This window comes from Mizugakiibacter sp. (assembly GCF_039680435.1).
Classification (GTDB): Bacteria; Pseudomonadota; Gammaproteobacteria; order Xanthomonadales; family Rhodanobacteraceae; genus Mizugakiibacter.
The window spans coordinates 1-56,364 of the sequence record NZ_JBDKSX010000028.1 but is presented as its reverse complement, the minus strand read 5'-3'; the positions used below and the strand labels follow the sequence as shown (position 1 = coordinate 56,364).

Annotated in this window: 49 protein-coding genes (1 of these 49 only partly in view); 16 read left to right on the top strand and 33 right to left on the bottom strand. The window is 72.1% G+C overall.

Annotation, left to right across the window (positions count from 1 at the left end; translation table 11 throughout):
* A protein-coding gene (locus ABFC67_RS03145; RefSeq protein WP_346736589.1) for a hypothetical protein crosses the window boundary here: on the bottom strand, positions 1-324 show its 5' portion. The gene continues 543 nt to the left of window position 1, outside the view; the window shows 324 of its 867 coding nt (coding positions 1-324); its start codon is at positions 322-324; the stop codon falls past the left edge of the window.
* A 228-nt stretch (positions 325-552) separates the two neighbouring features.
* On the opposite strand from ABFC67_RS03145, the gene ABFC67_RS03140 reads away from it, so the two are divergent.
* The gene (locus ABFC67_RS03140) at positions 553-1,026 is read left to right on the top strand and encodes a nuclear transport factor 2 family protein (RefSeq protein ID WP_346736588.1); all 474 of its coding nucleotides are present in this window, start codon (positions 553-555) and stop codon (positions 1,024-1,026) included.
* Between the two features lie 123 nt (positions 1,027-1,149).
* Here ABFC67_RS03140 and ABFC67_RS03135 read toward each other — a convergent pair whose 3' ends face one another.
* The 7 genes from ABFC67_RS03135 to lpxO form a co-directional block, all read right to left on the bottom strand.
* Positions 1,150-2,268 (bottom strand): ABC transporter permease, encoded by a 1,119-nt coding sequence (locus tag ABFC67_RS03135; protein WP_346736587.1) that lies wholly within the window; start codon positions 2,266-2,268, stop codon positions 1,150-1,152.
* A 249-nt stretch (positions 2,269-2,517) separates the two neighbouring features.
* Complete coding sequence (locus tag ABFC67_RS03130) at positions 2,518-3,384, bottom strand: ABC transporter permease (protein WP_346736586.1); 867 nt, start codon at positions 3,382-3,384, stop codon at positions 2,518-2,520.
* The gene (locus tag ABFC67_RS03125; protein ID WP_346736585.1) at positions 3,329-4,138 is read right to left on the bottom strand and encodes an ATP-binding cassette domain-containing protein; all 810 of its coding nucleotides are present in this window, start codon (positions 4,136-4,138) and stop codon (positions 3,329-3,331) included. Before ABFC67_RS03125 ends, ABFC67_RS03130 begins: the two co-directional genes overlap by 56 nt.
* Positions 4,139-4,273: 135 nt before the next feature.
* Complete coding sequence (locus ABFC67_RS03120) at positions 4,274-5,284, bottom strand: lysylphosphatidylglycerol synthase transmembrane domain-containing protein (protein ID WP_346736584.1); 1,011 nt, start codon at positions 5,282-5,284, stop codon at positions 4,274-4,276.
* Between the two features lie 169 nt (positions 5,285-5,453).
* Positions 5,454-5,759 carry a hypothetical protein gene (locus ABFC67_RS03115; protein WP_346736583.1) on the bottom strand — a complete coding sequence of 102 codons (306 nt, stop codon included), beginning with the start codon at positions 5,757-5,759 and terminating at the stop codon, positions 5,454-5,456.
* A 157-nt stretch (positions 5,760-5,916) separates the two neighbouring features.
* A complete protein-coding gene (locus ABFC67_RS03110) occupies positions 5,917-7,326 on the bottom strand; it encodes a DUF1254 domain-containing protein (RefSeq protein ID WP_346736582.1) in 1,410 nt (469 codons plus the stop codon).
* A 249-nt stretch (positions 7,327-7,575) separates the two neighbouring features.
* A complete protein-coding gene (lpxO, locus tag ABFC67_RS03105) occupies positions 7,576-8,487 on the bottom strand; it encodes a lipid A hydroxylase LpxO (protein WP_346736581.1) in 912 nt (303 codons plus the stop codon).
* Between the two features lie 161 nt (positions 8,488-8,648).
* Between lpxO and ABFC67_RS03100 the strand changes: the two genes are divergently transcribed.
* The 4 genes from ABFC67_RS03100 to ABFC67_RS03085 all read left to right on the top strand — a co-directional run bounded on the left by ABFC67_RS03100 (position 8,649) and on the right by ABFC67_RS03085 (position 14,288).
* Positions 8,649-9,362 carry a DUF3047 domain-containing protein gene (locus ABFC67_RS03100; RefSeq protein ID WP_346736580.1) on the top strand — a complete coding sequence of 238 codons (714 nt, stop codon included), beginning with the start codon at positions 8,649-8,651 and terminating at the stop codon, positions 9,360-9,362.
* A 178-nt stretch (positions 9,363-9,540) separates the two neighbouring features.
* Positions 9,541-12,648 carry a hypothetical protein gene (locus tag ABFC67_RS03095; protein ID WP_346736579.1) on the top strand — a complete coding sequence of 1,036 codons (3,108 nt, stop codon included), beginning with the start codon at positions 9,541-9,543 and terminating at the stop codon, positions 12,646-12,648.
* A 113-nt stretch (positions 12,649-12,761) separates the two neighbouring features.
* Positions 12,762-13,244, top strand: a complete 483-nt coding sequence (locus tag ABFC67_RS03090; RefSeq protein ID WP_346736578.1) for a lipid A 3-O-deacylase — start codon at positions 12,762-12,764, stop codon at positions 13,242-13,244.
* A 477-nt stretch (positions 13,245-13,721) separates the two neighbouring features.
* Complete coding sequence (locus ABFC67_RS03085) at positions 13,722-14,288, top strand: hypothetical protein (protein ID WP_346736577.1); 567 nt, start codon at positions 13,722-13,724, stop codon at positions 14,286-14,288.
* A gap of 258 nt (positions 14,289-14,546) precedes the next feature.
* On the opposite strand, the gene ABFC67_RS03080 is transcribed toward ABFC67_RS03085, so the two are convergent.
* The 6 genes from ABFC67_RS03080 to ABFC67_RS03055 all read right to left on the bottom strand — a co-directional run bounded on the left by ABFC67_RS03080 (position 14,547) and on the right by ABFC67_RS03055 (position 22,470).
* A complete protein-coding gene (locus tag ABFC67_RS03080) occupies positions 14,547-16,079 on the bottom strand; it encodes a DHA2 family efflux MFS transporter permease subunit (protein ID WP_346736576.1) in 1,533 nt (510 codons plus the stop codon).
* Positions 16,080-16,176: 97 nt separating this feature from the next.
* Positions 16,177-17,382, bottom strand: coding sequence for an efflux RND transporter periplasmic adaptor subunit (locus ABFC67_RS03075; RefSeq protein ID WP_346736575.1), 1,206 nt, complete (start codon positions 17,380-17,382; stop codon positions 16,177-16,179).
* 10 nt (positions 17,383-17,392) lie between these two features.
* Entirely contained in the window at positions 17,393-18,862 is a 1,470-nt protein-coding gene (locus ABFC67_RS03070) for an efflux transporter outer membrane subunit (RefSeq protein ID WP_346736574.1), read from the bottom strand.
* A gap of 31 nt (positions 18,863-18,893) precedes the next feature.
* Complete coding sequence (locus ABFC67_RS03065; protein WP_346736573.1) at positions 18,894-19,337, bottom strand: MarR family transcriptional regulator; 444 nt, start codon at positions 19,335-19,337, stop codon at positions 18,894-18,896.
* A gap of 115 nt (positions 19,338-19,452) precedes the next feature.
* Positions 19,453-19,899 (bottom strand): hypothetical protein, encoded by a 447-nt coding sequence (locus ABFC67_RS03060; protein ID WP_346736572.1) that lies wholly within the window; start codon positions 19,897-19,899, stop codon positions 19,453-19,455.
* 138 nt (positions 19,900-20,037) lie between these two features.
* Positions 20,038-22,470, bottom strand: a complete 2,433-nt coding sequence (locus tag ABFC67_RS03055) for a prolyl oligopeptidase family serine peptidase (protein ID WP_346736571.1) — start codon at positions 22,468-22,470, stop codon at positions 20,038-20,040.
* Positions 22,471-22,689: 219 nt separating this feature from the next.
* On the opposite strand from ABFC67_RS03055, the gene ABFC67_RS03050 reads away from it, so the two are divergent.
* The 4 genes from ABFC67_RS03050 to hemC are packed head-to-tail and all read left to right on the top strand — an operon-like array spanning position 22,690 to position 26,110.
* Complete coding sequence (locus tag ABFC67_RS03050; RefSeq protein WP_346736570.1) at positions 22,690-23,352, top strand: carboxylesterase; 663 nt, start codon at positions 22,690-22,692, stop codon at positions 23,350-23,352.
* A 55-nt stretch (positions 23,353-23,407) separates the two neighbouring features.
* On the top strand, positions 23,408-24,454 hold the full coding sequence (locus ABFC67_RS03045) for a histidine kinase (protein ID WP_346736569.1): 1,047 nt from the start codon (positions 23,408-23,410) through the stop codon (positions 24,452-24,454).
* Complete coding sequence (locus tag ABFC67_RS03040) at positions 24,432-25,139, top strand: LytTR family DNA-binding domain-containing protein (protein WP_346736568.1); 708 nt, start codon at positions 24,432-24,434, stop codon at positions 25,137-25,139. Before ABFC67_RS03045 ends, ABFC67_RS03040 begins: the two co-directional genes overlap by 23 nt.
* A 20-nt stretch (positions 25,140-25,159) precedes the next feature.
* A complete protein-coding gene (hemC, locus tag ABFC67_RS03035; protein WP_346736567.1) occupies positions 25,160-26,110 on the top strand; it encodes a hydroxymethylbilane synthase in 951 nt (316 codons plus the stop codon).
* Between the two features lie 175 nt (positions 26,111-26,285).
* On the opposite strand, the gene ABFC67_RS03030 is transcribed toward hemC, so the two are convergent.
* Positions 26,286-27,134, bottom strand: coding sequence for a DUF481 domain-containing protein (locus ABFC67_RS03030; RefSeq protein ID WP_346736566.1), 849 nt, complete (start codon positions 27,132-27,134; stop codon positions 26,286-26,288).
* Between the two features lie 229 nt (positions 27,135-27,363).
* Here ABFC67_RS03030 and ABFC67_RS03025 point away from each other — a divergent pair, with 229 nt between their 5' ends.
* Positions 27,364-28,350 (top strand): YafY family protein, encoded by a 987-nt coding sequence (locus ABFC67_RS03025; RefSeq protein ID WP_346736565.1) that lies wholly within the window; start codon positions 27,364-27,366, stop codon positions 28,348-28,350.
* A 62-nt stretch (positions 28,351-28,412) separates the two neighbouring features.
* Here the strand turns inward: ABFC67_RS03025 and ABFC67_RS03020 are convergent, their stop codons facing one another.
* Together ABFC67_RS03020 and ABFC67_RS03015 are read right to left on the bottom strand one after the other, a co-directional pair.
* A complete protein-coding gene (locus ABFC67_RS03020) occupies positions 28,413-29,039 on the bottom strand; it encodes a PepSY-associated TM helix domain-containing protein (protein ID WP_346736564.1) in 627 nt (208 codons plus the stop codon).
* A 13-nt stretch (positions 29,040-29,052) separates the two neighbouring features.
* On the bottom strand, positions 29,053-31,212 hold the full coding sequence (locus tag ABFC67_RS03015) for a TonB-dependent siderophore receptor (protein WP_346736563.1): 2,160 nt from the start codon (positions 31,210-31,212) through the stop codon (positions 29,053-29,055).
* A gap of 263 nt (positions 31,213-31,475) precedes the next feature.
* Here ABFC67_RS03015 and ABFC67_RS03010 point away from each other — a divergent pair, with 263 nt between their 5' ends.
* Both ABFC67_RS03010 and ABFC67_RS03005 read left to right on the top strand, forming a co-directional pair.
* Positions 31,476-32,432, top strand: coding sequence for a patatin-like phospholipase family protein (locus tag ABFC67_RS03010; RefSeq protein ID WP_346736562.1), 957 nt, complete (start codon positions 31,476-31,478; stop codon positions 32,430-32,432).
* A 65-nt stretch (positions 32,433-32,497) separates the two neighbouring features.
* Positions 32,498-33,103, top strand: a complete 606-nt coding sequence (locus ABFC67_RS03005) for a DUF1579 domain-containing protein (RefSeq protein WP_346736561.1) — start codon at positions 32,498-32,500, stop codon at positions 33,101-33,103.
* A 144-nt stretch (positions 33,104-33,247) separates the two neighbouring features.
* Here the strand turns inward: ABFC67_RS03005 and ABFC67_RS03000 are convergent, their stop codons facing one another.
* Positions 33,248-35,566, bottom strand: a complete 2,319-nt coding sequence (locus ABFC67_RS03000) for a 3'-5' exonuclease (RefSeq protein ID WP_346736560.1) — start codon at positions 35,564-35,566, stop codon at positions 33,248-33,250.
* Between the two features lie 64 nt (positions 35,567-35,630).
* Between ABFC67_RS03000 and ABFC67_RS02995 the strand changes: the two genes are divergently transcribed.
* Positions 35,631-37,076 (top strand): hypothetical protein, encoded by a 1,446-nt coding sequence (locus ABFC67_RS02995; RefSeq protein WP_346736559.1) that lies wholly within the window; start codon positions 35,631-35,633, stop codon positions 37,074-37,076.
* Between the two features lie 4 nt (positions 37,077-37,080).
* On the opposite strand, the gene ABFC67_RS02990 is transcribed toward ABFC67_RS02995, so the two are convergent.
* The 4 genes from ABFC67_RS02990 to polA all read right to left on the bottom strand — a co-directional run bounded on the left by ABFC67_RS02990 (position 37,081) and on the right by polA (position 42,077).
* Positions 37,081-37,299 (bottom strand): hypothetical protein, encoded by a 219-nt coding sequence (locus tag ABFC67_RS02990; RefSeq protein WP_346736558.1) that lies wholly within the window; start codon positions 37,297-37,299, stop codon positions 37,081-37,083.
* Between the two features lie 10 nt (positions 37,300-37,309).
* Positions 37,310-38,416 carry a saccharopine dehydrogenase NADP-binding domain-containing protein gene (locus tag ABFC67_RS02985; protein WP_346736557.1) on the bottom strand — a complete coding sequence of 369 codons (1,107 nt, stop codon included), beginning with the start codon at positions 38,414-38,416 and terminating at the stop codon, positions 37,310-37,312.
* Positions 38,417-38,452: 36 nt separating this feature from the next.
* Positions 38,453-39,037, bottom strand: coding sequence for an RDD family protein (locus ABFC67_RS02980; protein ID WP_346736556.1), 585 nt, complete (start codon positions 39,035-39,037; stop codon positions 38,453-38,455).
* Positions 39,038-39,338: 301 nt separating this feature from the next.
* Entirely contained in the window at positions 39,339-42,077 is a 2,739-nt protein-coding gene (gene polA, locus ABFC67_RS02975; protein ID WP_346736555.1) for a DNA polymerase I, read from the bottom strand.
* A 107-nt stretch (positions 42,078-42,184) separates the two neighbouring features.
* On the opposite strand from polA, the gene ABFC67_RS02970 reads away from it, so the two are divergent.
* Positions 42,185-42,655: a DUF2782 domain-containing protein gene (locus tag ABFC67_RS02970; protein ID WP_346736554.1), complete on the top strand. Its 471-nt coding sequence runs from the start codon at positions 42,185-42,187 to the stop codon at positions 42,653-42,655.
* Between the two features lie 97 nt (positions 42,656-42,752).
* Here ABFC67_RS02970 and purH read toward each other — a convergent pair whose 3' ends face one another.
* From purH to cutA, 10 genes are all read right to left on the bottom strand, one after another.
* Positions 42,753-44,333, bottom strand: a complete 1,581-nt coding sequence (gene purH, locus ABFC67_RS02965; protein WP_346736553.1) for a bifunctional phosphoribosylaminoimidazolecarboxamide formyltransferase/IMP cyclohydrolase — start codon at positions 44,331-44,333, stop codon at positions 42,753-42,755.
* Between the two features lie 56 nt (positions 44,334-44,389).
* The gene (locus ABFC67_RS02960; RefSeq protein ID WP_346736552.1) at positions 44,390-44,671 is read right to left on the bottom strand and encodes a helix-turn-helix domain-containing protein; all 282 of its coding nucleotides are present in this window, start codon (positions 44,669-44,671) and stop codon (positions 44,390-44,392) included.
* Between the two features lie 172 nt (positions 44,672-44,843).
* Positions 44,844-45,629 (bottom strand): zinc-ribbon and DUF3426 domain-containing protein, encoded by a 786-nt coding sequence (locus ABFC67_RS02955; RefSeq protein ID WP_346736551.1) that lies wholly within the window; start codon positions 45,627-45,629, stop codon positions 44,844-44,846.
* Positions 45,630-45,785: 156 nt separating this feature from the next.
* The gene (gene prmA, locus ABFC67_RS02950) at positions 45,786-46,676 is read right to left on the bottom strand and encodes a 50S ribosomal protein L11 methyltransferase (RefSeq protein ID WP_346736550.1); all 891 of its coding nucleotides are present in this window, start codon (positions 46,674-46,676) and stop codon (positions 45,786-45,788) included.
* Positions 46,677-46,763: 87 nt separating this feature from the next.
* On the bottom strand, positions 46,764-48,131 hold the full coding sequence (gene accC, locus ABFC67_RS02945; protein ID WP_346736549.1) for an acetyl-CoA carboxylase biotin carboxylase subunit: 1,368 nt from the start codon (positions 48,129-48,131) through the stop codon (positions 46,764-46,766).
* A 162-nt stretch (positions 48,132-48,293) separates the two neighbouring features.
* On the bottom strand, positions 48,294-48,770 hold the full coding sequence (gene accB / locus ABFC67_RS02940) for an acetyl-CoA carboxylase biotin carboxyl carrier protein (protein ID WP_346736548.1): 477 nt from the start codon (positions 48,768-48,770) through the stop codon (positions 48,294-48,296).
* A 73-nt stretch (positions 48,771-48,843) separates the two neighbouring features.
* A complete protein-coding gene (gene aroQ / locus ABFC67_RS02935) occupies positions 48,844-49,293 on the bottom strand; it encodes a type II 3-dehydroquinate dehydratase (protein WP_346736547.1) in 450 nt (149 codons plus the stop codon).
* A gap of 102 nt (positions 49,294-49,395) precedes the next feature.
* Positions 49,396-49,941 (bottom strand): TlpA disulfide reductase family protein, encoded by a 546-nt coding sequence (locus tag ABFC67_RS02930; protein WP_346736546.1) that lies wholly within the window; start codon positions 49,939-49,941, stop codon positions 49,396-49,398.
* A gap of 3 nt (positions 49,942-49,944) precedes the next feature.
* On the bottom strand, positions 49,945-52,191 hold the full coding sequence (gene dsbD, locus ABFC67_RS02925; protein WP_346736545.1) for a protein-disulfide reductase DsbD: 2,247 nt from the start codon (positions 52,189-52,191) through the stop codon (positions 49,945-49,947).
* 51 nt (positions 52,192-52,242) lie between these two features.
* Positions 52,243-52,563, bottom strand: a complete 321-nt coding sequence (cutA, locus tag ABFC67_RS02920) for a divalent-cation tolerance protein CutA (RefSeq protein WP_346736544.1) — start codon at positions 52,561-52,563, stop codon at positions 52,243-52,245.
* Positions 52,564-52,801: 238 nt separating this feature from the next.
* Here cutA and groES point away from each other — a divergent pair, with 238 nt between their 5' ends.
* Entirely contained in the window at positions 52,802-53,092 is a 291-nt protein-coding gene (gene groES, locus ABFC67_RS02915) for a co-chaperone GroES (RefSeq protein WP_346736543.1), read from the top strand.
* A gap of 68 nt (positions 53,093-53,160) precedes the next feature.
* Positions 53,161-54,795 (top strand): chaperonin GroEL, encoded by a 1,635-nt coding sequence (groL, locus tag ABFC67_RS02910; protein ID WP_346736542.1) that lies wholly within the window; start codon positions 53,161-53,163, stop codon positions 54,793-54,795.
* Positions 54,796-55,051: 256 nt separating this feature from the next.
* Here the strand turns inward: groL and ABFC67_RS02905 are convergent.
* The coding region (locus ABFC67_RS02905) for an LTA synthase family protein (protein WP_346736541.1) at positions 55,052-56,364 on the bottom strand (1,313 nt) is incomplete at its 5' end.

The window sequence follows — 56,364 nt, the reverse complement described above, 5'->3', positions numbered from 1 at the left end:
CCCTGCACCCACGCCCTGTCGGCTCAAGTGTCCTTGCGGAGACCCTGTCTGCCCCAAACTGGGCCGCCATCCCGGAAGCCGTCTGTCCATTCGCCTGTCGAGATCCGGATCGAGATGAACGCGAGTGGTCGAGTCGAAGCGACCTCGGGTGAGATCACGAAGGACATGGTTCGGATCGATATCGCCCCATCGGACATCGCCCATGGTCCAGCGATCGTGTTGCGATGGAATCGGCAACGACAGAATCCGCCCATCGGGAAAGATCGGGCTCGGAAACCCGCCGTACTGCGAGTCGAAGCCCTTTCGTGACAACACGAGTTTCATGGCGGCAGGATTCGTCAGGCCGAGCTTTTTTGGCTTCGATAGTAGAGAAACACTGTTCGGTGGGTCGAGTCGTCCCTGCCATCTGCCGTCAGGATACCGGAGGCCGCTCACCCTTCAGCAAGGCCCATAGCCGCACCATTGCGAACGTGTCGAGCCGGCAGTAATCAGGCAGTTGTCGGCGGAACAGGGGTCAAAGTCCTATTTCTTCCTGCAATCGCGAGGGGATCCATGAGTCGGCATGTATTCGTTGCCCTGATGATGGCCTGTGTTGCCTCGGCGGCTGGGGAGGCTGTGGCCGGTGAGGCGCCCGCCGATGCGAACAAGACCGCGCGGTGGATGATCGCGCAGGAGCGGGCGTGGGCGGAGCAGGCCTGCGGGCACCCGTGGGTGCTTTCGGATCTGCTCGCGGCGGACTTTCGGGGTACCTCGCCGAAAGGCACGCGCTACGACAAGCCGAAGGACGCGCCGGCCTACGATCCGGCGACCCGCTTCTCGGCGGACTGCCACCTGCTCGGCGCCGACGTGCGCTTCTTCGGCGCGGACGTCGCCGTCGTCTACGGATCGGAATCCAGCGTGGCCACCCTGCCGGATTCGAAGCACGAGCGCCGATGCCTGGTGTGGACCGACACCTGGCTCAGGCGCAACGGAAAGTGGCAGATCATCGCGGCGCAGGACACCCGCATCGAATGCCCTTCGACGTGACGCACCGAAACGGGATCGGTTCGCCTGCCTCGCCGGCTGGGTCGTTGACGATGGAGGCGGGAGGGCGTCTCGGGCAGGTCGAGTGCGAAGGCGACCGGCATTCCGGCGAAGTGTCCGCCGGCCTCAGGCCATGCGTCGGCGGAACAGCCACGCCGCCGCCGGCAGGGTGACGGCGGCGATGGCGACGAGCGGCCACAGGTCCGCCGCCAGGCGCTCGAAGCCGGCGCCCTCGAGGTAGACGCGCTGCGCGAACTCGATGGCGTAGCGCAGCGGGTTGATCAGCGTGAAGTACTGCACGGGCGTCGGCATGTTGGCGATCGGCGTGCTCAGGCCGGACAGCAGCATGAACGGCATCATGAACACGAAGGTGTAGAGCGTGGCCTGCTGCATGGTTGCGGCGAGCGAGGACAGCAGCAGGCCGATGCCGACCGCGGCGAACAGGAACAGCGCCAGCCCGGCGTACAGCGTCAGGTAGTGGCCGGCGAAGGGGATGCGGAACCACAGTTGCGCCACCAGCAGTACGGTGGTCGCCTGGCCGATGCCGACCAGCACCGAGGGCAGCGCCTTGCCGACCATGATCTCGCCGGGCCGGAACGGCGTGACCAGCAGCTGGTCGAACGTGCCCTGTTCGCGCTCGCGCGCCACGGACATGGTGGTCAGCAGCAGGGTCTGCAGCATCGTCAGCGTGCCGATCAGCGACGGGATGAAGTTCCAGCGCGTCTCCAGATTGGGGTTGTACCAGACGCGCGCGCTGACGCGCAGCGGCGCAGGAGCGGCGCCGTGCGCCGTGCGCCAGTCGGCGTTGAACGCAGCCACCGCCGTGCCGACGTAGCCGAGCGCGGTGCCGGCGGTGTTGGAGTTGCGTCCGTCGGCGATCACCTGGATGGCGGCGGTGCGCCCGGCCTGCAGGCGACGCTCGAAGTCCTGGTCAATGGCGATCACCAGCAGCGCGCGGCGGTCGTCGATCCAGGTCCTGACGTCGTCGGCGCGGCTCAGGTTCGCCACGCGGCGGAAGATGCCGGAGCCGTCGAACCTCGCCAGCAGCGCGGAGGAAGCGGCGCTGCGATCGCGGTCGAACGCCGCATAGGGCACGTTGTTGAGGTCGTAGCTGGCGACGTAGCCGAACACCAGGCACTGGATCACCGGCGGCGCGAACAGCACGAAGCGGCTGCGCGGGTCCTTCATGATCGCCAGCAGCTCCTTGTGGATCAGCGCGAGGATGCGGAAGAGCGAGGCGCGCATGGCACGTCACGCCAGCTGCTTGCGCGTCACGCGCCAGCCGAGCAGCGCCAGCAGCGCCGCCATCGCGGCGAGCACGGCGGCGTTCGGCAGGATCACGCTCCACACGTCGCCGGCGAGGAAGATCGTCTGCAGCAGGGCGACGTAGTAGCGCGCCGGCTCGACAGACGGCCAGCCTGCCTTCGCCGACGCGCCTGCGATCTGCGCGCAGACGGCGCCGGTGACGCCCGCACGGAATTGATCGGAGCATCCCTAGGTGACGATATGCGGATAGAGCCTGCCGGCGATGCTCACCAGCACGGCCAGCGTCGCCAACAGCACGGCGAAGTCCAGCGGCAGGCCGAACGCGCTGCTGCCGCCGGCCAGCATCAAGGCGCGTAGTCCGTCCACCTCATAGGTGAGCGGATTGGCGTGCGCGAGGCGTTGCAGCCAGGGCGGCATCATGGCGATCGGATAGATCGCGTTGCTGGCGAAGAACAGCGGCATGGTGAGTACCTGGCCGACGCCCATGAAGCGTTCGCGCGTCTTCACCAGACAGGCGACGATCAGCGAGAAGGTGGCGAACAGCGCCGCGCCGAGCAGCACCAGCGCGGTCACGCCGGCGACGGAAGACGATGCGACCTGCACGCGCACGCCGAGCGCCAGCGCCAGCAGGTAGACAATCAGCGCCTGCGACAGCGCGCGCACGCCGGCCGACGTGGCCTTGCCCAAAACAAGCGCCGTGCGCGGCGTCGGGCTGGCCAGGAACTTGTGCACGATGCCGAGATCGCGCTCCCAGATCACCGAGATGCCGTAGAAGATCGCGACGAACAGCACGCTCTGCGCCAGCACGCCCGGCGCCAGGAAGTCCACGTAGCCGAGCGCGCCGGTGGGGATCGCGTGGGTGTGCGCGAACACCTGGCCGAACACCGCCAGCCACAGCACGGGCTGGATCGCACGCGTCAGCAGCTCGGTCGGGTCGTGCCGCAGCTTGCGCGTCTCCATGCGCGCGATGGCGAACACCTTGGCCGCGTAGCTGGATGCGCGGCGCAGTCCGCGCGGCGCGCCGTCGCCGGCGAAGACATCAGCCGAGCCGCGAGGCGGCGCGTCGGGCGCCGGCGGTTTCGCGATAGGTGTCATCGGATTCGCGCTCGTCTTCGGTGTAGTGCACGAACACGTCGTCGAGCGTCGCCTCGGCCTGGCCGCGCTGGCCAAGCTCCTCGCACAGCGCCGCCGGCGTGCCCGTGACGACGATCGCGCCGCGCCGCATAATCGCCACGCGGTGGCTGAGCTGCGCGGCCTCGTCCATGTAGTGCGTGGTGAGGAAGATCGCCGTGCCGTGCGTGGAGTGCAGCTCCTCGATGTGCTGCCAGATGGTTTCGCGGGCCAGCGGATCGAGGCCGATGGTCGGTTCGTCCAGGAACAGGATGCGCGGCCGGTGCAGCATCGACTGCGCGACTTCGAGGCGGCGCACCATGCCGCCGGAGTAGGTGTTCACCAGCCGGTCCGCCACCTCGGTCAGGTCCATCAGGCGCAGCGCCTCGGCGATGCGCGCGTCGCGCACGCGGCGCGGAATGTCGTAGAGGCGGGCGAACACGTCGAGGTTCTCGAAGCCGGTCAGCTCGCTGTCGGCGGACAACGCCTGCGGCACGTAGCCGATCGCGCGTCGCACGCGCGCAGGTTCGCGCGCCAGGTCGAAGCCGGCCACCCGCGCGCTGCCCGAACTGGGCGGCAGCAGCGTCGTCAGCATCTTGATCAGCGTGCTCTTGCCCGCGCCGTTGCGCCCGAGCAGGCCGAACACCTCGCCTTCGCCGACCGTGAGCGTGGCACGATCGACCGCGACGACGTCGCCGAACCGCCGCGTCAACGACTGCGCGTCGAGGATCACCGTCATGTGCAGGCTCCGGGTGTGCCGGGAAACCCTGTTCCGCCGCCCGCGAAGAGCGGATCGCCTGGCCTTCACGCTAAACGCCGTGCGTGCATGGCGCTTGACGTCGATCAACCCGCCGCGCTGCGGAGCCGAGGCGCACTACGGCGACGGCGCGCGGTCGCCCGACGCGGCGGGCGTTTCGCGCAGCTCGTGCCGCGCCAGCAGCAGCCCCGGCAGCATCGGCAGCCACGTCGTGCACCCGCGCAGCAGTAGCGTGGCGGCGAGCGCGCCTTCGATGGGCACGCCCTGCAGGGTCAGCGCGGCGACGCAGGTGGCTTCGAACGAGCCGAGGCCGAGCGGGATCGCGCCGACGGTGGTGATCATCATCGCCAGCAGGAAGCTGGGGAACACGACGGCGTAGGGCGTGCCGAGGCCGAGCGCGTGCAGCATCGTCCACAGCGTGGCGGCATCGAGCGCGATCACGGCGAAGTTGAGCGCGGCGGTGGCGAGCAGCGCGCGCGGGTGGCGGCGCAGGTCGACCGGCGCTTCGGTGGCGGCGTCCAGCAGCGAACGCACGCCGGGCAGGCGGCGCAGCCAGTCGAGTTCGCCGCGGCCGTACTTGTGCAGCCACCACACGGCGCCGGGCGTGGCCAGCGCCACCAGCGTGGAGGCGGCGGCGATCACCAGCATCCAGGTGCGCAGCTCGTGGCGCAGCCACAGCAGCGTGATGCCGATCAGTCCGGCCAGCAGGTAGGCGCCGTAGTAGCCGAGCAGGTTGACGATCAGCGCGCCGACGCAGGCCGGGCGCGGCACGCCGCGCCGCGCCAGCGCCGCCACCAGGAACGCCGAGCCGCTGAAGCCGCCGGTCGGCACCGACTGGTCGACGAACAGCTTGGCCAGCGCCAGCGGCAGCAGCTCGCGCAGGGTGTGGCGCGCGCCGGCGTGGCGCAGGCCGGTCCACCAGGAGGTGGAGATGCTGAGGTAGGTGCCGCCCTGCAGCAGCAGCGCGAGCAGCAGCCACGCCGGCGCCAGCGCGCGCAGCAGCTCGGCGAAGCGCTCGACGTCGCCGAGGTGCAGCACCACGCCGGCCAGCGCGGCGAGGCCGAGCAGGCCGATCAGCAGGCCTGCGTAGCGCAGGCGCGACGCGCGCGGAGCGGCTTCAGGCTCCATCGTCCGAACCGCCGTTGTCGAGGACCGATATGGCCATGCAGCCGAAGGAGGCCGCGCCCGGCGAGGCGACGCATCAGAGCACGGTGGCGTTCGCCGTCCGTTGACCTGCCGCAAATGAGGGCGCCGGCGTCGGAGGTGGCGGTGTTCCGGCGGCCGGCCGCGCGGGCGCTCAGCGCCGGCCCTGTTCGATCGCGACGATCACGCCGTCGCGGATGACGAAGCCGAGGGTGCGGCCGCGGTCGCGATAGGTCCAGCGTTCGCCGCTGCCGGCGTCGCGTCGTGCGCCGCGGCGCCGGGAGCCGCGCGCTGCGGGCGCGGCGCGTGCGGACGCGCGCGCGTCCGGCTCGCCGGCGACGTCGCGCAGCAGCGCGGCGGAATCGCCGACTTCGATCAGGTGCGTGCCGATGCGGACCGTGTCGGCGGCGGCGGCGATGCCGCACAGCAGGCAGAGTGCGAGCGGGATGATGCGGCGCATGGTCGACCTCCGTGTCGTGGGCGTGGCGCGAAGGTAGCGCGGCGGGCGTCGCGATGCGGCGCGCGGGCGCGACGCGCGGCGTGCGCCGACGCGGCGTGTCGGCCGCGTCCGACGCGCGCGCCGTCGGCATCCGGGTGCAGCGCGCTTCGCGTCCCGCTCAGTCGGCGCGGCCGATCGGCGGCGGCGCCCAGCGGCCGTCCAGCACTTCCGGCTTCGGCGCGTACAGGCGCAGGACCACCGCGCAGGCGCCCGCCGGCAGCGGCAGCCAGTTGGCGCGGCGCGCGCGCGAGGGCGGCGCGCGCTGCAGGTAGAGATCGAGCGAGCCGTCCTTGTCGAAGCGCAGGCGGTCGCGGCTGTCCAGCGCGTAGCGACCGTCGCGGTTGGCGACCAGGCGGCCCTGCGCGTCGTAGGCGGTCAGCGACCAGAACGCGCCCACCGGCGGCAGCGCGTCCTTGTCGAAATGCAGCACGTAGCGGTGCGCGCCGTCGAGCGCCTGCCCGGCGGCGTCGCTGCGCGCGAACGGATACACCGCGTCCTGCGGCGCGCTGGCGCCGAGGCTGGCGGCGGCGACCGCGGCGCGCCGGCGGTAGTCGACGCCGTAACGGCCGGCGTCGAGCGCGTAGCTCCAGCCGCTGACCGCGTGCGTGCGCGGGGCGCGGCCGGCGTCGGCGACCGTACGCAGGCCGTCGCGCACGCCCGCCTCGACTGCCGCGCGCTGCGCCGGCGGCAGCGCGGCGGGATCGAACGTTCGGCCGGGCACGACGCCGAGCGTGGCCAGCCGCGCCAGCAGCGGCGCGTCGGCGGCGCGCGGCGGGTTGTCGTGCAGCAGCATGGCGAGGCTGCCGAAGAACGCGGCGGCGTCCATGTGCGCGAGGCGCGCGGCGGGCGGCGTCGCGGTATCCGCCGCCGCGTCGACCGGCGCGCGCTTCGGCGGCGCGTAGCGCTTGCCCCACGCCGACAGCGGCAGCAGGCGGAAGCGCGCCTGCAGGCGGCGCGCGGCGGCGAGGTCGTCGCGGCCGTCGACGCCGACGCGGCCGAGCAGCCAGACCATCGCGGTCGGCGCGTCGATGCGCTGCACGCCGTCGGGCAGGTCGCCCTGCCAGCCCGGCCCGACCAGCGCGTAGGCGCGGCCGCGCCGGCCGCTGCCGCGCGCGTCGAGGCGCGCGAAGGTTTCGCTCCAGCCGTCCAGCAGCGGCAGCATCACGAAGCGTTGGCCGGGATCGGGCACGACCAGCACCTGCGGTTCGGCGGCGAGGTCGAGCCAGGCGCTGACGTACAGCGCATCGACGTTGGCGTAGCTCACGTCGGTGGTGCGCGCGTCCGGCAGCGTGCGCTGCAGGCGCAGCCGGTTGACCGGCGCGCGTTCGGCGTCGGGCGCGGCGACGGCGGTCTGCAGCGCGCGCGTCGCGTCCATCAGCAGCAGCGGGTAGCCGTAGACCACGCCGCCCTCGGCGGTCATGCGCCAGATCTCGGCCTGCTCGGCGGGGCTCGGCCGGTGCGGCTGCAGCGTGCAGGCGGCGAGCGCCAGGCAGACGACGATGGCGAATGCGCGCGGCAGCGGCTTCATGCACGGGCTCCTTGTGGATGAGGCGACGGCGGGGTCGCGCGACGCCGGCGGCGCGCACGCCCTGCATGCCGTGGGCGGCCGCAGCCGCCTCCGCGGCTGCCGGTGCGGTCCGACGGCTGGCGTTTCCGCTTCGGCATGCGCCCCCCCCCGCGACGCCGGCAGCCGGCGGCGCGCACGCACGTTAGCGCGCGGAAACAGCGGAAACCATTGCCGGCATCACGTTCCGCACGCGGGCGCCGACGCGCCGGGTCAGGTGAGGAAGATCAGGGCGAGGATGCCGCCCAGCAGCGTCCACTTGAGCACGTAGTAGAGCGTCTGGTTCTTCGCCTTCAGCGCCTTGCCCTTGAGGCGCACCGCGTAGAAATACTTGAACGCCTTGTTGATGCCGCCGGTGCGGTCGCCCTCGTCGTTGGGCGCGGCGCCGGCGGCGACCAGGTGGCGCGCGACGAAGCGGTTGAACGTCGCCGCCCAGCGGTACTTCAACGGACGCTCGACGTCGCAGAACAGGATGATGCGGTTGCGCTCGCTCTCGTTGGCAGCGTAGTGGATGTAGGTCTCGTCGAACACCACGCCTTCGCCGTCGCGCCAGCTGTAGCGCTGGCCGTCGACGTCGATGTAGCAGCGATCATCGTTGGGCGTGATCAGGCCGAGGTGGAAGCGCAGCGAGCCGGCGTAGGGGTCGCGGTGCCTGGTCAGGCGGCTGCCCGGCGGCAGCTCGGTGAACATCGCCGCCTTGATCGTCGGGATGCCGCGCAGCAGTTCGACCGTGCGCGGGCAGTGCCGCTGCGCCGACGGATGCGCGTCGACGTCGTACCACTTGAGGTAGAAGCGCTTCCAGCCGGCGCGGAAGAACGAGTTGAAGCCGGCGTCGTTGTACTTGTCGGAGGCCTTGATGCGCTGCGCCTCGGCGAGCTTGACCGCTTCCTCGCGGATCTCCCGCCAGTGCGCGCGCAGCGTGGCCAGCTCCGGCAGCCTGTCCATCGGCAGGTACGGCGTGGTCGGCACGCGCGAACACGCGTACATGGCCACGTTGATCGGCGCCATGAAGGTGGAGTGGTCGGTGATCTGGCGGAACACGCGATGGCGCACGCGCCCACGGAAATGCACGTAGACGGCGGAGGCCACCAGGACGGCGAGCAAGATCCATTTGACGGCGTACATCGGCGGCGATCGGTTGGCGGGAAGGGGGCCCGGGTCCGGGCGCGCCGGATTTTATCACCCGCGCCGGCGGCGGCCGGCGGCGTTCATGCCACACTCGCGGCGGCGCCCCGCGCGTCGTGCCGCCGCGCGCGGGGACGATCCCGCCGCGTGGACCCGATCCGATGAAACGCCTGTTGCCGCTGTTCCTGCTGCTGTGCCTGGGCGCCGCCGCGGCGGCGGACGCGGTCGTGCTGCGCTTCTCCGCCGGCGCGCCCGGCGCCGCGTGGCCGCCCGGCTGGAGCTTCTACCGGATGTCGCGCAAGCCGGCGCGCACGCGCTTCACGCTGGTCGACGATGCCGGTACCACGGTGCTGCGCGCCGACGCCGAGCGCAGCGCCGGCGCGCTGGCGCACGCGCTCGATCTGCCGGCCGCGAGCACCCTGGCGTGGCGCTGGAAGATCGACCATGCGGTCGCCGCGGCGCGGCCGCAGCGACGCTCCGGCGACGACTACGCGGCGCGCGTGTACGTGTTCTTCGACGTGCCGGACGGCGCGCTCGGTTTCGCCACGCGCTGGAAGCTCAGGCTGGCGCGCAGGGTGCTGGGCGTCGACCTGCCGAACGCCGCGCTGTGCTACGTCTGGGACAACCGCCGCGCGCCGGGCACGATCGCCGCCGATCCGTTCGTCGCCACGGTGCGCGAGATCGTGCTGGAGAGCGGCGACGCGCGCGCCGGCCAATGGCGCCGCGAGCGCCGCGACCTCGCCGCCGACTACCGCGCCGCGTTCGGCCAGCCGGCGCCGCGGGTGATCGGCATCGCCGTCGCCAGCGACACCGACAACACGCGCAGCCGCGCCAGCGCCTGGTTCGGCGATCTGGTCTTTGGGAGCGGGGAGTAGGGGGACGGGAGACGAGCGTTGGCGGGGCGCGCACCTCGTCGGCCCGTCGCTCGAGCCGCACGTTTCTCGCCTTGGTCCCCACTCCCTCCACATCATGCCTTCCAGCCCATGCCGGGCCGGCGCGCTTCGCTATGATCGGCGGATGCCGCGTGCGCGGCGTTCCTCCCCGGGGTTGCCCATGCGTCGCCTGCTCTCCGCACTCGTGCTGCTCGCCGCTTCGTGGTCCGCCGCCGCCGCGGTCGATCCCACGCTGTTCCAGGATCTGCACTGGCGCCTGCTCGGCCCGTTCCGCGGCGGCCGCGTGCTGGCCGTGGCCGGCGTGCAGGGCCAGCCGCAGCACTTCTACTTCGGCGCGGTCAACGGCGGCGTGTGGGAGACGCACGACGCCGGCCGCACCTGGCAGCCGATCTTCGACGGCCAGCCGGTCGGCTCGATCGGCGCGATCGCGGTGGCGCCGTCCGATCCGAAGGTGCTGTACGTCGGCACCGGCGAGGCCGACATGCGCTCGGACATCGCCCAGGGCGACGGCGTGTACGTGTCCAGCGACGGCGGCAAGACGTGGGCACACCGCGGTCTCGAGGATACGCAGCAGATCGGCAAGATCCTGGTCGATCCGCGCGATGCCGACGTCGCCTTCGTCGCCGCGCTCGGCCATCCCTACGGCCCGAACGCCGAGCGCGGCGTGTTCCGCACGCGCGACGGCGGCAAGACCTGGCAGAAGGTGCTCGGCCCCGACGACGCCACCGGCGCGATCGACCTCGCCTTCGAACCGGGCCGGCCGGACACGCTCTACGCCGCGCTGTGGCAGGTGCGGCGCACGCCGTGGAACGTCTATCCGCCGGCCAGCGGCCCGGGTTCCGGCCTGTACAAGTCCACCGACGGCGGCGCGCACTGGACGCAGCTCGCCGGCCACGGCTTCCCGGCGAAGGTGGGCCGCATCGGCATCGCCCTCTCCGACGCGGCGCCCACGCGCGTGTACGCGCTGGTCGACGGCGACGAGGGCGGCCTGTACCGCTCCGACGACGCCGGCGCCAACTGGCGCAAGACGAGCGGCGACGACCGCATCTGGCAGCGCGGCTGGTACTTCGGCCGCATCGCCGCCGATCCGAAGAACCCCGACCGCGTCTACGCGATGAACACCATCGTGCTGCGCTCCGACGACGGCGGCGCGCATTTCATCGCGCTGAAGGGCGATCCCACCGGTGACGACTTCCACGAGCTGTGGATCGATCCGGCCAACCCGGATCGGCAGATCCTCGGCGTCGACCAGGGCGCGATCGTCACCTTGAACGGCGGCAAGACCTGGTCGTCCTGGCACAACCAGCCGACCGCGCAGATGTACCACGTCGTCACCGACGACCGCTTCCCGTACCGCGTCTACGGCGCGCAGCAGGATTCCGGTGCGGTCGGCCTGCCGAGCATCGCGCCGTACCGCGACCGCATCGGCATGGAGCAGTTCCACGAAGTCACCGCCGGCGGCGAGAGCGGCATGATCGCGCCCGATCCGGACGATCCGGAGATCGTCTACGGCGGCGACGTGGACAAGCTCGACCTGCGCACCGAGCAGACGCGCTCGGTCGATCCGACGCTGGCGCAGCCGGACCTGTACCGCCGCACCTGGACGCTGCCGCTGGCGTTCAACGCGCGCGATCACCGCGTGCTGTACTTCGGCAACCAGAAGCTGTGGCGCACCGACGACGGCGGCGAGCACTGGGCGGCGATCAGCCCCGACCTGACGCGCGAGGATCCCGGCGTGCCGGCCAACCTCGACGCGGTCACCGCGGCCAACCACCTGCACCAGGGCCCGCGCCGCGGCGTGGTCTATGCGATCGGCTCCTCGCCGCTGGACGCGAAGCTGCTGTGGGTCGGCACCGACGACGGCCTGGTCTGGCGCAGCGACGACGAGGGCGCGCACTGGCGCGACGTCACGCCGGCAGCGCTGACCGCGTGGTCGAAGGTCGGCATCCTCGAGCCCTCGCACTTCGACCGCGACGTCGCCTACGCCGCGGTCGACCGCCACCGCCTCGACGACCGCAAGCCGTACATCTACCGCACGCGCGACGGCGGCAAGTCGTGGCGGCTCGTCGTCGCCGGCATCCGCGACGGCGACTTCGTCAACGCCGTGCGCGAGGACCCGCGGCAGCGCGGCCTGCTGTACGCCGCCACCGAACTCGGCATGTACGTGTCGTTCGACGACGGCGACCACTGGCAGCTGCTGCAGCTCAACCTGCCGCGCACCTCGGTGCGCGACATCGACGTGCACGGCGACGACATCGTCATCGCCACGCACGGCCGCGGCTTCTGGATCCTCGACGACGCCGGCCCGCTGCGCCAGCTCGCCGCCGACGCCAGGCCGGCGACGCGCCTGTTCGCGCCGTCGGTCGCGATCCGCGTGCGGCCGTCGGAGTTCACCGGCACGCCGCTGCCGAAGGACGAGCCGACCGCGGAGAATCCGCCGTTCGGCGCGCGCCTCGACTACGTGCTGGCGAAGGCGGCGAAGAAGCCGGTCGAGCTGTCCATCTATGCCGCCGACGGCAGCCTGGTGCGGCACTATTCCAGCGCCGACGCGCCGCCCAAGCGCGACGCCGCGACCGGCAACGCCGCGCCCGAATGGCTGCCGACGCCGTCCACGCTGGCGACCACGCCGGGCATGCACCGCTTCGTCTGGCCGCTGCGCTATGCCGCACCGTCGGCGCTGGCGCACGGCAACGCCTGGGCCGACGGCGTGTGGGCGCCGCCGGGGCGCTACACCGCCGAGCTGAGCGTCGACGGCAAGCGCTACCGCCAGCCGCTGACCGTGCTCGCCGATCCGCGCGTCAAGCTGCCCGCCGACGCCTACGCGCGGCAGTTCGCGTTCGCGCGCCGGGTCGAGGCGGCGCAGGCTCGGCTCGCCGCCGCCGCGCACGAAGCGGAAACGACGCACCAGGCGGCGCTCGGCGCGCGCAAGGATGCCGACGGCGAACTCGCTGCCGCCGTGGATGCGTTCGACGCGAAGCTGCGCGCCATCAGCGGCCTGGTCGACGCGCCGAACCCGCACAACGCCTGGGCGTTGCCGCCGACCACCACCGCCAGCTTCCGCTTCCTCGACGACGCGCTCGGCAAGCTGATGGCGGCGGCAGACGGCGGCGCCGACGCCGCGCCGTCGCCCGATGCGCAGGCCGGCTATGCCGCGCTGTCGGCGAAGCTCGACGCCACGCTGGCCGACTGGCAGCGGCTCAAGGCCGGCGACCTCGCCGCGCTGAACGACAAGCTGCACGCGGCCGGACGCAAGCCGATCGCGCCGTGAGCCGGGCGCCGCCGCGCGGATGCGGCGGCGCTATGATCCGTCCGTGGCGGCCGGCTCGGCGGCCACGGCGGAGGTGCATGATGGCCTCGAGACTCGGGCCCGCCGATGCGCCCGTGCGAGCGCGGCGCGTCCTCGCCCGCGCGGCGGCGGCACTGCTCGCGGTGGCGGGCGCCGCCCACGCCGCGCACGTCGAGGTTTCGGTCGGCCGCAGCCTGACGCTGCAGCACCGCTGGACCGACGCCGCCTTCGTCGAATGCGTCGGCGACGCGCAGCCCGTCTGGAAGCTGGCGTGGGCGCCGGCGTTCGCGCTGGGACGCGTTGCCGCGCGGCCGGATACCGCCACCGATCGGCTCGACCGCGACGTGTGGCTCGGCGCCGCCGGCGCGCGCGTGTACCTGTGGCGCGACCTCTACGCCGGCTTCCAGCTTGCCGCCACCGCCGGCCGCACCGACGCGCTCAGCACGCCGTACGAGTTCGTCAGCAGCCTCGGCTGGCAGGGCCGCCACTGGCAGGTGCTGGCGCGGCACATCTCCAACGGCGACTTCCACAAGCCCAACCACGGCGAGACCGTGCTGCTGGCGGGCGTGGCGTTCTGAACGGCGTACAACGGCGCGGCGCGGCCGTCCACGGGCCGTTGCCGCCTCCGCCGGACGCGCCCATACTGGCAACCTTCATGCAGGACTCCACGGCCCGGAATCCGGGTCAGGCAGGAGGTCTCGTATGGGCGCCCGCCGCCGCGGTCCCGTGGTCGGCAACGGCGCGTCGGCCCGAGCCGGCGCGACGGGCGGGGCGCGCGGCGCGCCGCGCCATCTTCGCGGCGCCGTCCGGCGCCATCGCGTTCCTGCGAACGCTTTCCGCAGCCCGCATCCATGCTTCCCCGCAGCGCCGGCGATGGCGGCATCGCCGCGGCCGGCGCTTGCGCGCGATCGGCGCGGCGCGGGGCGTTCGCGCTATCGAATCAGGGAGAGTACGCACGCCGCCGCAGTGCCGTCGGCTGCGCCCCGCGGCGCCGGCAGCGTGGCTCGCAGGCAGGAGGCCAGGCTGGTTCGTCACAACCGTGTACGGAGGCAGGTATGAACACGACACGCTTGATCGGCCGTTATTCCATCGTCGCCCTCGCGCTGGTGCTGACAGCGGGCGTGCAGGCGGCCGGGAAGAAGGCCATGACCGACGCCGAACAGATCGCCAGCGCCATGCGCGCCGCGCCCGCGCGCGTCGCCAAGGGCGCCACCATCGTGGCGATGGACGCCGCCGGCAAGATGCGCACGCTGCGCGAGGGCCACAACGGCTTCACCTGCATGGCCGACAACCCGGCGACGCCCGGCCCGGACCCGATGTGCATGGACAAGAACGCGATGGAATGGGTCAACGCCTGGGTCGCGCACCAGCCGCCGCCGGCCGGCAAGATCGGCTTCATGTACATGCTGGAAGGCGGCACCGACGCCAGCAACACCGATCCCTACGCAACCGCGCCGACCGCCAGCAACCACTGGATCAAGACCGGGCCGCACGTGATGGTGGTCGGCGCCGACGCCAGCTTCTACGACCAGTACCCCAAGAGCGCCGAGCCCGACACGCACGCCCCGTACGTGATGTGGGCGGGCACGCCGTACCAGCACCTGATGGCGCCGGTGAAGTAGGCGCGCACGCGCGCGACGGCGCGGAGACGGCGGCGATCGCTGCGTCGCGATGACCGCCGTTTCCCTGCTTTGCTTTTCCCTCTCTCCGCGGGGGGGGGGAACGCGCGCAGCGCGCACTTTAGCCTTTGCCGAAACGAAGGGCGGCCGTCCTGCGGACGGCACCCCCTCACCCCAACCCTCTCCCCGCCGGGGAGAGGGAGCAAGCGCGCTGCATCGCCGATGCGCGCAGCGCGCCCGTCGCGATGCGAGCGGGCGTCCTCAGTGCCCGCCGCTCGCCGCGGGCCCCGCCTTCGGCGCGAACGGCGGCTTGGCCAGCCACACCACCAGCAGCAGGCCGACGAAGATCCAGCCGAGCGCGTGGAACACCTCGTTGAAGCCGATCTGGTAGCCCTGCTGGGTGATCGCCTGGTCCAGCAGCAGCGCCGCGCGCGTCGGGTCGCTGCCGCCCAGCGCGGCCATCGCCTGCCGGGTGCCGGGATCGAACGCGGTGATGTGCTCGGCGAGCTGGGCGTGGTGCGCGATCGCGCGGTGCTCCCACAGCAGGGTGGTGATCGAGGCGGAGAAGCTGCCGGCCAGCGTGCGCAGGAAGGTGGCGAGGCCGGAGCCGGCAGCGATCTCGCGCGGCGCCAGGTCGGACAGCAGGATGGTCAGCACCGGCATGAAGAAGAACGCCACGCCCAGGCCCTGCAGCAACTGCACCAGCGCGACGCGCCCGAAGTCGACGTCGAGGTTGAAGCCGGCGCGCATGAAGCAGGTCGCGCCCATCACCACGAACGCGAAGGCGGCCAGCCAGCGCAGGTCGAAGCGTGTCGCGTAGCGGCCGATGAACGGGGTCAGGATCACCGGCAGGATGCCCAGCGGCGCGCTGGCGTAGCCGGCCCAGGTGGCGGTGTAGCCGAGCTGGCGCTGCAGCCACAGCGGCACCAGCAGCGCGATCGAGAAGAACGCGGCGTAGGCCAGCACCAGCGCCAGCGTGCCGGCGGCGAAGTTGCGGTGGCGGAACAGCCTGAGATCGACGATCGGATCCTTGTCGGTCAGCTCCCAGATCAGGAACAGCGCCAGCGCGATCACCGAGACGATCGAGGCGACCACGATGAACGGCGAGTTGAACCAGTCCTCGTCGTTGCCCTTGTCGAGCACGATCTGCAGCGCGCCGACGCCGATCACCAGCGTGGCCAGGCCGACGTAATCCATCTTCGGCCGCTCGGTCTGTTCCTGCTTGCCGCGCAACTGCGCGGCGATCACCGTGCTGGCGAAGATGCCGATCGGCACGTTGATGAAGAAGATCCACGGCCAGTTGTAGTTGTCGGTGATCCAGCCGCCGAGGATCGGGCCGACGATCGGCGCCACCACGGTGACCATCGCCAGCAGCGCCAGCGCGTGGCCGCGCTTGTGCGCGGGGTAGACCGAGATCAGCAACGCCTGCGTGATCGGGTACATCGGCCCGGCCACCGCGCCCTGCAGCGCGCGGAAGCCGACCAGCATGCCCATGCTCTGCGCGATGCCGCACAGGAACGAGGCCAGCGAGAACAGCAGCGTGGCCAGCACGAACAGGCGCACCTCGCCGAAGCGGCGGGTCAGCCAGCCGGTCAGCGGCAGCGCGATGCCGTTGGCGACGGCGAAGGAGGTGATCACCCAGGTGCTCTGCTGCGCGCTGACACCGAGGTTGCCGGCGATGGTCGGCAGCGAGACGTTGGCGATGGTCAGGTCCAGCACCTGCATGAACGTCGCCAGCGACAGGCCGATCGTGGTCAGCGCCAGGTTGGGCGGACGGAATTCGGGGGCGCTCATCGTCGCGTCGGGGCCTGGTCGGATTGCGGGATGGATGCGGGGAGCCGGGCCGCGCGGCGTCGCCGCGGGCGGCCGGCATGCGGCGGCGCCGCGCCGCTCAGTCGCGCCGGGCCACGCGGCGGCCGGTATCCGCGTTGGCGTGGACGATGGCGCGGATCAGCGCGTCGGCCTCGCCGTCGTGGCGGTCGTAGACGTCGGTGCTGAACGCCGGCTGCTGCGGCGGGCGCTGCGCCAGCATCGGGCCGGACCGGTCGTGCAGGCCGACGTCGACGTCCATCGACAGGCCGATGCGCAGCGGATGCTTCTGCAGTTCGCGCGGATCGAGCGCGATGCGCACCGGCACGCGCTGCACGATCTTGATCCAGTTGCCGGTGGCGTTCTGCGCCGGCAGCAGCGCGAACGCGCTGCCGGTGCCGACGCCGAGGCTCTCGACCTTGCCGTGGAAAGCGACGCCGTCGCCGTACAGGTCGGAGCGCAGCGTCACCGGCTGGCCGATGCGCATGTGCTCGAGCTGGGTTTCCTTGAAGTTGGCGTCGACCCAGACCTGCTGCAGCGGAATCACCGCCATCAGCGCGGCGCCCGGCTGCACGCGCTGGCCGACCTGCACGGTGCGCTTGGCGACATAGCCGCTGACCGGCGCGATCAGGGTGGTGCGCACGGAGTCGAGGTAGGCGCGGCGCAGCGCGGCGGCGGCGGCCTGCACCTCGGGATGCGAGGCGATCACGGTGTCGTCGACCAGCGCCCTGCTGGCGCCCAACTGCTGCTGCGAGGCGGCCAGCGCGCTCTGCGCCGCGGCCAGCGCGTCGCGCGCGTGCGCCAGCTCCTCGGCGGAGATCGCGCCGCTCCGGGCCAGGCCCTCGCGGCGCGCGTAGTCGGCGCGCGCCTTGTCCAGCGCGACCTGCCTGGCGGCGACGTCGGCCTCGCCGCCGCTGACGTTGCTGTACAGGCCGCGCACCTGGCGCACGGTGCGCGCCAGGTTGGCCCTGGCCTGCTCCAGCGCCACGTTCACGTCGCTGGGATCGAGCCTGACCAGCACCTGGCCCTTGGTCACCCGGTCGCCGTCGTCGGCGCCGATGCTGACCACGGTGCCGGCGATCTGCGGCGTGATCTGCACCACGTTGCCCTGCACGTAGGCGTCGTCGGTGGTTTCGTTCCAGCGCCCGACGATGAGGTACCACAGGCCGCTGCCGACCGCGGCGAGCACGACGACGGCCAGCAGCAGGCGCAGCAGGAAGCGGCGGCGGCCGTTGCCGGGCGCGGCGGCGGGAGCGGCATCGTTCTTGGCGTAGTTTTCGGTGGTCATGGGGTGCGTCTCAGGGAGTCGGCGCCGGCGCGGCGGTGCGCGCGGCGATCGGGTCGGGGGCGTCGGCGGCGGCGCGGAAGCCGCCGCCGAGCGCTTCGATCAACTGCACGGAAGCGTCGAGGCGCGCGCTGCGCAGCGTCGCCATCTGCTGCTCGGCGCCGATCAGCGGCTGCTGCACGGTCAGCACTTCGAGGTAGCTGCCGACGCCGGCGCGATAGCGCTGCATGGCGAGGTCGAAGGCGCCGCGCTCGCTGTCCAGCGTCTGTCGCTGCGCGTCGACCTGGACGTCCAGCGCGCGCAACGCGGCGACGCCGTCGGCGACGTCGCGCAGCGCGTTCACCAGGATCTGGTTGTACTGCGCAACCGCCAGGTCGTACTGCGCGTCGCTGCCGGCGAGGTTGGCGCGCAGGCGGCCGCCGTCGAACAGCGGCAGCGACAGCGCCGGCGCGAACTGGTAGTAGCGGCTCGGCGCGGTCAGCAGGCCGTCGGTGCCGAGCGCGGCGAAACCGACCGCGGCGGCGAGGTTGAGATTCGGATAGAACGCGGCCTTGGCGGTCTTGATGCGCTTGCCCGCGGCTTGCACGCGCCAGCGCGCGGCGACCACGTCGGGACGGCGGCCGAGCAGTTCCGCCGGCACGCTGGACGGCAGCGCCAGTGCGGCGGGCGCGAGCGGCCGGGGGCGTTCGATCGCGAGTCCGCGGTCGGGGCCGCGGCCGAGCAGCGCGGCCAGCGCGGCGCGCGCCGTGTCGATGTCCTGCTGCGCCGCGGCCTGGCGCTGCTCGGCGGCGGGCACGGCGGCCTCGGCCTGTTTCAGCTGCAACTGGTTGTCGATGCCGGCCTGCACGCGCTGGCGGGTCAGCTCGAGCGTGTGCTCGGCACGCGTGCGCTCGTCGCGGGCGAGGTCCAGCCGTTCGTAGCCGTTGGCCAGCGCGAGATAGGTGCGGGCGATGTCGGCGGACAGGGTCAGTCGCGCGGCCCGCGCGTCCACCTCGGCGGCGCGCGCTTCGCCCAGCGCCGCTTCCCACGCCGCGCGCTTGCCGCCCCACAGGTCGAAGCCGTAGGCGAACTTCAGCGACAGCGTGTTCAGCGCACTGTAGTGCCCGCCCATCGGCGGTTCGAGCACCGTCTGCGGGATGCGGATGCCGGAGGAGCCGGCGTTCGCGGTCACCTCCGGCTTGCGCGCGGCATCGGCGGCGCCGGCGTCGGCCTGCGCCAGGCGCACGCGCGCGTCGGCGGCGGCGAGGCCGGGGTTGCCGGCCAGCGCCTCGTCGATCAGCGCGTCGAGCTGCGCGTCGCCGAGCGCGCGCCACCAGTCGGTCGCGGGCCAGTCGGCGCGCAGCGGCGCGCCGGCCAGACTGCGTTCGGCGTGCAGTTGCGCCGGATCGAGCGCGGTGCCGGACGGCTGCAGGCCGCGCGTGCTGGCGCAGCCGGCGAGCGTCACGGCCAGGCCGAGCGTCAAGGCAGAGGTAAGCGAACGCATGATGGTTGCCCGAACAGTAGTTGCCGTGGCCTCAATGGCCGTCGCGCAGGGCGGTGAGGATGCCGTCCAGCATCGCTTGCAGTCGGTCGCGTTCCGTCGCAGCGAGGTTGCGCGTGGCCCGGGCGAGCGCGCGCTCGCCGCAGGCATGGATGTCGGTCCACAGCGCCTGGCCGGCTTCGGTCAGGGCGATGCGCAGCGCGCGGCGGTCCTGCTCGTGCGGCTGCCGGCGCAGGTAGCCCTTGGCTTCGAGCCGATCGAGCAGGCGCGTGGTGGCGCCGGCATCGAGGTTGATCATGCGCGCCAGCTCGCCGGCGGCCATCGGGCCGTGCGCGGCCAGCTTCTTCAGCGCCAGGTACTGGCTGAAGTTCATTTCGAAGCCGTGCGCCGCCAGTTCGCGCTCCAGGTTGCCGATCAGCTCATTGCGCACCCGGCAGAGCAGCGCGCCGAGGTTGCTGTCGGAGAGCGGTGTGGGCATGGGGGAGGAATCCATGCCGCGCATTCTATGGACTGGATTATAGTTGTCAAGGCAACTAATTCACCAAAAAAGAGCCCCGGCGAACCGGGGCTCTCGGAGGGCGCCGCGCCCGCGCTCAGGCGGCGCTGCGCAGGTGACCCAGGAAACGGCCCAGCGCGCCGTTCAACTGGACGATCTCGTCGTCGCTGGCCCCTTCCACGCAGCGCTTCAGGGCATGGTCGCCACGCGCCTGGGCGCGGTCGAGCAGGGCGCGGCCGCTGTCGGTCAGCGCGTAGCGGGACGTGCGCGTGCCGTCGAGCCGGCGCAGGTGGCCCTGGCGCTCGAGCCGGCCGCAGGTGCGCTTGAGCACGTCGCGGTCCTGGCGCAGCGCGGCGGCAAGCTCGGCGACCGTCATCGGACCCTGCGTCTCGAGGCGCTTGAGGCCGACGTACACGATGTAGCTCTCGACACCGACCTCGGCGAGCTCGCGCTCGACGCGGCCGAGCATCTCGCTGCGGACTTGGGAAACCAGGACGACCAGATCGTGTTCGGCCGAACGGGGCATGGCGTGTTGCGTGGTCATGGGTGCTTCCTCAGGGATGGACAGCGCGCCTTGGCTAAACCAGTTTGTTGGGGCTGTCAAGCAACGACCGGCGGGAGAGGAAAGCGCACGCCGGACCCGCAGGGGCGCGCCGGTGCCGCACGCGGCACCGGCACCCGCTCAGCCGCCGGGCCTGAGGTAGCGCGTGAACAGCTCGTGGATGCGCCGGTATTCGTCGTACCAGGAATCGGCGTGGACGAAGCCGTGGCGGTCGAGCGGGTACAGCGACAGCCAGAAGTTGTCCTTGTGCAGCTCGATGAAGCGCTGGTACAGGCGGATCGAATCGCTGGCCAGCACGTTGTTGTCGATCAGGCCGTGGCAGACCAGCAGCGGGTCGCGCAGGTTCTCGGCGTATTCGATCGGCGAGCTGATGCGGTAGGCCTCGGGATCGAGGCGCGGGTCGTCGAGGATGTTGGACGTGTACTCGTGGTTGTACGTGGTCCAGTCGGTGACCGGCCGCAGCGCGGCGCCGGCGGCGAACTCGCCCGGCGCGCGCAGCAGCGCGATCAGCGTCATGAAGCCGCCGTAGCTGCCGCCGTAGATGCCGACGCGCTGCGGATCGACGGCGTGCTCCTTCACCAGCCAGGCCTTGCCGTCCAGCAGGTCCTCCAGCTCCGGATGGCCCATCTGTCGGTAGATCGCCGTGCGCCAGGCGCGGCCGTAGCCCTCGCTGGCGCGGTAGTCCATGTCGAGCACGACGTAGCCTTCGGCCAGCAGCAGGTTGTGGAACATCTGCTCGCGGAAATAGTACGGCCAGCTCGAATGCACGTTCTGCGTGTAGCCGGCGCCGTGCACGAACAGCACCGCGGGATGCGGCTTCGTGGCGTCGTAATCGGCCGGTTCGTAGAACTTGGCGTGGATCGCGCCGGCGCCGTGGGTGGAGAGCACCTGCACGTACTCGGGTTCGACCCAGTGCAGCGCCTTGTATTCGGGCGTGCGCGTGTCGGTCAGCGTGCGCGCGCCGCTGCCGTCGGCGTTCGCCACCGCGAGCTGCGGCGGCACGTAGGCCGAGGAATGCAGCACGGCGAGGCGGCTGCCGTCGGGCGAGAGCAGGAAATCGTCCATGCCGCCGAAGGCGGTGACGCGGGCCAGCTCGCCGCCCGTCGCGGGAATGCGGTAGACGTCGTAGCGGTACGGCGCCTCGCGATTCGTGCGCAGGTAGAACCACTTGCCGTCCGGCGACAGCACCGGGTGCGAGACCTCGAATTTGCCCGCGGTCAGCGCACGCGCCCTGCGCGCATCCGGCGGCTTGACGTAGAGCTGCGACCAGCCGGTTTCCTCCGACAGGTACCACAGCGTGCGGCCGTCCTTGAGGAAGCCGAAATCGTTGAAGTTCCAGTTGATCCAGGCGTCGTCGTGCAGGCGGTGCTGCGGCACCAGCGCGTGCTTGCCGAAGTCGACCGTGGCGATCCAGCGGTCCTTGTTGTCGATCGCGCGCAATTGGATCGCGAGCTGGTCGCCGTCCTCGCTCCACACGATGCCGCCGCCGCCGCCGTCCTCGGCCTCGGCGACGATGCGCACCGCGCGCACTTTCGGCGCTTCCAGCGCCTTCGCCTCGTCGGCGTGGCCGTCCTTCGCCAGCGCCGCGATCGCCTTGGCGCGCAGCGCCTTCAGCGGATCGTCCTTGATGCCGGGCAGGCCGTCGGCCGGCAGCGGATAGCTCGCGTGCGCGGCGAGATCGAGCAGGCGCAGGCTCTGCGGCGCCGGCGCGTCGCGGTCGACGTAGGTGCGCGCCTTCTCGGTCGCGGCATAGCCGTCGTCGGTGACATAGCGCATCAGCTCCGGCTTGCGGCCTTCGGCGGCGTTCTTCGCCGCGGTGACCACCAGCATCCAGCGGCCGTTCGGCGACAGCTCGGTGTCCAGCACCTGCACGTCGTCGCCGAGGTAGAACGGCCGCGCGACGCGGGTCGGGTCGGCCTGGTCCAGCGCCTGCTCGCGCGCGCGCTGCGCGTCGCGGTCGGCCTTGGCCTCGCGCAGCGTCTTGAACAGGCGCAGCTGCATGCGCTCGAGATCGCCGGGCCGTTCGGCATCCGGATCCTTGGCGGTCTTCAGCAGCGCCGCCGGCGCGGTCACGCCGCTGCCGAGCGTGTAGACGAACCAGTCGTTGTCGACGCGGAACTGCAGCGCGCTGCCGTCGGCGGAGAACTGCGGCGCGGCCTCGCGTTGCGGCGTGCGCGTCACCTGCAGCAGGCGGCCGCTGGCGAGCTCGCGGATGAACACGTCGCCGTGGCGCACGAACGCGGCGCGCGTGCGCGCGCGGTCGTATACCGCGGGGCCGCCGTCGGCGTCGGCCAGCGCGGCGTCGTCGAGTTTCGCGGTGGGGCCGCCGGCCGGATCGACGCGGTAGAGATCGCGCAGCGGGCTGCCGCTGCGCTTGAGCTGGTAGTAGATGCTGCGGCCGTCGGCGCTCCAGTACGGCTGCTCGACCGGCGGCCCGATCCAGTCCGGGTCGGCCATGATCTGTTCCAGCGTGATCGGCGCGGGCGCCGCGCGCAGCGGCGCGGCCGCGCAGGCGAGCAGGGCCACGGCGGTGGCGAGTACGGAGCGGCGCATGGAGTTCCTCCCGGACGAAAGCGCGGAGGATAGCCGAGCGTCCGCGCGCGGCCACGGGCCGGAAGTCGCGGTGCGTGCCGTGGCCCTTCGTGGCGGCTTCCGCCGCGATCGCCGTGCTTGCGGTTCGCGGCCGCGGCCGCTGCACCGGCCTGCACGCCGCGCTTCCCGCGCGCGCGCGCTTGCGGCACCATGGCGCATTCGTTTGCCGCGGATGCCGCCATGCTGCCCTGCGTCGAGATCGAGACCGGCCCCGCGCCGCGCCATGCCGTGCTGTGGCTGCACGGCCTCGGCGCCGACGGCCACGATTTCGAGCCGATCGTGCCGGAGCTGGTCGCGCCCGGCTGGCCGCCGCTGCGCTTCGTGTTCCCGCACGCGCCGGTGCGCCCGGTCACGCTCAACGGCGGCGCGCCGATGCGCGCCTGGTACGACCTGCGCACGCTCGATCTCGCCGGCCGCCAGGACGAGGCCGGCATCCGCGCGTCGGTCGACGAGGTCGAGGCGCTGCTGGCGCGCGAGTACGCGCGCGGCATCGCCCCGCAGCAGTTGATGCTGGCCGGCTTCTCGCAGGGCGGCGCGATCGCGCTGGCCGCCGGCCTGCGCCATGCCGGGCGGCTGTCCGGCATCGTCGCGCTGTCCACCTACCTGCCGCTGGCCGAGGGCACCGCGGTGGAGTCCAGCACCGCCAACGCCGCGGTGCCGATCTTCTGGGGCCACGGCAGCCTCGATCCGATCGTGCCGCTGGCGCTGGGCACGCGCTCGCGCGAGTACCTGCAGCAACTGGGGCACGCGGTGGAGTGGCACGACTACCCGATGGCGCACCAGGTCTGCGCGCAGGAGATCGCCGACCTGCGGATCTGGCTGGCCGCGCACCTCGGCTTCTGAGCCGGTCCGGTATGCTGCGACGGGGCGGCCGCCGCCGCCGCGCGAGGCGCACGAGATGACCGATCCGCTGCACGCCGAGGAGACGCGCCTGCCGCAGTTCTGCGGCCTGCCGGCGCTGGCCGCGGCGGTGGGCGTGGCCGAGCTGGTGGTGCTGGTGATGGCGCTGGCGCCGGATTCGCCGACCTCGTTCCGCGCGCTGTCGACCGCCAGCCTGCTGGTGGTGTGGCTGGCGCTGCTGGTCACGGTGGCGCTGTGCAAGTTGACGCCGTGGCTGCGCCGCCTGTTGCCGACGCAGGCCTACTTCGCCGCGTGGGCGGCGATCGTCGCCATCGTCGCCGCGGCCAGCGGCATCGTGTGGTGGCTCGACCACGCGCTGGACACCGCGCTCACGCCCGACGGCGGCGCGCGCTTCGTGCTCGGCAACGCGCTGCTGGCGGCGCTGCTGGGCGCGGCGCTGCTGCGCTACTTCTACGTGCTCGCGCAGTGGCGCTCGCGCCTCGCCGCGGTGGCGCGCGCGCAGGTCGAGGCGCTGCAGGCGCGCATCCGCCCGCACTTCCTGTTCAACAGCATGAACACCGTCGCCGCGCTGGTGCGCGTCGACCCGGCCGCGGCCGAGCGCACGCTGGAGGACCTGGCCGAACTGTTCCGTGCCGCGCTCGGCGCCGACGGCCGCGTCGGCACGCTCGGCGAGGAGCTCGACCTGATCGACCGCTATCTCGCCATCGAGCAACTGCGCCTCGGCGAGCGGCTGCGCGTCGAGCGCGACCTCGACGCCCTGCCGCGCGCGCTGCCGCTGCCGCCGCTGCTGCTGCAGCCGCTGGTCGAGAACGCGGTGCTGCACGGCATCCAGCCGCGGCCCGCCGGCGGCTGCGTGCGCATCGCCGGGTGGCGCGAGGCGGACGCGGTGGTGATCGAGGTGGCCAATCCGCTGCCGGCGGACGCGGCCCGCGCCGCCACCGCGCGCAACGGCCACGGCCTGGACAGCGTGCGCCGCCGCATCGGCTACCATTTCGGCGCGCGCGCCGCGCTCGAGGTGGCGCGCGACGACGACGGTTTCACGGTCACCCTCCGTCTGCCCGATGCGCATCCTGATCGCCGATGACGAACCGCTGGCGCGCGCGCGCCTGGCCGCGCTGCTCGGCGAGTGCGCCGGCGCCGAGCTGGTCGGCGCGGTTGGCGACGGCGAGGCCGCCTTGGCCGCGTGCGCCGAACTGAAGCCGGACGTGCTGCTGCTCGACATCGAGCTGCCCGGCCTCGACGGCCTCGGCATCGCGCGCCGCCTGGCCGCGCTGCCGGCGCCGCCGCAGGTGGTGTTCTGCACCGCCTACGAGGCGCACGCGCTGGAGGCCTACGAGCTGCGCGCCGCCGACTACCTGCTGAAGCCGGTGCGCGTCGAGCGCCTGCGCGAGGCGCTGAAGCGCGCCGGCGCGCTGCGTGGCGACGCCGGCGCGAACGCGCGCGCGTATCTCGTCGCGCGCATGGGCGGCGAGCTGAAGCGCGTGCCATTGGACGAAGTGGTCTACCTGCTCGCCGACGAGAAATATGTCGCCGTGCACCACGTCGGCGGCGTGCTGCTGCTGGAGGATTCGCTGCGGACGCTGGAGCAGGCGCATCCCGAGCGCCTGGCGCGGCTGCACCGCAACTGCCTGGTGCCGGTCGAGCGCCTGCTCGGCCTGAAGGCGCTGGCCGACGGCCGCATCGTCGCGCGCCTCGCCGGCGCCGAGGTCACGCCCGAGGTCAGCCGCCGCAACCTGCCGGCGCTGCGCCGGCTGCTGCGCGAGAGCTGATTTCATCGGACAATCCGCGGATGAAGAACGACATCCTGCGCATCGCCACCCGCAAGAGCGCGCTCGCGCTGTGGCAGGCCGAGCACGCCGCCGCGCGGCTGCGCGCGGCGCATCCCGGCCTCGCCGTCGAGCTGGTGCCGCTGACCACGCGCGGCGACCAGATCCTCGACCGACCGCTGGCGACGATCGGCGGCAAGGGGCTGTTCCTGAAGGAGCTGGAGGTCGCGCTGCTGCAGGGCAGCGCCGACCTCGCCGTGCACTCGCTGAAGGACGTGCCGGCCGAACTCGACCCCGGCTTCGCGCTGGGCGCGGTGCTGCCGCGCGCCGATCCGGCCGACGCGTTCGTCAGCAATGCCTACGCGACGCTGGCCGACCTGCCCGAGGGCGCGCGCGTCGGCACCTCCTCGCTGCGCCGCCAGGCCCAACTGCGCGCGCTGCGCCCCGACCTGGAGCTGCTGGACCTGCGCGGCAACGTCAATACGCGCCTGGCCAAGCTCGACGACGGCGGCTACGACGCGATCGTGCTGGCCTGCGCCGGGCTCGAGCGGCTCGGCCTGGCCGCGCGCATCCGCGCGCGGCTGGACGCGCCGCGCTGGCTGCCGGCGCCGGGGCAGGGCGCGATCGCCGCCGAGGTCCGCGCCGGCGACACGCGCGTGCTGGAGCTGCTGGCGCCGCTCGAGGATGCCGATACCCGCCGCACCACCGCCGCCGAGCGCGCGATGAACGAGGCGCTGGGCGGAAGCTGCACGGTACCGGTGGCGGCCTGGGCCGTGCTCGGCGAGCGCGGCCTCGCGCTGTACGGGCTGGTCGGCGACCCCGCGCGCGGCACGCTGCTGCGCGCGCATGCCGAAGGCGACGCCGGCGCGCCGGCGGAACTCGGCCGCGCAGTGGCGACCGCGCTGTTCGCACAGGGTGCCGCCGGATTCCTCGACGCGCCGGCCGGCGATACGCGTCGCGTCGAATCGCCGTAGGGCGGAATCCACGCAGCGGCTTCCGCCGGGTCGCCTTTGCATCCGGCGCCGTTGCGGCGGATACGCGGCTGCGCCGCGGATCCGCCCTGGGCCGCCGTCGCGATGCCCGATGGCGGGTCAAGCCCCCCACGGGAAGCGTGCGCTCCGCGCACGCCGCTTCGCCCGTCTCCCGTCCTCAAAAGCTGTAAACGAGATTGGTCGTCCACAACTGGTCGGTGCTCTTGGTGCCGGGCGAGGTGTCGCTGTTGTAGCGCACCTGGTAGCCGAGCTTGAGCGCGAGCGTCTCGGTCATGCTGACCGCCAGTCCGGCATCGTTCTGCGCGTAGCGGTTGTCGGTGCCGGCTTCCACCAGCACGGTGTCCTCGAAGCGGGTGCTCGCGGTCAGCCGGTATTTCCAGTTGGCCAGGCCGCGCACGATCGGCTCGCCCTGCGCGGCGGGCCGCACCAGCAGGGTCTGCGGCGGGGTGACGCCAGTGTCGGTCACGTAGTAGTCGGCCGGCTGGTAGCGCTTGTAGCCGGGCGCGATTTCGAACGACAGCTCGGTGCGCCCGTTCTTCAGCGCGATGTAGCCGAAGCCGAGCGAAGCCGCCGCCTGCCAGCGGTTCGCCGCGAAGTCGTCGTGTTCGTAGCGCAGCGCGCCGACGACGTAGGCGCGCGGATCGTACTTGTAGCCGAGCGAGGCGCCGGCGTCGTAGCGGTTGGCGGTGGTGCTGTAGCGGTCCTCGCTGACGGCCTGGCCGTTCTGCAGCGTGGTCACCGTGGTCTCGCCCTTGGCGCGCAGCGCGGTGAGGAAGAAGTTGTTCCGCCACACCTCGTCGTCCTTGCTCAGGCCGAGCTTGGCGTTGAGGTTTTCCGAGTGCGAGTTGCCCTGCGAGGCGGCGTAGCCGAATTCGCCGCTGCCGGCCCAGCCGCCGCTGTCGGCGGCGGTCGCGGAGGCATCGGCGGAGGCGGGGGCGGCGTCCTGCGCGGCGGCGGCCAGCGGCAGCGCGAGCAGGAGGGAGAAGGCGATGGTGGTGCGTTTCATGTGGCGCATGGCTTCGGGCAGTAGGTAAAGCACGGGATGCTAGGCGGACGCGTTGAATCGCGGGTGAATGCGCGTGCGCGGCGGCGCGTCGAATGCCGCCGCGCGGAGCGGCGCGAGCGGCAGCGCGCAGGCCGGCGGTGCGGTGCGCGGCTACGGGGCGCGCGCGCGGCTGTGACACACTAGACGCCCATCATGCAGCCGCGGCCCGCCGACCGCGCCGACGAACGCCATGGACCGTTACGAGCGCATCCTCACCCTGCACCGCATCCTGAAGTCCTCGCGTTACCCGGTGTCGCTGCCGCGGCTGAAGGACGAGCTGGCCTGCTCGCGCGCCACCGTCTACCGCGACATCGCGTTCCTGCGCGACGGCCTCGGCGCGCCGGTGGAGAGCGCCGAGGAAGGCGAGGCCAGTGCGTTCCGCTACGCCGCCGGCGAGGCCGAGCGCTTCGAGCTGCCCGGCCTGTGGCTGACCAGCGAGGAGCTGGCCGCGCTGATGGCGCTGCAGGAGCTGATCGGGCGCAGCGATCCCGGCGTGCTGGCCGGCGCGCTGGCGCCGTTCAAGGCGCGCATCGAGCGCCTGCTGAGCGACCACGCCAGCGGCAAGGCGCTGCCGGTCGAGCGCATCCGCGTGATCGCCTCCGGCGCGCGGGCGCTCGACCAGCAGGTGTTCCGCGCCGTCGCCGGCGCGGTGCTGGAGCGCCGGCGCCTCACGTTCCGCTACCGCGCGCGCACCACCGACGCCGAGACGCAGCGCACGGTGTCGCCGCAGCGCCTCACCCACTACCGCGACAACTGGTACCTCGACGCCTGGGACCACCGGCGCGAGGCGCTGCGCAGCTTCGCCGTCGACCGCATCGCCGACGCGCGCGCGCTGGACGAGCGCGCGGAGGACCGCGGCGCCGCCGAGCTCGACGAGATCCTCGCCTCCAGCTACGGCATCTTCGCCGGCAAGCCGAAGGCCTGGGCCACGCTGCGCTTCTCGCCGCGCGCCGCGCGCTGGGTCGCCGACGAGCACTGGCATTCGCAGCAGCAGGGCCAGTGGCTGGCCGACGGCCACTACGAGCTGCGCGTGCCGTACTCCAATTCGCGCGAGCTGCTGATGGACGTGATGAAGTACGGCCCCGACGCCGAGGTGATCGCGCCGCTGCCGCTGCGCGAGGAAATGAAGATCCTGCTGAAGCTGGCGCTGGACGGCTACGCGCAGCCGCCGCGGTGAGGCGTGTAGTCGCCGTCCGCGCTAGGGCGGCGTCGCCGGGACGCGGCCGGCAGCCGCCGTTTTCAGTGCAGCGCCGGTCCCAGCACCAGCGCCAGTGCCGCGACCGCGGCGCCGAGTGCACTGACGGCAATCTGCCGCGCGCTGCGCCCGCGCGCCCACATCCACAGGCCGGACAGGCCGAGCAGCACCATTCCCAGTGCGAAGCTGTCGGCCAGCAGCACCCAGGCGGCGCCGCCGCCGACGGCCTTGTGCAGGCGGTTGAACGCCGCAAGCCAGCTCTGTCGGTCATGCCTGACCACCACTTCCGCCGCCCCCGACGTGTACTGCAGCGACCACGACGCCCGTACATTGCCGCCGGACAGGTTCCATTGTTCCGGCCCCGCATCGCGGCCACGCGGCGGTCCCTTGCGGATGCTTCGCGCATCGAGCTGCTGGCTTTGGCGCAGCCAGAGCGACAGCGCCTCCGCCGACGTGCGCGCCTGTGTCGGGACCGCGAGGACGACGCGTGCGGCTTCCACGCTCTTGCCTTGCGGCCACGGTCTGTCGCCCAGGCGGTGGTTCATCACCAGTCCGGTGAAGCCGTAGAGCAGCGCAGCCAGCGCGCCCCAGGCGCCGACCCACATGTGCAATCGGCGCATCCAGCGGTAGCCGGTGCTTGTGCGCCTGGGAGCGGCGGCGGCCGTGTGCATCGCGGGTGGTGGCTCAGTAGTGGAAGTTGACGCTCAGCCATGCGCTGCGCGGCGCGCCGGGGCTGATGTTGTTGTTGCTGTTGGCGCTGGCGAAGTAGCGTTTGTTGCCCAGGTTCTCGATGTTGAGCTGCACCTGCATCGAGGGGTCGAGCGTCCAGTAGAGCGCCGCGTCGACGCGGGTGAAGGCGGGCAGCGTCACTTGGTTGTCGACGTTGGCGAAGATCGCGCCGCGGTGGACGATGCCGAGGCCGGCACCGAACTTCTGGCTGAAGTCGTAGCGGTTCCACAGCGAAACCGTATGGCGCGGCAACTGCGCCAAGCGGTTGCCCTTGACCGCGGTGGCCGACTGCGTGGCGGTGATTTCGCCGGTCTGGTACGCATAGCCGCCCATTACCTGCCAGGCCGGCGTGATGTGGCCGGCGATGCCGAGTTCCGCGCCCTTCGCGACCTGGCCGTCGACCAAGATCATGCGGGTGGCGTCGTCCGGATCGACGATGGCCACGTTGCCGCGGTCCAGGCGATACATGGCCGCGCTGGCCTGCAGGTCCGGGCGGATGTCCCACTTGGCGCCGATCTCGCGGTTGAGGAAGCTTTCCGGTTCGAGCGACGCGTTGCTGGCGTTGAGCGAAGCCAACTGGTCCCCGGCGCGCGGCTGGAAGGCCTTGCTGTAGCTGGCGTACAGCGAGATGTCGTCGACCGGCTTGTAGATCAGGCCGGCGCGCGGCGACCACGGGTCGTCGTCGCTGCGGAAGTCCTGGCTGTTGCGGTTGTTGTGCAGGTCGACACGGAAGTCGTCGCGGCGCACGCCGAGGATGGCCAGCCAGTGCGGCGACAGTTCGATCTGGTCCTGCAGGTAGAGCGCCGCGACCCTCGCGACGCCGTGGTTGTCGGCATCGGTGGCGCTCTGGCGGAACTCGACCGGGACGTCGACCGTCGGACTGGACAGCGGCACCACGTTGGTACCCGGCGCGAAGTAGCCGGTCATGCGGAAGTTGTCGGTGACCTGGAGGCCCAGCTCGGCGCCCGCCAGTACGGTGTGCTGGATGCCGCCGGTGGCCGCCTTCCATACCAGGTCGGTCTGGTTGAACAGGTTCCTGCGCGCGGTGGCATTGTTGTAGGCAGACAGCGTGACCATGGTGCCGGTGCTGTCCACCGCGCCCGGGAACACGTTCTGGTACATCTTGTCGTAGTCCGCCCAGCGCAGATGGTTGCGCAAGCTCAGATCGTCGCTGAAGGTGTGTTCGAGGGTGGCGTCGAATGCGTCCACCGTGGCCTTGGTCCGGCTGAGATCCGGATTGCCGAAAAACGTGGACGGGTCCGTGTCCACCGGCCTGCCCTGGAAGGAAGGGACGCCGCGGTCGGCGGTGCGCCCGTCGTGGAAGTGTTCGTACGACAGGTGCAGGTGGGTGTCCGCGCCGAAATCGATGCCGAAGGTGGGGTTGGCGCCGTAGCGTTCCAGCTCGAACTTGTCGCGGAAGCTGTTGGAGTTCTCGTAGACGGCATTGATGCGGAAACCCGCGTCATCGCCGATGCCGGCACCGTAGTCCAGGGTGCCGCGTCGCCGCTGGTCGGAGCCGAGCTGCAGGCTGCCGCTGCGGTGGTCCATGCCGTCGGCTTGGCGCGTCACGCGGTTGATCACGCCGCCGCTGCCGCCGCGGCCGAAGATCATCGCGTTCGGGCCTTTGAGCGCCTCCACGCGCTCGAGATTGTAGACGTCTCGGTAGTACTGCACGTCGTCGCGAATGCCGTCGACGAAGAAATCGCCGGTGGAACTGATGCCGCGCAGCACCGCCGTGTCGCGGTTGCCTTCACCCTGCGCCACGCCGATGCCGGGCATGTAGCGGAAGGCTTCGGCCATGCTGGTCATCGCCTGGTCGGCGATCAGCTTGTCGGTGACCACAGTGACCGCTTGCGGCACGTCCAGGAGCGGGGTGTCGGTCTTCGTTGCGCTGCGCGTGTGGCGCGCGCTGTAATCGGGCAGGTAGCGCTGGCCGGTCACGACGACGCTTTCCAGCTCGGTCGCCTCATTGGATCCGTTGGCATCTTCTTCCGCGGCATGACCGGCAGGCTCGGCGGCGTGGGCAGGTGCGCACGGCGCCAGCCCGAGCGCGAACGCAAGCGCAAGCGGGAATAGGGGCAGGCGGATGGCGCGCGTCTGCAATGGGGAACGCATGATGACCTCGTTGGCGTGGGACGACGCCGCATGTGGCGTGTTAGGGCGCGCATCGTAATGCGACGTATTCTCAATTGCAATTGATTCGCAATAGCGCCCGAGGACGCCGCAGCTAGGCCTGCCCGCGGAAGGCGGCCATACTTTCTGTAGCCGGTTGCGCCCCGGCTTCGAGGTCCGCCTTGGTCAGGCGTGAACCCGCCGGTGGCGCTGCGACGGGGCGCAGCTCAGGTGCGATTCGGGGACGGCCAGCGAAGATGCCGGACATGAACGATCCCGCGGTTTCCGCTACGACGGCGGACGCTTCGCCGCGCCGGCCCCGCGTCGCGCTCGCGCTCGGCTCCGGCGGCGCCAAGGGGCTGGCGCACATCGGCGTGATCGAGGCGCTGGAGGCGGCCGGCTTCGACATCGTCGCGATCGCCGGCAGTTCGATGGGCGCGCTGGTCGGCGGCACCTATGCCGCTGGTCGCCTGGGCGTCTACCGCGACTGGGTCAGCGCGCTGCAGAAGATGGACGTGCTGCGCCTGGTCGACTGGACCCTGTCCGGCGGCGGCCTGATCAAGGGCGAGCGCATCATCGCCGTGCTGCGCGAGCTGATCGGCGAAATCGACATCGAGGCGCTGCCGGTCACCTTCACCGCGGTCGCCACCGACATCGACCGCCAGCGCGAGGTGTGGCTGACGCGCGGCCCGCTGTTCGATGCGATCCGCGCCTCGATCGCGATCCCGACGATCTTCCGCCCGCACCAGCTCGACGGCCGCCGCCTGGTCGACGGCGGGCTGATGAACCCGGTGCCGCTGACGCCGCTGCTGCGCGAGCCCAGCGACTACATCATCGCGGTCAGCGTCAACGGTCCCGAGGAGGCGTTGGCGCCGCAGCGCGAGGCCAGCGCCGGCCCCGGCCACAACGGGCTGCGGCAGAAGATCGCCGACTTCGTCGAGCGCACCGTCGGCGGCCATGCCGGCACGGAGCGCGAAACCGGCTGGCTGGAAATCATGGGCCGCGCGCTCGACCTGGTGCAGGACAACCTGGCGCAACTGAAGCTCGCCGCGCACCGCCCGGACCTGCTGATCGAGATCCCGCGCAACGCCTGCGCGGCGTACGAGTTCTACCGCGCCGAGCCGATGATCGCGCTGGGCCGCGAGCGTGCGCAGCGCGCGCTCGCGGCGTGGGAACCGCTGCGGGCGCGCGACGCTGCCGGCGCACCGCCGATGCCTGTCTAGGCAATCAATCGGCCGCCGCCGCGGCGCTACGATGGCGCGCCCCTGTCGGGCCATTGGGAGGAGCCATGAACACGACCCTGCGTGTTGCCGGCTGCATCGCCCTGGCGCTGAGCGCCACCGCCCTCGCCGACGACAAAACCAAGACCCCGCCGCCGATCAACGCCGAGCAGCAGGCGATGGCGGACGCCTACCAGCGCATGGGCGAGGTGCGCGCCGAGCACAAGCGCCTCGCCTACTTCGTCGGCAACTGGCAGGCCCGCATGACGACCTGGATGGACCCGAAGGCGCCGCCGCAGACCAGCGAAGGCAAGTCCAGCAGCGAAGCGGTGTTCGACGGCCGCTACATCCAGACGCGCCACGAAGGCACGTTCATGGGCCAGTCCTACCGCGGCGAAGGCGTGCTCGGCTTTGACAACCTGCGCGGCCGCTACTTCAACACCTGGATGGACAACATGTCGACCGGCATCTGGCTGGCCTGGGGCAGCTATGACGCGGCCAGGAACGCTTATGCCTTCCATGGCCAGATGGACGACCCGATGAAGCCGGGCGCCAAGGTGCCGGTGCGCGAGGTGATCCGCATCGTCGATCCCGCCCACTACGTGTTCGAGTGGTACGAGACGCGCAAGGGCAAGGAAGCGAAGACGATGCAGATCGAGTACGCCAGGCAGTGAGCGCATGCCGGGGCCGCGGGCGGCTCCGCCCCCGATCCGGCATGTCGCGGGAGCGGCTGCAGCCGCGGGTGGCGTTCGGCATCGCGAGCGAAGCCACCCCCGCGCTCGTTCGGGCCAGGGTGAGCGCAGCGCGTCCCGCCGGCGTCACAGCGCGGTGAGGTTGGCGTAGGCCAGCACCAGCCACTTCGCGCCGGCGTCCTCGAAGTTGACCTGCACGCGCGTGTGCGCGCCGGAGCCTTCGGCGGCGACCACCACGCCCTCGCCGAAGCTGGCGTGGCGCACGCGCTGGCCGAGGTGCAGCGGCATCGCCTCCAGCGGCGCGCTCTCGGCGAAGCGGCCGGCGTAGGCGGGGCGGCTGACCTTGGGGCGCGGGCGCACCTCGTCCAGCAGCTCGGGCGGAATCTCGGCGAGGAAGCGCGACGGCCGCGCCAGCATCTCCACGCCGTGCAGGCGGCGCGATTCCGCATAGCTGATCAGCAGGCGCTGGCGTGCGCGGGTGATGCCGACATAGGCGAGGCGGCGCTCTTCCTCGAGGCGGCCTTCCTCCTCGACGGAACGCTGGCTGGGGAACAGGCCTTCCTCCAGCCCGGCCAGGAACACCACCGGGAACTCCAGGCCCTTGGCCGAGTGCAGCGTCATCAGCTGCACGCAGTCGTCGCCGGCCTCGCCCTGGCCTTCGCCGGCTTCCAGCGCGGCGTGGGCGAGGAAGGCGGCGAGTTCGGACAGTCCCGCTTCGACGTCGTCGGGCGTCAGTTCGAAGCGGCTGGCGACGTTGACCAGCTCGTCCAGGTTGTCGACGCGCGACTCGGCGTTGCCGCGCGAATCCTTCTCGTAGTAATCGCGCAGGCCGCTGACGGCGATCGCATGTTCGAGCTGTTCGGAGAGGGGGAGCGCGGGGCTCGGGATCCGGGGGCCGGGGCCCGGGAATGGCGACGCGGGGCTCCGTGTTTCATCGGGCGCGACGGCGGCGCCCGCTTCCGCGGAAGATTCGGGGATCGCCGCGCTCTCTGCCTTTCCGGGTCCCGAGTCCCGGATCCCGAGTCCCGCGAAGTCCCGCGCCATCCCGTCGATCAGCGCCAGAAACCCCTTCAGCGCGTTCTTCGCACGCGCCGCGAGGCCGCCGCCGGACAGCTCGGCCAGCGCGGCCTCCCACAGCGAGGTCTGCTCCGCGCGCGCGCGCCGGCGCAGCGCGTCCAGCGTGCGCTCGCCGATGCCGCGCGGCGGCGTGTTGACCGCGCGCTCGAACGCGGCGTCGTCGTGGCGGTTGGCGGCGAGGCGCAGGTACGCCAGCGCGTCCTTGACCTCGGCGCGGTCGAAGAAGCGCAGGCCGCCGTAGACGCGGTAGGGCACGTCGTGCTGGATCAGCTGCTCTTCGAAGTTGCGCGACTGCGCGTTGGAGCGGTACAGGATGGCGAGGTCGCTGGCCTTGCCGCCGCCGGCGATCCATTCGCGCACGCGCTCGACCACGAAGCGCGCCTCGTCCTGCTCGTTGTAGGCGGCGTACAGCGCGATCGGCGCGCCCGGCTCGCCGGCGGTCCACAACTGCTTGCCGAGGCGCGTGCTGTTGCGCGCGATCACCGCGTTGGCGGCCTTGAGGATGGTGGACGTCGAGCGGTAATTCTGCTCCAGGCGGATGGTCTTCGCGCCGGGGAAGTCGCGCAGGAACTGCTGCACGTTCTCCACCTTGGCGCCGCGCCAGCCGTAGATCGCCTGGTCGTCGTCGCCGACCACGAACACCTGGCCGGTGCTGCCGGCGAGCACGCGAATCCAGGCGTACTGCAGCGTGTTGGTGTCCTGGAACTCGTCGACCAGCAGGTGCCGCCAGCGCTCGCGGTAGTGCGCCAGCAGCGCCGGCTCGGTCAGCCACAGCTCGTGCGAGCGCAGCAGCAGCTCGGCGAAATCGACCAGCCCGGCGCGGCGGCAGGCGTCCTCGTAGGCGCGGTAGATGTCGAGCAGCGTTTTCGCGACCGGATGCTGGTGGTGCTCGATGCTGTCCGGGCGTCGGCCCTCGTCCTTCCAGCTGTTGATCTGCCAGGCGGCCTGGCGCGGCGGAAAGCGCGCCTCGTCGATGCCGAGGCCGGCGACCACGCGCTTGACCAGGCGCTGCTGGTCGTCGGCGTCGAGGATCTGGAACGTCTCCGGCAGCTTCGCCTCGCGCCAGTGCCGGCGCAGCAGGCGATGGGCGATGCCGTGGAAGGTGCCGACGGTCAGCCCGCGCGAACCCTGCGGCAGCAGGCCGTCCAGGCGCGCGCGCATCTCGCCGGCGGCCTTGTTGGTGAAGGTGACCGCGAGGATCGCCCACGGCGGCACGCGCTCGACCTCGGTCAGCCAGGCGATGCGGTGGGTCAGCACGCGCGTCTTGCCGGAACCGGCGCCGGCCAGCACGAGATAGTGGCCGGGCGGCGCGCTGACCGCCTCGCGCTGGGCGTCGTTGAGATGGTCGAGCAGGTGGGACACGTCCATCCGCCGATTGTACCGGCGCATCGCGCGTCGCCGCGGAATCTTGGCGGCCGTCGCGCGATCCCTCATGCTGATGCGCATGCGCGCCTGGCTTCTGCCGTTTGCACTGTTGCCGCTCGCCGTGGCGAACGCCGCCGTGCATTACCGCCTGCGCTACGACGCCGCGGACGCGTCGATGGCGGTGGCGCTGTGCAGCGACGCCGCGCAGGCCGAACTGCGCCTGATCGCCGACGACGATGCGCCGCGCTACGTGAGCGGGCTCGTGCGCGACAGCGGCGCGCCGGTGGTGCGTGCGGGCGGCGCATGGGTCGCCCGCGATTGGCGCGCCGGCGAATGCCTGCGCTATCGCGCCGACCTTGGCCGCATCGCCGCCGCGCAGCGCCCCGACGTCGGCTGGCGCCGTGGCGACGACCTGCTGACTTCGCCGACGCTGTGGCTGCTGCAGCCGGCCGATGCGGGCCGCGCCGACGCCGAAGTCGCGCTGCCCGCCGGCTACGCGCTGTCGGCGCCGTGGCAACCGCTGCCCGCGGACGCCGGCGCGCGCTGCTACCGCATCGCGCTGACGCCGCTGGACTGGGCGGCGACGGTGGCGGTCGGGCGCTTCGTCGAGATGCCGCTGGCGCTGCCGGGCGGCACGCTGCGCATCGCCATCATGGACGGCGCCGACGCCGCGCAGCGCGCGGCGCTGCGCGCATGGCTGGCGCGCGTCAGCCAGGCGGTGCTGGACGGCTACGGCCGCCTGCCGATTCCCGATGTGCAGGTGCTGGTGGTGCCGGTGTCGCGCCGGCATGGCGGCGACGCGGTGGTGTTCGGCGAATCGACGCGCGGGCAGGGCCACGCGCTGATCCTGCGGGTCGATCCGGCCGCGCCGCCCGAAGCGTTCGCCGACGACTGGATCGCCGTGCACGAGCTGTCGCACCTGTTCCATCCCTACCTCGGCGACGACGGCCGCTGGCTCGCCGAGGGGCTGGCGACGTACTACCAGGAAGTGCTGCGCGCGCGCGCCGGCCTGATCGGCGCGGACGACGCCTGGGGCCGGCTCGACGCCGGCTTCGCGCGCGGCCGCGCCGACGCGCATCCGGGCATGACGCTGGACGCGGTGTCGGAGCGGATGATGGATCTGCGCGCGTTCATGCGCGTGTACTGGGCCGGCACCGCGTACTGGCTGCAGGCCGACGCGGCGCTGCGCCGCGCCAGCGGCGGCCGCTTGAGCGTGGACGTGGCGCTGGCGCGCTTCCGCGACTGCTGCCTGCCCAGTCACCGCGCGTGGACGCCCGCGGCGTTCGTCGCCAAGCTGGACGCGCTGACCGGCGGCGACAGCTTCGCGCGGCGCTATCGCGCGTTCGCCAACGCGACGGCGTTTCCCGATCTCGCGCCGACCTACGCGGCGCTCGGCCTGCGCGCGCAGGCGGACGGCGCGCTGCACATCGGCGGCGACGTGGATGCCGCGGCGCTGCGCGATGCGATCATGGCGCCGTCGCGGACGGCGGGCGCGGCGGCCGTCGCGCGCTGAGCGCTCAGTTTTTCTTCAGCGCGCCGGCCAGCAGCAGTACGCCGCCGACCGCGATCAGGCCGTAGCCGACCGGCGCGGGGACCGGCTTCTCGGTGGTGGTCTTGATCTCGAGGCCGCCGAGCTTGGCCGCGGTCTCGGTGTCCTTGTAGGTGCCCTTGCCGGCCAGCACCCAGATGCCGCCCAGCGCCAGCGCCAGGCCGATCACGAACATCGCGATGCGCATCGCACGCTCCTCACTCGTCGTGCGGCCGATGGTACGCGAGCGGTCGCGGCTCGGGAACCGGCGCGGCGCGCGCGTCGTCGACCAGCTGCACGCCGGGCAGCGACAGCACCCAGTCCGCGCCCATCAGTTGCGAGGGCGTGTAGTAGCCGCCGGCGGGATGCGCGTCCAGCACGTGCGCGACGATGCCCAGCGCGGCGTCGACGGTGAGCGCGTAGCCGTTGGGCGTGCGCAGCGCCAGCTTCGCCTCGCTGCCGTCGGCGGCGCGCGCCTCGCCCCACACGTAGCAGCCGCTGCGCGCGCGGCGCTCGGCGGACGGGCCGCGCGTCGCGCCCGCACGCCGCTTGGCGAACGCCTCCACCGGCTTCAGCCGCAGCAGCGGCCGCGCCCAGCGCAGCCAGCGCATCTGCCGGATCGTCGCCGGCGGCAGCGCCATGTAGGTTTCGACGTTGGGGATGCCGGTGGAGACGTACGCCGTGTAGACGTCGCCCCACGGGATCGTCACCGCGCTGCGCGGCTGGCCGTCGCGCACGAAGCTGCGCACCTTCCACGCCAGCGGCACCTCCTTCAGCTCGCCGCGCAGGCGGATGCGGCCGCCGGCGCACAGGCCTTCGATCGCGGTGCGCGCGGTGCCGGGGCTGGGACCGCCGCCGGCCTCGAAGGCCAGCACCAGCTCGTCGGCGCGCGGCAGGCGGCGCTTCAGCATCGCCGCCAGCGAGTCGGTCGGCACCACGTCGAAGCCGACCCCGGGCGCGACCACCACGCCGCGCTCGCGCGCGCGCTCGTGCCGCGCGTGGCAGTGCGCGAACGCGTCGATCTCGCCGCTGATGTCGAGGTAGTGCACGCCGCGCGCGAGACAGGCTTCCAGCAGCGGCCTGCAGGTCGCGGAGAACGGGCCGGCGCAGTTCAGCACCAGCTCGACGTCGTCCAGGCTGCCCTCGACCGACCGCGCGCCCAGCAGCGCGAACAGGCGGCGATGCAGGCCGAGTTCGGCGGCCAGCGCGTCCAGCGCCTCGCGATTGCGCCCGGCCAGCAGCGGCTTCAGACCGCGCGCGACGGCGGCGTGCGCGATCAGCCGGCCGGTGTAGCCGTTGGCGCCGTAGATCATGAAGCGCGACATGCGGGCCTCCTTGGAGAGCGTCGCCGCGGTCGGCGGCTAGTCGAGCAGGGCGGTGCCGACCGCGCGCAGGAGCAGCAGCATTTCCACGCACGCCAGCGCGAGCATCACCGCGATCGCCAGGGCCCACTGGCCGGCGTCGCGGCGGCGGAAGCGCACCTCGCTGCCGAGGCTCGTGTCGTAGACGGTGCGGCCCTGCGCCTTCACCTGCGCGTAGGCCATCGCCTGCGTGACCAGGGTGGCGATCGGGATGCCGGCGCACAGCGCGCGCGCGAACACGTGCAGCTCGCGCCGCAGCGCGCCCTTCGCGTCGAGGCGCGCGCCGCCGGCGCCGCGCAGCTCGACGCCGAGCAGGCGCTTGCCCGGCGTGGTGCCCCAGCGCGCCAGCGAGGCCGCGACCAGCGCGCAGCCGACCGCGGTGAACGCGATGCCCTGCAGCGTGGTTTCGGTGAAGCTCTGCCCGAGGCCGCCGGTGACGGCGGCCGGCGGACCCAGCGCCCAGGTCCACGCCAGGCCGATCAGGGTGAAGTCGATCTGGCGCGCGAACCAGCGCCGCCACGGATGTGCGGCGTCGCTTTCGTAGCCGGCCTCGGCCGGCGCGGCGGTGGTGGCGTCGTCGGACATGCGGCGCTCCTCGGCGGACCGCCCGAGTGTGCCTGAAAAAACGCGCCGCAGAAAAAGAATGCCCCGAGGGCTAGGGGGGAGCCCTCGGGGCCTGGGTGGAGCCGGACCTGGGGAGGGATCCGACTCCCGTGGTTCACTCAGGGAGGTGAGTGAGCCGGGCGCCGTTGCGTGCACCCGCGAGCTTAGATGCGGACGCGGGCGCGAAGTTCAAATGCGTCGCCGGAAACGGTTTAGTCGGCGTTCATTTGACGAAAACTTAGCGATCCCGGCGCCGGGCGGCGGCGCGTGCGCCGTCTTCGCCTCAGTGCGCCTCGTCCCAGTTGGCGCCGCTGCCGATATCGACCAGCAGCGGCACGTCGAGTGCGGCCGCGCCGGCCATGCGCGCGCGCACCGCCCCGGTGATCGCCTCCACCGCGTCGGCGCGCACCTCGAACACCAGCTCGTCGTGCACCTGCATCAGCATGCGTGCGTCGTCGCGGTCGGCGAGGAAGCCGTCCACGGCGATCATCGCGCGCTTGATGATGTCCGCGGCGGTGCCCTGCATCGGCGCGTTGATCGCCGCGCGCTCGGCGCCGGCACGGCGCGCCTGGTTGCGCGCGCGGATGTCCTCCAGGTACAGGCGGCGGCCGAACACGGTCTCGACGTAGCCGTCGCGCGCGGCGCGTTCGCGGGTGGCGTCCATGAACGCCTTCACGCCGGGATAGCGGGCGAAGTAGCGGGCGATGTAGTCCTGCGCCTCGGTGCGGCCGATGCCGAGCTGGCGCGCCAGGCCGAACGCGCTCATGCCGTACATCAGGCCGAAGTTGATCGCCTTGGCGGCGCGGCGCTGGTTGGGGTCGACCCGGTCCGGCGGCAGGCCGAACACTTCCGCCGCGGTGGCGCGGTGCACGTCCTGGTTGCCGTGGAAGGCGGCCAGCAGGCCGGCGTCGCCGGACAGGTGCGCCATGATGCGCAGCTCGATCTGCGAGTAGTCGGCGGCGAGGACCCGCCAGCCTTCCGGCGCGATGAAGGCGCGGCGGATGCGGCGGCCGTCCTCGGTGCGGATCGGGATGTTCTGCAGGTTGGGGTCGGACGAACTCAGGCGCCCGGTCGCCGCCACCGCCTGGTGGTAGCTGGTGTGCACGCGGCCGGTGCGCGGGTTGACCATCTCCGGCAGCTTCTCGGTGTAGGTCGAGCGCAGCTTGGCCAGGCCGCGGTATTCGAGGATCAGGCGCGGCAGCTCGTGCTGGTCGGCGATCGCCTCCAGCGCCTCCTCGTTGGTGGACGGCTGGCCGGTCGGCGTCTTCACCGCCGCCGGCAGCTTCAGCTCGTCGAACAGGATCGCCTGCAACTGCTTGGGCGAGTCCAGGCTGAACTCGCGCCCGGCCACCTCGTAGGCGCGCCGCTGCGCGGCGTGCTGGCGCTTGGCCAGGTCCATGCTCTGGCGCTTCAGCTCGGGCACGTCGATCAGCACGCCGCGCTGCTCCATGCGCGCCAGCACCGGCACCAGCGGCAGCTCGATGTGCTCGAACACGTCGCGCAGCTTCGGCGCCGCTTCCAGCTTCGGCCACAGCGCCAGGTGCAGGCGCAGCGTGATGTCGGCGTCCTCGGCGGCGTAGCGGCAGGCGGTGTCGAGGTCGACCTGGCTGAACGGGATCTGCCTGGCGCCGCGGCCGGCGACGTCCTCGTAGTGGATGGTGTCGACGCCGAGATAGCGCTTGGCCAGCGAGTCCATGTCGTGGCGCGTGGCGGTGGCGTTCCACACGTAGGACTCGAGCATGGTGTCGTAGGCCAGCCCGCGCACCTCGATGCCGTACTTGGCGAGCACGTTGATGTCGTACTTGGCGTGCTGGCCGAGCTTCGGTTTCGCAGGATCCTCCAGCAGCGGCTTCAGCGCGGCCAGCACCGCGGCGCGGTCGAGTTGCGCCGGCGCACCCGGATAGTCGTGCGCCAACGGCACATAGGCGGCGTGCGCGGCCTCGATCGCGAACGACAGCCCGACCACCTCGGCGCGCATCGCGTCCAGCGAGGTGGTCTCGGTGTCGAAGCTGACCAGCGCCGCCGCGCGCAACCGTTCGAGCCAGGCGTCGAGCTGCGCCTGCGTGGTCACCAGCTCGTAGCGGCCGGGGCCGCCGAGGCTGGGATGGGGCGCATCCTCGGAGGCGTGCGCGGCCTCGCGCAGCGTCGCCGCGCCGGCCTCGGTGCCGTTGGCGACCGCGGCGCCCTCCAGCTCCTTCAGCGCGGTGCTGAAGCCGTAGCGGGTGTACAGCGTGCGCAGCCTTTCCGCGTCGCGCGCGCGCAGGACGAGATCGGCCGGCGCGCGGTCGAGCGCGACGTCGGTCTTGATCGTCGCCAGCTGCCGCGACAGCGGCAGGTGGTCCAGCGCGCGGCGCAGGTTCTCGCCGACCTTGCCGCCGATTGCGTCGGCGTGCGCCATCACGCCGTCCAGCGAGTCGTACTGTTCCAGCCATTTCGCCGCGGTTTTCGGCCCGCACTTCTCGACGCCGGGGATGTTGTCGACGCTGTCGCCCATCAGCGCCAGCAGGTCGACGATGCGCGCCGGCGGCACGCCGAACTTCTCCGCCACGCCGGCTTCGTCCAGCGTGGTGTTGGTCATGGTGTTGACCAGGCGGATGTGCGGGCCGACCAGTTGCGCGAAATCCTTGTCGCCGGTGGAGACGATCACCTCGATGCCGGCGGCGGCGGCCTGCGTCGCCAGCGTGCCGATCACGTCGTCGGCCTCGACGCCGGGCACGCGCAGGATCGGGAAGCCGAGCGCCTCGACGATCGCATGCATCGGCTCGATCTGCGCGCGCAGGTCGTCCGGCATCGGCGCGCGGTTGGCCTTGTACTGCGGATAGAGTTCGTCGCGGAAGGTCGGGCCGGGCGCGTCGGTGACGAAGGCGGCATAGTCCGGCTGCGCCTTCAGCGTTGCACGCAGCATGTTGACCACGCCAAACAGCGCGCCGGTGGGCTCGCCGGCGGCGTTGGACAGCGGCGGCAGCGCGTGGAAGGCGCGGTAGAGATAGCTCGAGCCGTCGATCAGGATCAGGGTAGGCATGCGCCGGATTGTCGCATGCGCTCCGGAAACGCGCGGCGCGGGCGCCGTGGCGGAACTGCTATGCTGATCGCGCGGGGGAAGCTCGGAGCGTCCCTTCGGAGGTCGTCATGAAACGCATGCCCCTGTTGCTCGTCGGCGCACTGGCGCTGGCGTCCGCCGCGTCGCTGCACGCGCAGTCCTCCGCGCCGCCGCCGCCCGCGCCGGTACCGCCGCCGCCGGGCATGGACGAGCCCGGCGTGAAACCCGTCGCGCCGGCCACGGTCGCCGCGCCCGCGCAGCCGAAACCGGCGCCGGGCGAAGCGCGCGACGCGCGCGGCGCGCCGCCGCCCACCGTCACGGTGCGCCAGCAGGACAACGGCGACACCGTCGAGGAATACCGCAGCGGCGGGCGCATCTACATGGTCCGCATCATTCCCAAGCACGGCGTGCCGCAGACCTTCATGGACACGCGCGGCGACGGCAAGCTGACGCCCGATCCCAAGCAGGGCCCGGTGTCGCCCGTGTACTACACGATCTACCAGTGGGGCAAGCCGGCGAAGACCGCCGAGCAGCAACAGCAGGACAGCGGCGGCGGCTGAGCGTTGCGGATCGGGCGCCCCTCACCCGAACCCGCTCGCCCAAGCGGGGCTTGGGCGAGCGGGAGCTCGAAGCATCACGCTCTTCCCGAGTCCCGGATCAGTGCCGGAAGTGGCGCACGCCGGTGAACACCATCGCCATGTCGTGCTCGTCGGCGGCGGCGATCACCTCGGCGTCGCGCATCGAGCCGCCCGGCTGGATCACCGCGCGGATGCCGGCCGCGGCGGCGGCGTCGATGCCGTCGCGGAACGGGAAGAACGCGTCCGACGCCATCACGCTGCCGCGCACCTCGAGGCCGGCATCGTGCGCCTTCAGACCGGCGATCTTCGCGCTGACCACGCGGCTCATCTGCCCGGCGCCGATGCCGACGGTGCGGCCGTCCTTCGCGTACACGATCGCGTTCGACTTCACGTACATCGCCACGTGCCAGGCGAACAGCAGGTCGCGCAGCTCGTCGGCGTCGGGCACGCGCTTGCTGACCACCTTGAGGTCGTCGATCAGCAGGGTGTCGCGGTCGGCGTCCTGCACCAGCAGGCCGCCGGCGATGCGCTTGAAGTCGCGCGCCGGCGCGTGCGTTTCCGACCAGGCGCCGCTGGCCAGCACGCGCACGTTGGGTTTCTTCGCGAACGCGGCCAGCGCCGCGTCGCCGACTTCGGGCGCGATCACCACCTCGACGAACTGGCGCTTCAGGATCGCCTCCGCGGTGCCCGCGTCCAGCGGGTGGTTGAAGGCGATGATGCCGCCGAACGCCGAGGTCGGGTCGCAGGCGTAGGCGCGGTCGTAGGCCTCCAGCGCGGTTGCGCCCAGCGCGACGCCGCACGGGTTGGCGTGCTTGACGATCACGCAGGCGGGCGCCTTGCCGAACGCCTTGACGCATTCCAGCGCGGCGTCGGCGTCGGCGTAGTTGTTGTAGCTGAGTTCCTTGCCGGCCAGCACCTGCGCGCTGGCGACCACGCCGCGCGGCGGCTCGGCTTCGAGATAGAGCGCGGCGCCCTGGTGCGGATTCTCGCCGTAGCGCAGCGTGTGTGCGCGCTGCAGCGCGAGGTGCAGGGTCGGACCGAACGTGCTGCGCTCGCTGTCGTCGGCGCGCGCGCCCAGCCAGTCGGCGATGGCGCCGTCGTAGCGCGCGGTGTGCGCGTAGGCCTTGGCGGCGAGGCGGCGGCGCAGCCCGAGGCGCGTGCCGCCGTCGGCGCGCAGCGCCTCGATCAGGCCGGCGTAGTCGGCGGGATCGGTGACGACCGCGACGTGTTCGTGGTTCTTGGCGGCGGCGCGCAGCATCGCCGGGCCGCCGATGTCGATGTTCTCGATCGCCTCGTCCAGCGTGCAGTCGGGACGCGCCACGGTCGCCGCGAACGGGTACAGGTTCACCACCAGCAGGTCGATCGGCTCGATGCCGTGCTCGCGCATCACCGCATCGTCGGTGCCGCGCCGGCCGAGCAGGCCGCCGTGCACCTTCGGATGCAGCGTCTTGACGCGGCCGTCCATGATCTCGGGGAAGCCGGTGATCTCGCTGACCTCGCGCACCGGCACGCCGGCCTCGCGCAGCGCCTTGGCGCTGCCGCCGGTGGAGATCAGCTCGACGCCGAGCGCGTCCAGGCCGCGGCCGAGATCGGCCAGGCCGGCCTTGTCGGAGACGCTGAGCAGCGCGCGACGGACGGGAACCAGGGTGGCATCGAACATGGCGGGGCCGCTGCGGTAAACAAAGAGTCCGCGATTATAGCGGCCGCGCGGCGCCCTCAGCCGAGGCGGTGCTGGGCGAGCTTCTTGCGCAGGGTGGCGCGGTTGATGCCGAGCGCGGCCGCGGCGCGGCTCTGGTTGCCGCCGTGCCAGGCCAGCACCTCGGTCAGCAGCGGCGCCTCGACCTCGCGCATCACCAGCGCGAACAGGCCTTCGCTGCAGACGGTGCCATCGAGGTCGGCCAGGTAACGCCGCACCGCGCGGGTGACGCAATCGCGCAGCGCAGGCTCCAGCGTCGCGTCGCCCTGGGTGTCGGCGCGCAGCGGACTGACGGCGTTCACGGCAGCACTCCCCCCATGGCGTGGCGATGACTCTGCGCGGGGTGGTCGCCAAGGCGAGCCCCCGTCGTTCGTTGGTGTACGAGGAGGGCGAGTGTAGCGCCGCCGTCGGCGCTTGTGTAAGCCCCCGCCGAAGCGTCGTTCGTGCAGCAGGCGCGGCGCGGACTTGGCGCGACTATTCGAAGTTGAACTCGAAGGCGACGGCGTTCTTGCCGGGATCTTCCACCTCGAACACCAGCGCCGCCTCGGCGCCCGGCGCGAGTCCGGCCGCGCGCAGCCTCGGGTCGCGCACGTACTCGGCGGGCAGGAAGCGGCGCATCGCCACGCGGTTCTCGTCGAGGTCGGAGAGGGTGATGCCGAGCACCGGATACGGCTGGGTGAAGTCGGCGTCGTTGCGCAGCGTGGCGCTGATGATCAGCGCGCCGGGCACCGACGGGTGCGGGCGGATGTCGCGCGAGATCAGGCTGAGCTGGTGCACGTCCTTGACCGGCGGCAGCGTGCAGGCGAGCGGCCGGCAGGCGCGCGCCAGCCACGGGCGCAGCGCGTCGCTGGCGATCAGCGCATCGCGTTGCGCCCAGGCCAGCTGCGCGCCCAGCGCCAGCGCCAGCAGCGCGCAGCCGGCCGCCCAGCGGCCGGGATGGCCGCCGTGGGCGACGCCGTGGCGCCGGGCGAACGCCGGCGCCGCCGGCGCGTGTCCGCCGTGCAGCGGATCGACCGGCGCGAACAGGCCCTGTTGCGGCGCCTGCGGCCGGTACACCGGTTCCACCAGTTGCGGCGGCGCCGGGCTGGGGGTGTGCGCGGGCAGGCTGTCGAACGGTTCCGGCGGCAACGCCTCGGTGAGCGTGGCGATTGCGTCGAACACCGCGCTGCAGTGCCCGCAACGCACGCTGCCGCGCGCCTGCGCGACCGAGGCGGCGTCCAGCGCGAATACGGTGAGGCATTCGGGGCACTGGGTGTACATGGCGACAGTTTACGGGAGACGGCAGACGGGAGAAGGGAGCGCGCGTTTACCGGGCGGTGGCGCGGCAGGAGCCTGCGTGCAGGCGACCCGGAGGGACGGGGCGGGAGAGGGTGAGGCGAATGGGCGCGTAGCGTGCGCTGTGCGCACGCTACGCGTTCAGTCGCATTTGCGTGTGCCGGCGATGCGCACCCAGTCCTCGCGCGTGGTGATTTCGAGATCCTCGAACCACTCGGCGTAGCGCGCCAGCAGCTCATCCTCCTGGCCGCGCAGGATGCCGGACAGCGCGATCGGCGCGCCCGCTTTCGCGCACGCGGCGAAGCGCGGCGCCAGCTCGGCCAGCGGGCCGGCGAGGATGTTCGCCACCAGCACGTCGGCGGGCGCGTCGTCGTGGGCGTCCGGCAGGCGCAGCTCGAGGCGCGCGGCGACGCCGTTGCGTTCGGCGTTGTCGCGGCTGGCGGTCAGCGCCTGCGGATCGTTGTCGACGCCGATCGCGCGCGCCGCGCCCAGCTTCAGCGCGGCGATCGCCAGCACGCCGGAGCCGCAGCCGTAGTCGAGCACGGTCTTGCCGGCCAGATCGGCGCCGTCCAGCCACGCCAGGCACAGCGCCGTGGTCGGGTGCGTGCCGGTGCCGAAGGCGAGGCCGGGGTCGAGGCGCACGATCACGGCATCGCCGGCGTCGGCGGGCGGCTCCACGTTCCACGGGTAGATCCACAGCCGCCGGCCGAAGCGCATCGGCCGGAACTGGTCCATCCAGGCGCGTTCCCAGTCCTGGTCGGCGACCTCGCGGAACTCGATGCCGTCGGGCGCGAGATCGGGCAGCAGCTCGCACAGCGCCAGCGCGAGGCCGCGACGGTCGGCGCCGGCGTCGAACAGCGCCTGCAGGCGGATCAGCGGCCACAGCGGCGTTTCGCCGGGCGCGGGTTCGAGGATCGGATGGTCCTCGGCGTCCAGCAGCGTCACCGCCTGCGCGCCGAGGTCCTCCAGCGCGCTCTCGGCGCGGGGTTGGCGGTCGGCGCGGGTGACGAGGGAGAGTTCGAGGAAGGGCATGATTATGAGGTGGTGAGCACACCGGACCCGGCGACCAGGCTCGGCATCCATGCCTCGCCAAGTCGCTCCCGCCTTCGGCTCCTGCCTTCAGCCCAAGCCAATCGCCTTCTCGCGCTGTTCGGCGATGCGCTTTTCCAGATAGTGGATGTTCATGCCGCCTTGCTGGAAGCCGCTGTCGGCGAGGATGCGCTGCTGCAGCGGCAGGTTCGACTTGATGCCCTCGACGACCATCTCGGCCAGCGCGAGCTGCATGCGCGCGATCGCGGTGGCGCGGTCGCGGCCGTGCACGATCAGCTTGCCGATCATCGAGTCGTAGTTGGGCGGGATGCGGTAGCCGGAATACAGGTGCGTGTCGACGCGCACGCCGGGGCCGCCCGGCGCGTGGAACAGCTTGACCAGGCCCGGGCAGGGCATGAAGGTGTCCGGGTCCTCGGCGTTGATGCGGCACTCGATGGCGTGGCCGTCGATCTCGATGTCGCTCTGCCGGATCGACAGCTTCTCGCCGGCGGCAATCAGCAACTGCTCGCGCACCAGGTCCACGCCGGTGATGAACTCGGTGACCGGGTGCTCGACCTGGATGCGCGTGTTCATCTCGATGAAGTAGAAGCGCCCGTCCTCGTACAGGAACTCGAACGTGCCGGCGCCGCGGTAGCCGATGCGCAGGCAGGCCTCGACGCAGACCTTGCCGATCGCGGCGCGCTGCTCGGGCGTGATGCCGGGCGCCGGCGCCTCCTCGACCACCTTCTGGTGGCGACGCTGCATCGAGCAGTCGCGCTCGCCGAGGTGGATCGCGTTGCCCTGGCCGTCGGCGAGCACCTGGATCTCGACGTGGCGCGGGTGCTCGAGGAATTTCTCCATGTACACCTGGTCGTTGCCGAACGCGGCCTTGGCTTCCTGGCGCGTCATCACCACCGCGTTGGCGACGTGCGCCTCGGTGTGCACCACGCGCATGCCGCGGCCGCCGCCGCCGCCGGCGGCCTTGATGATCACCGGGTAGCCGATGCGGCGCGCGATCTTCACGCACTCGGCGGGGTCGTCCGGCAGCGGGCCGTCGGAGCCGGGCACGCAGGGCACGCCGGCCGCCTTCATCGCCTTGATCGCCTCGACCTTGTCGCCCATCAGGCGGATCACCTCGGCGGTCGGGCCGATGAAGATGAAGCCGGACTTCTCCACCTGCTCGGCGAAGTCGGCGCGCTCGGACAGGAAGCCGTAGCCCGGATGGATCGCCTGCGCGTCGGTGACTTCGGCGGCGGCGATGATGCGCGGGATGTTGAGGTAGCTCTCCGCGGCCGGCGCCGGCCCGATGCACACGGCCTCGTCGGCCATGGCGACGTGCTTGAGGTTGCGGTCGACGGTGGAATGCACGGCGACGGTGCGGATGCCGAGCGTGTGGCAGGCGCGCAGCACGCGCAGCGCGATTTCGCCGCGGTTGGCGATGACGACTTTATCGAGCATGGGAATTCCGGGACTCGGGACTCGGGACTCGGGACTCGTCGGGCATCGGCCGCCGGGGCCGGGTGCGCCACGGTGCGATCAGGCGGCCGCTCGCGAGAGCGTGGCGCCGGCACCGGACGTCAGCCCGAGTCCCGAGTCCCGAGTCCCGAGTCCCGCGCATCATCAGCCGATCACGAACAGCGGCTCGTCGAACTCGACCGGCTGGCCGTTTTCGGCGAGCACCGCCACCACGGTGCCGTCGACGTCGGCTTCGATCTGGTTGAACATCTTCATCGCCTCGATGATGCCGAGCGTCTCGCCGGCCTTGACCTGCTGGCCGACCTTGACGAACGGCAGGCCGCCGGGGGTGGCGGCGGCGTAGAAGGTGCCGACCATCGGCGCGCGCACCACGTGGCCTTCGGGGATCTGCCTGCCGGCGGCGGCCGGTGCGGCGGACGACGCATCGTCGCGCGCGGCGGCCGGGGCCGGCGCGGCGGCGACCTGCGCCGGCGGCAGCATCGGCGCGGGCGCGGCCATCGCGGCGGCTCCCTTCGGCACCCGCGACAGGCGCACCACTTCCTCGCCTTCCTTGATTTCCAGCTCGGCGAGGTTGGATTCCTCGAGCAGGTCGATCAGCTTCTTGATCTTGCGCAGGTCCATGAGCGAGTGCCTTCTTCGGATTCGATTCCGCTTTCCGCGGGCGGAAAAGGGCGGGTTGGGATGCGGTGCGGGCTCAGCCGGGCGCGGCGCCGAGCCGCGCCAGCGCGGCCTCCAGCGCCAGCCGGTAGCTGTCGGCGCCGAAGCCGGCGATCACGCCGACCGCGAGGTCGGAGAAATACGAGTGGCGACGGAACGGCTCGCGCGCGTGCACGTTGCTCAGGTGCACCTCGATGAACGGGATCGCCACCGCCGCCAGCGCGTCGCGCAGCGCGATGCTGGTGTGGGTGTAGGCGGCGGGGTTGATCAGGATGAACGCGGTGCCGTCGTCGCGTGCCGCCTGCACGCGCTCGATCAGCGCGTGCTCGGCGTTCGACTGGAACGCGCTGAGCGCGTGGCCGGCGCGTTCGGCGCGGCGGGCGAGGTCGGCGTCGATCTCGGCCAGGGACGCGCGGCCGTACACCTCCGGCTCGCGCGTGCCGAGCAGGTTCAGGTTCGGTCCGTGCAGGACGAGGATCTTGGCCAAGCGCAGCCCCCGGGCCGCCCCGATCGGACGGCTAAGGGGCGAAGTCTGCGCGAGCCGGCCGATCTTGTCCAGATCGGCGTAGTTCGGCGATGTTTGACGCGATTACAGCGACGCCTGGATCCACTCGGCCAGCTCGGCGCTGTCGAAGCCGCCCAGCTTGGACTTGAGGATACGGCCGTCGCGGCCGATCAGCACGCTGTACGGCAGCGCGCCACGGGTGTCGCCGAACAGCATCGAGGGTTCCGGCACGTGGCCCAGCCCGACCAGGATCGGGTAGCGCACCGGCACTTCGCGCAGGTAGTCGCTCACCGCGCCCGGCGCATCCAGCGCGATGCCGACCACCTGCAGGCCGTGGCCGCCGAACCGCTGCTGGGCAGCGTCCAGCGCGGGCATCTCCTCGCGGCAGGGGCCGCACCAGGTCGCCCAGAAGTTCAGCAGGACCAGCTTGCCGTCCCAGGCGGACAGGCGGTGCAGGTTGCCGTCGGCGTCGGGCAGGGCGAGGTCGGCGCGCAGGTCGCCGGGCGCCAGCACGGTCACGCCGGGCGGCGCCGGCGGCTGGCGGGTCTGCCACCAGCGCCCGGCCAGCATGCCGGCGACGCCGGCCGCCAGCGCGAAGACGAGGATCCAGAGGCTGCCGCGGTCGCGCATCGCTCAGGCCCCCGCCGCGTCATGCGCGCGCGCGACGAACCGCGCGGCGTTCTCGTAGCCGATCAGGCGCAGCGCGCGGCGCTCCTGCCCGTCCTTGCCGAAGAACAGCGTCGCCGGCGGGCCGAACAGGCCGTAGCGCCTGAGCAGCGCCTGGTCGGCGGCGTCGTTGGCGGTGACGTCGGCCTTCAGCAGCACGTAGCCGGACAGCGCCTGGTGCACCTCCGGCCGGGTGTAGACGAACCTCTCCATTTCCTTGCAGCTCACGCACCAGTCCGCATAGAAGTCGAGCATCACCGGCTGGCCTTGCGCGGCGGCTTCGGCCAGCGCGCGGTCGAGGCCGTCCACGCCCTTGACCGTGCGGAACGCCAGCCCGGCTTCCTGCTGCGCGCCGCCGGCGATGCCGCGCAACGGCTGCAGCAGGTCGCGGCCGCCGGCGGCGGCGCCGACCAGCTCGGCCGCGCCGGCGATCAGCAGCAGCAGGCCGAGCGCCTTCCACAGCTTCTTCCAGCCGGAGGCGCCCTCGGGCAGGCGCTCCAGCGCGCCGAGGTAGACCGCGCAGGCGGTGAGCAGCGCGCCCGTCATCAGCATGATCCAGAGCGGATCGAGGATGCGCGCCAGCATCCAGATGGCGAGGCCGAGGAAGGCCACGCCGAACGCCGCCTTGACCGTCTCCATCCACGCGCCGCTGCGCGGCAGCAGGCGGCCGGCCGCGGTGCCGAACGCAAGCAGCGGCGCGCCCATGCCGAGGCTGAGCAGGAACAGCGCCAGCCCGCCGAACAGCGGGTCGCGGGTCTGGCCGATGTACAGCACGGCGGCGGCCAGCGGCGGCGCGACGCAGGGGCCGACGATCAGCGCCGACAGCACGCCCATCACGGCGACGCCGGCCAGCGAGCCGCCGCGCTGGCGGTTGCTGGCCGCCGCCAGCTTCGCCTGCCACGACGCCGGCAACTGCAGCTCGTAGAAGCCGAACATGCTGAGCGCCAGCAGCACGAACAGCGCGGCGAAGCTCCACAGGATCCACGGCTGCTGGAACGTCGCCTGCAGGTTGGCGCCGGCCAGGCCGGCGATCACGCCGGCGGCGGTGAACACCACGCTGGAGGCCAGCACGTACACCAGCGACAGCGCGAACGCGCGCGCGGTGGAAAGCTGCGCGCCGGCGCCGGCGATCAGCCCGGACAGGATCGGGACCATCGGCAACACGCAGGGCGTGAACGCCAGCAGCAGGCCGAAGCCGAAGAAGCTGAGCAGGGCGAGCCAGCGGCCGTGCCGCTGCAGCGCGCCGGCGAGCTGCTGCTCCTCGGACTGGCCGCCGGCCGACGCGGCGCCGGCATCGGCCGGTGCCGCGGATGCGGTCGCGGTCGCCGGCAGCTGCAGCGTCGCCGTGCGCGTCATCGGCGGATAACAGATGCCGCCATCCTGGCAGCCCTGGAAGCGCGCTTCCAGGACCAGGCGGCGCGCGGCGCCGGCGGTGCGCGTCAGCGGCACCGGCAGGTCGACCTCGTCGAAGTACACCGCGACCGTGCCGAACTGCGGGTCGGCGTGCATCGTCGCCGCCGGCCACTGCGGCGCGCCGGGCGCGACGTCGCCGGCATCGACCAGGCGCAGCGTGGTCCTGTCGCGATAGAGGTAATAGCCCTTGGGCATGCGCCAGCGCAGCAGCAGCTGGTCGGGCGCGGCGGCGATGGCGTCGAAGACGAACGCCCGCTCGGGCGGCAGCGGCAGGTCGGCGCGGCCCGCGCGCGACGCGGCGCCGCCCAGCTTGCCCAGCGCGTCGGCGAGGCCGCCGGCCGGCGCGGGGACGGCCGCGGGCAGCGCCAGGCTGAGCTTCTGCGTGTACGGCGGGTAGCAGATCTTGGGATCGACCTCGTGGCAGCCCTGGAACTGCACCGCCAGTTCCAGCGTTGCCGGCGCGGCGGCATCCGTCGTGTACGGCAGCGTGGCGTCGATGCGGTCGTGGTAGACCTCGACGTCGCCGAGGAATTCGTCGTGCTTCTTCAGGCCGTCGGGCAGCGCGAGCTCGCCCAGCGCGACGCCCGGCGTCGCGGTCTTCGCATGGATGCGGCCGCGGTAGAGGTAGTAGTGCTCGGCGATCTTCCAGTGCAGATGCACGCGGCCCGGCGCCTCGACCGACGCGGTCAGGCGGAAGGCGTCGGTGACCGCGAGCAGGCCGTCGTCCTGCGCGAACGCGGGCGCGGCGAGCGCGATGCACAGCAGGGCGAGGGCCGCACGGCCCAGGCGGGCGAAGGTCATGGCAACTCCATCCATCGGTACCGCAGCGGGACCGGACCGGCGGCGCCGCGCTTACGGCGCCGCGCTCTCCCGCGCCAGCCAGGCGAGGTAGGGCGCGTGGCCCGCGGTCACGTCCAGCGCGATCACCTCGGGCAGCTCATACGGGTGCAGCTCGAGGATGCGCGCGGTCAGCGCCTCCAGCCGCGCCCGCTGCGTCTTGATCACCAGCAGCTCCTCGGCGTCGTCGCGCACCTCGCCCCGCCAGCGGTACACCGAACGCAGGCCGGGCACGCGGTTGACGCAGGCGGCCAGCCGTTCGTCCACCAGGCGGCGCGCGATGTGCTCGGCGCTGGCGGCGTCGGGGCAGGTGCAGAAGACGACCAGGGCGCTCATCGGCCCGCGAGCCTAGCACAGCGCGCGCGCCGCGCCCGCGCGACCCGGAATGCGCCGGCCCGGCCCCGCCACGCGCGCGCCGGCCCGGGTTCCCTTGAAAGCCGCGGTGCGGTCCCCACCTGTCCCGCGGGGCGGTGGCGCTTGTCAAGCGCCGCGCCCCGGCTACAATTAGCACTCGTGTCCCGTGAGTGCCAACAACGGGAACCCCCTTTCTCAACAGCTACTTGGTGGAGTCATTATGAAACTGCGTCCGCTGCACGATCGCGTGATCATCAAGCGCATGGAAGAGGAGCGCATGTCCGCGGGAGGCATCGTGATTCCCGACAGCGCAACCGAGAAGCCGGTCCGCGGTGAAGTCGTCGCCGCCGGCGACGGCAAGATCCTCGAGGACGGCAAGGTGCGTCCGATCGCCGTGAAGAAGGGTGACAAGGTGCTGTTCGGCAAGTACTCCGGCACCGAGGTCAAGGTCGACGGCGAAGAGCTCCTCGTGATGCGCGAGGAAGACATCATGGCGGTGATCGAGGGCTGAGCGCCCGCCGCTGCGCCACGCGCGGCGATCACTCCCACACCCACGATTTCGTTTCGAGGATACGTTCCATGGCAGCCAAAGAAGTCCGTTTCTCCGAAGACGCCCGCGTCCGCATGGTCAAGGGCGTGAACATCCTGGCCAACGCGGTCAAGGTCACGCTGGGCCCGAAGGGCCGCAACGTCGTGCTCGAGAAGAGCTTCGGCGCGCCGACGATCACCAAGGACGGCGTGTCCGTCGCCAAGGAGATCGAGCTGGCCGACAAGTTCGAGAACATGGGCGCGCAGATGGTCAAGGAAGTCGCCTCCAAGACCTCCGACAACGCCGGTGACGGCACCACCACCGCCACCGTGCTGGCGCAGGCGTTCATCCGCGAGGGCATGAAGGCGGTCGCCGCCGGCATGAACCCGATGGACCTCAAGCGCGGCATCGACAAGGCCGTGACCGCGGCGATCGACGAGCTGAAGAAGCTCAGCAAGCCGTCGTCCGATTCCAAGTCGATCGCCCAGGTCGGCACCATCTCCGCCAACGGCGACGAGGTGATCGGCAAGCTGATCGCGCAGGCGATGGACAAGGTCGGCAAGGAAGGCGTGATCACCGTCGAGGACGGCTCGGGCCTGGAGAACGAGCTCGACGTCGTCGAGGGCATGCAGTTCGACCGCGGCTACCTGTCGCCGTACTTCATCAACAACCAGCAGTCGATGCAGGCCGAGCTGGAAGACCCGTACATCCTGCTGCACGACAAGAAGATCTCCAACGTGCGCGAGCTGCTGCCGGTGCTCGAGGCCGTGGCCAAGGCCGGCAAGCCGCTGCTGATCGTGGCGGAAGAGGTCGAGGGCGAGGCGCTGGCGACGCTGGTGGTCAACACCATCCGCGGCATCGTCAAGGTGTGCGCGGTGAAGGCGCCGGGCTTCGGCGACCGCCGCAAGGCGATGCTGGAGGACATGGCGATCCTGACCGGCGGCCAGGTGATCTCCGAGGAAGTCGGCCTGCAGCTCGAGAAGGCGACGGTGAAGGATCTCGGCCGCGCCAAGAAGGTGATCGTCTCCAAGGAAAACAGCACCCTCATCGACGGCGCCGGCGAGACCAAGGCGATCGAGGCGCGCATCAAGCAGATCAAGGCGCAGATCGAGGAGACCAGCTCCGACTACGACCGCGAGAAGCTGCAGGAGCGCGTGGCCAAGCTGGCCGGCGGCGTGGCGGTGATCAAGGTCGGCGCCGCGACCGAGGTCGAGATGAAGGAGAAGAAGGCGCGCGTCGAGGACGCCCTGCACGCCACCCGTGCGGCGGTCGAGGAAGGCGTGGTGCCGGGCGGCGGCGTCGCCCTGATCCGTGCGCTGACCGCGAGCAAGGGCCTGAAGGGCGCCAACGAGGACCAGAACCACGGCATCGCCATCGCCCAGCGCGCCATGGAAGCGCCGCTGCGCGAGATCGTCACCAACGCCGGCGAGGAGCCGTCGGTGGTGCTGAACAAGGTCGCCGAGGGCAAGGGCAACTTCGGCTACAACGCGGCCAGCGGCCAGTTCGGCGACATGGTCGAGATGGGCATCCTCGACCCGACCAAGGTCACCCGCACCGCGCTGCAGAACGCCGCGTCCATCGCCGGCCTGATGGTCACCACCGAAGCGATGGTGGCCGAGCTGCCGAAGAAGGAAGAGAAGCACGCCCACGGCGCCCCGGGCGGCATGGGCGACATGGACTTCTGATCGGGCCTCCTGCTCGATGGGCCCGGGCCTCGGTCCGGGCTGCGTCCAGGCGGAGGCCAATCCCTGGCCTCCGCCGCCCCGAACGGAACCTCAAAGGCCCCGCAGCGATGCGGGGCCTTTTCGTTTGGAATTGCGGTTCACGTCGCTCGACCGTAACGGGACGCGAGCGGTGACGAACGGCGCGTTACCCTGCGACGCGCCGTGGCCGGGCACCGCCGGCAGCGGCTTTGTCGGTACGATGGCGTCCGGGCGAAGATCAGCCGCGGCGCCCGCCGTCATGGCGGGGTTCGGGCTCGGCCGGCGGCTCGGCCTCCGGCGCGGCGGCCGACGCCTGCGCAAGTGCGCCCCCGGTGGGCGCCTGCGGCAGCAGTGAATCGAGGCGGCCGCGCAGGCGCAGCGACACCACGCTGGCCATGGCGCGGTCGAAATCGCCCTCGGCGCCCTGCGCGAATGGCGTCGCGTCGGGCGCATGGGTCAGCGCGGCGAGCTGCGGCGGCAGGGTCTGCGTCAGTGCGAAGTAGGCGTCGTCGCGGATGCCGGCGCGTTCCAGCAGCAGGCCCGGCAGCATCCACGCGGCGAGGTCGCTGCGCGGCGCGGCGCGGTCCGGGTGATGCGGATCGAGCAGCAGCCACGGCACCGTCTCGCGCAGCATGTCGCCGCCGTCGACGAAGCCGACCGCGCGATAGGCGTCGACCAGCGCGGGCAGGTGGTCGCCGTAGAACAGCAGCAGCGTCGGCCGCGGACGCTGCGCCAGCGCCGCGGCCAGCCGGCCCAGTTCGGCGTCGGCGTGGCGCAGGTGGTAGAGGTAGTTCTGCAGCTCGCGCTTCGCGCCGCCCTCCACGCCCGCCGGCACCGGGATCGCGTCGCGCGCGGCGGCGTCGATGCCGGGGCTGTCGTCGTAGGGGCCGTGCGCCTCCATGCTGATCGCGAACAGGAACTGCGGCGGGCCGTCGTCGGCGAGCTGCGCCAGCACCGCGTCGGTCAATGCGCGGTCGGCGACGTAGCGGCCGTCGCGCGGCGCGTCGCGCGGAAACGCCGGCAGGGCGAGGAAGCGCTCGAAGCCGAGCGCCTTGAACGCGGCGTCGCGGTTCCAGAAGCCCGCATCGTTGGGGTGTACGGCGGCCGTGCTGTAGCCGTGCGCGCGCAGCACGCGCACCAGGCCGGGGATGGCCCTGGCGTGGATCTGCAGGTACGGGAACTGCACGTCCGGCAGGTAGCGCAGCGACAGGCCGGTGAGCACCTCGAACTCGGTGCGGATGGTGCCGCCGCCGAAGGTGGGCACGTGCAGTTCGCCGCCGGCGCCGGTGCCGGCCAGGCGGGCCAGGTTCGGCAGCAGCGCTGCACTGTCGTAGCCGCGCAGGCGGCCGGGGTCGAAGAAGGATTCGCTCTGCACGACCACGATGTCGGGCAGGGCCTGCTGCGGTGCGTCGGCCATCTGCGCCTGCAGCGCGGGCGCCTGCGCGGCGATCAGCGCCTGCGCCGCCGCCGGGTCGGCCGGCAGGTGGCGGCCGGCATATTCCAGGCGGTACATCGCCAGCGTGCTGACCAGGCCGGCGTGGTCGGCGGTCA

Coding starts and splice junctions, on each gene's coding strand:
- ABFC67_RS03045 (WP_346736569.1), top strand. CDS start 23,408: ATGACCGATCCGCTGCACGCCGAGGAGACGCGCCTGCCGCAGTTCTGC.
- purH (WP_346736553.1), bottom strand. CDS start 44,333: ATGTTCGATGCCACCCTGGTTCCCGTCCGTCGCGCGCTGCTCAGCGTC.
- ABFC67_RS03120 (WP_346736584.1), bottom strand. CDS start 5,284: ATGGAGCCTGAAGCCGCTCCGCGCGCGTCGCGCCTGCGCTACGCAGGC.
- ABFC67_RS03100 (WP_346736580.1), top strand. CDS start 8,649: ATGAAACGCCTGTTGCCGCTGTTCCTGCTGCTGTGCCTGGGCGCCGCC.
- ABFC67_RS03075 (WP_346736575.1), bottom strand. CDS start 17,382: ATGACCACCGAAAACTACGCCAAGAACGATGCCGCTCCCGCCGCCGCG.
- ABFC67_RS03020 (WP_346736564.1), bottom strand. CDS start 29,039: ATGCACACGGCCGCCGCCGCTCCCAGGCGCACAAGCACCGGCTACCGC.
- ABFC67_RS03000 (WP_346736560.1), bottom strand. CDS start 35,566: ATGGACGTGTCCCACCTGCTCGACCATCTCAACGACGCCCAGCGCGAG.
- ABFC67_RS02955 (WP_346736551.1), bottom strand. CDS start 45,629: ATGTACACCCAGTGCCCCGAATGCCTCACCGTATTCGCGCTGGACGCC.
- ABFC67_RS02995 (WP_346736559.1), top strand. CDS start 35,631: ATGCTGATGCGCATGCGCGCCTGGCTTCTGCCGTTTGCACTGTTGCCG.
- groL (WP_346736542.1), top strand. CDS start 53,161: ATGGCAGCCAAAGAAGTCCGTTTCTCCGAAGACGCCCGCGTCCGCATG.
- ABFC67_RS02970 (WP_346736554.1), top strand. CDS start 42,185: ATGAAACGCATGCCCCTGTTGCTCGTCGGCGCACTGGCGCTGGCGTCC.
- ABFC67_RS03140 (WP_346736588.1), top strand. CDS start 553: ATGAGTCGGCATGTATTCGTTGCCCTGATGATGGCCTGTGTTGCCTCG.
- accB (WP_346736548.1), bottom strand. CDS start 48,770: ATGGACCTGCGCAAGATCAAGAAGCTGATCGACCTGCTCGAGGAATCC.
- ABFC67_RS03030 (WP_346736566.1), bottom strand. CDS start 27,134: ATGAAACGCACCACCATCGCCTTCTCCCTCCTGCTCGCGCTGCCGCTG.
- ABFC67_RS03115 (WP_346736583.1), bottom strand. CDS start 5,759: ATGCGCCGCATCATCCCGCTCGCACTCTGCCTGCTGTGCGGCATCGCC.
- ABFC67_RS03015 (WP_346736563.1), bottom strand. CDS start 31,212: ATGCGTTCCCCATTGCAGACGCGCGCCATCCGCCTGCCCCTATTCCCG.
- ABFC67_RS02980 (WP_346736556.1), bottom strand. CDS start 39,037: ATGTCCGACGACGCCACCACCGCCGCGCCGGCCGAGGCCGGCTACGAA.
- ABFC67_RS03135 (WP_346736587.1), bottom strand. CDS start 2,268: ATGCGCGCCTCGCTCTTCCGCATCCTCGCGCTGATCCACAAGGAGCTG.
- ABFC67_RS02930 (WP_346736546.1), bottom strand. CDS start 49,941: ATGCGCGACCGCGGCAGCCTCTGGATCCTCGTCTTCGCGCTGGCGGCC.
- dsbD (WP_346736545.1), bottom strand. CDS start 52,191: ATGACCTTCGCCCGCCTGGGCCGTGCGGCCCTCGCCCTGCTGTGCATC.
- lpxO (WP_346736581.1), bottom strand. CDS start 8,487: ATGTACGCCGTCAAATGGATCTTGCTCGCCGTCCTGGTGGCCTCCGCC.
- prmA (WP_346736550.1), bottom strand. CDS start 46,676: ATGCCCTTCCTCGAACTCTCCCTCGTCACCCGCGCCGACCGCCAACCC.
- ABFC67_RS03125 (WP_346736585.1), bottom strand. CDS start 4,138: ATGACGGTGATCCTCGACGCGCAGTCGTTGACGCGGCGGTTCGGCGAC.
- ABFC67_RS02990 (WP_346736558.1), bottom strand. CDS start 37,299: ATGCGCATCGCGATGTTCGTGATCGGCCTGGCGCTGGCGCTGGGCGGC.
- accC (WP_346736549.1), bottom strand. CDS start 48,131: ATGCTCGATAAAGTCGTCATCGCCAACCGCGGCGAAATCGCGCTGCGC.
- polA (WP_346736555.1), bottom strand. CDS start 42,077: ATGCCTACCCTGATCCTGATCGACGGCTCGAGCTATCTCTACCGCGCC.
- ABFC67_RS02985 (WP_346736557.1), bottom strand. CDS start 38,416: ATGTCGCGCTTCATGATCTACGGCGCCAACGGCTACACCGGCCGGCTG.
- hemC (WP_346736567.1), top strand. CDS start 25,160: ATGAAGAACGACATCCTGCGCATCGCCACCCGCAAGAGCGCGCTCGCG.
- ABFC67_RS03085 (WP_346736577.1), top strand. CDS start 13,722: ATGAACACGACACGCTTGATCGGCCGTTATTCCATCGTCGCCCTCGCG.
- groES (WP_346736543.1), top strand. CDS start 52,802: ATGAAACTGCGTCCGCTGCACGATCGCGTGATCATCAAGCGCATGGAA.
- ABFC67_RS03025 (WP_346736565.1), top strand. CDS start 27,364: ATGGACCGTTACGAGCGCATCCTCACCCTGCACCGCATCCTGAAGTCC.
- ABFC67_RS03070 (WP_346736574.1), bottom strand. CDS start 18,862: ATGCGTTCGCTTACCTCTGCCTTGACGCTCGGCCTGGCCGTGACGCTC.
- cutA (WP_346736544.1), bottom strand. CDS start 52,563: ATGAGCGCCCTGGTCGTCTTCTGCACCTGCCCCGACGCCGCCAGCGCC.
- ABFC67_RS03060 (WP_346736572.1), bottom strand. CDS start 19,899: ATGACCACGCAACACGCCATGCCCCGTTCGGCCGAACACGATCTGGTC.
- ABFC67_RS03040 (WP_346736568.1), top strand. CDS start 24,432: ATGCGCATCCTGATCGCCGATGACGAACCGCTGGCGCGCGCGCGCCTG.
- ABFC67_RS03005 (WP_346736561.1), top strand. CDS start 32,498: ATGAACACGACCCTGCGTGTTGCCGGCTGCATCGCCCTGGCGCTGAGC.
- ABFC67_RS03130 (WP_346736586.1), bottom strand. CDS start 3,384: ATGACACCTATCGCGAAACCGCCGGCGCCCGACGCGCCGCCTCGCGGC.
- ABFC67_RS03065 (WP_346736573.1), bottom strand. CDS start 19,337: ATGCCCACACCGCTCTCCGACAGCAACCTCGGCGCGCTGCTCTGCCGG.
- ABFC67_RS03055 (WP_346736571.1), bottom strand. CDS start 22,470: ATGCGCCGCTCCGTACTCGCCACCGCCGTGGCCCTGCTCGCCTGCGCG.
- ABFC67_RS03110 (WP_346736582.1), bottom strand. CDS start 7,326: ATGAAGCCGCTGCCGCGCGCATTCGCCATCGTCGTCTGCCTGGCGCTC.
- ABFC67_RS03050 (WP_346736570.1), top strand. CDS start 22,690: ATGCTGCCCTGCGTCGAGATCGAGACCGGCCCCGCGCCGCGCCATGCC.
- ABFC67_RS03095 (WP_346736579.1), top strand. CDS start 9,541: ATGCGTCGCCTGCTCTCCGCACTCGTGCTGCTCGCCGCTTCGTGGTCC.
- ABFC67_RS03080 (WP_346736576.1), bottom strand. CDS start 16,079: ATGAGCGCCCCCGAATTCCGTCCGCCCAACCTGGCGCTGACCACGATC.
- ABFC67_RS03010 (WP_346736562.1), top strand. CDS start 31,476: ATGAACGATCCCGCGGTTTCCGCTACGACGGCGGACGCTTCGCCGCGC.